Origin of the sequence: Campylobacter showae (genome assembly GCF_900573985.1) — a bacterium.
Taxonomy (GTDB): Bacteria; Campylobacterota; Campylobacteria; order Campylobacterales; family Campylobacteraceae; genus Campylobacter_A; species Campylobacter_A showae_E.
On record NZ_UWOK01000002.1, the window covers coordinates 230,687 to 288,357 of the forward strand.

Consider the following 57,671-nt stretch of genomic DNA (forward strand, 5'->3'; position numbering starts at 1 on the left):
CAAAAATACCGTTCCAGATGGATGACCGTGATAAGCGGCATAACGCCTAAAAAATTTAACTCCAGAAAAGAGACTTTAGATGAACTAGAGATATTATCGAAAGTTAAAAATCCGGTAAATTCGCTTGTAGATACGCTAAATGCAAATACTATTCTAACCGACGAAACTTTCTTAAAATACATATACAGTCTTGGCTATCCTTCTACCGAGATTAGAAAACTATTTTCAAATTTTAGCTCTGATTTTAGCCCGTACCATACGCTAAACGATAGCTCGAAAGAAAACGGCATACTAAATACCATAAGCGACGATGTATCTAAAATCCATAAAAAAATCCTCGACTTTAACTATGAGATGTTACAAAGCGAAAATGACAAAATAACTTATGTAATGGGCGGCGTCAAAAATGAAAACGACCCGTTTATAGTTTTAAATAACGACTCAAAAATGCTACCTAAAGAGCTTATGAACTACTATCAGCAAGTATCTAAGCTGTCTTGGAAGCAGGTAGAGTCGGGAGCCTCTACTCTATTAAATACGGCATGGCAGGATGAAATTTACAGCCTTTACGCAAACGAAATAATGCCGTTTTACCCATTTGACGAGACGGCGGCACAGTCCGTTAGTATACAATCATTTAAAGCTTTTTTCGGGAAAAACGGGGCTTGGAATCAGTTTTACGATAGATTTTTAAAGAAAATTTTAACCAAAGGGACAAACGGCTACAGAGTAAAATCGGCGTATGCGAAAGATTTTAAATTTAGCAAGAGTTTCTTAGAAAACATATCCGTGATAGACAATATAGCAAATACCATGCTTGATCTAAACGACGAGATTAAAATCAACTTCTATATTAAAGCCATTGATTTATCGGCGGATTTTAGCAACATCAACGTTTCGTCGGTAAATGATAAAAGCATAACCTACGATCATACGTTGCCTTCAAGTCTTCACATAACGCCTAAAGATTTTGATACCTCCTCGCAGATCAAATTTGCGGCCAAATTTCAAAACGGTAATAAAATCGAGCAAAAAACGTTTAGCGGAGAGTGGGCATGGCATAGGCTTTTGCGAAATTCAAGCTATAACTCTGAGCAGGGTAAATATTCTCTTTATCTTAATCCGCAAGAAAAATACTACTTCGGATTTGACGTAACGCCTAATAATGCCGAACTGATGGAACTTTTAAGAAATATATCTTCATTTAAGTTGCCTAAAAATATTTTAAATTAAGGAAGATTATGGAGCAAATAGCCGTTACTATACAGAATTTAGAAAATGCCGCAAACTACTCGTCTAAATTTTATATCTTTGATGAAAACGGCGGCGATATAGGAAGCGATAGCGGCGTAACCTTTAGATGTCAAGATTCAGATGGAGCCATACTCGCCAGGCATGCACGCATAGGTTATGAAGAGGGATTTTTTACGATATCTTCATATGAAAACTGCGATATATTTTACGCCGATTCTTTTTCAAAGATCGCAAGCGACTACGAAACGGTTGTTAATGAGGGGGACGTGTTTAGGGTAGGGAGCTTAAAACTCATGTTTATAAATCCCTCAAAACTAGAAGAATATGCTGCTAAAACGCAAAAACTAATAGAAAATACCCCTAGTTTCGACAAGCTTGACGATGTGCGCCTTGAGCCTAGAGGTAAGCTTTTAAATGTTGATTTTAAAGAGCAACCTGATATCAATATATTTCCGAAAGAAGATGACGAATTTTATATCAAAAACGACTCTCCTGCAAAGGCGACCGAGCCAAATCCCGCATATGCTCCAAAACCTTTTACGCAAAACATGATATCTTCGCAAACATTAAACGATCTAACGCAAAAACTACTGGGTCAACTTAGAAACGAAATCGCGCCAAACACGATAGAGTCAAATTCCGCCACTCTAAGCGTAGCCGATCTGGAAGCCATACTCTCCACCATACGCCTAACCGACTCTACAAAGCTAATCAACTCCGTCTTATTGCAGCTAGTATGCAAGGAGTTATACTCCCATATGTATGATATAGTCGAAAACAATTCGTTTTTTAAGTACCTATCCGGGTCTATTACCAAAAGTACTCAGGAAAAAAAAGAGTCCTTTGAATATTTAGTACTAAAGGCTCTAGAAAGCTATATCTCAAAAAAATAATACTATATAAATTTAAGCAAGCTCGTTTAACGGGCTTGCTTAATACCTAATCCTTAATATTATGCTCTTTAGCATACTCTTCTATCTTATCTTTTAGATCTTTTGGGAAGCTAGGTTTATACATAGCAGGAGTTAAAGGATTTAGTCTTTTATCCAGTTTACCCGATTCATACATTCTTTTTAGTTCTTCTGGGGTATTATAGTACGGTGCGTTAGGATAACCTTCGGGAGGAGTTAGGGACATTATTTTGGATTCTAGCAGGGTGGAGTCGATGTAGAGGGAGATGTCTTTAGCGGTCATTTCTTTTGGAAAGCCTTTTTTATCGAATCTATTTGTAAAATACGGTAATTCATTATCTAGATATTTTATAAATTCCTCTCTTGTTTTTTCATTTGCGTCTATATCTCTAGGGTCAAGTAACCTACCTTCCTCTATTTCATCTCTCAAAAATTGATGAGTAGTCCCTTCTGGGTCAAAAGCCACCCCCATTCTATTAAAATCCATAATAAAATCACTCCCTACTATCTCGTCTAGATAAGGTATCATACCGTACTCGTCTAAAGGAGGGTTTTTATATAGGGCTTGGAATTCTAATGAACGGGATAGGTTTTTGTTTAGTCCTATATTGTAAGTGTAGTATTGAAAAGCATCGGATAAATACTTTAAAGCTTTTACTTCTCCTAACTGAGCGGCTAAAAATGCTCTTTGAAATTTCCTTGCTTTAAATCCTCCTACTCCTCCGCTTCCAAAGGCTTTAACGTCGCCTAATATCCCTGCGCATATATTCCACTCCCCTATAAACAAATTTGATTTTAAAGTATTTTTATTTCTCTCCACCGTATCGTAAATATCTTTGTATTCCGGTTTAGTTAGTCTTCCTTTTTCGTCTACTCTTGCTATAGCGTCATCAGGTATTTCAAGCATAGAGCATTTTAGATTACTTCTTTTTACTAGATAGATATATCTATCTCTTTTATCCTTTAAGCTTTCATAGTATGCTTTTTCTTTTTTAGTCCAAGGAGATATTTCTTTAGAATTAGGTTTAAAGCTTAGCTTATACCAAGGCTCAAACGATAGATACTCTGTTTGTCCGTATTCGTTAGGGTTTGGATTAAAGTAGCTTGGTTTATAGTCTTTATATGGGGAGGAGTTTAGGATGTCTCTAGCAGAGAGGAGCATTTGGGAGTGTTCTTTTATTGATTGGGTGTCTGCCCCGTGATCCAACTCTGATACTGATAAATTTGTATTTTTATCAAACGGTATTTTCATGCCGTTTGGTGCTATAACTATATAAGTTTCATTATTCATTATTATTCCTTTTTGTATTGTTGTATACGCTAAATATCCTACAGATCCTAAAACTAAGATCGATATTAAAATTTTATAACCGTTTTTCATCTCTTATCCTATAAATAGTCCATCTTCCATTATTATGGTGGTGGCTAGTCTGCCTACTAGGCGGGGAGGTGTTTGTTTAGGGCGTTCTTTTACTGCACTGTTTTTATATTCATAATATTCCTTACACCCCACATAAAGCCCTTTGATATTATTCTTGCCTATTACGTCTAAGGCTTGCAGTAGTCTTCTTGCTTTATTATCTACCTTAGACTCTTTATCGGTAGTATCCGTATTAAAGTTTCCTTCTTTAAAGTCTTGGAGTATTTCCATAGCTTCGTTGTAGCTATCTATAGCAGATTCCATATTGGCCATACTTTTACCTCTGGTTTGAGCTTCTTTATACATCTCGTAAATTTCTCTTCTTTGCGTATAGTCCATAAAGCTACTACTGCCCAATCTACCTAATCCTTAATATTATGCTCTTTAGCATACTCTTCTATCTTATCTTTTAGATCTTTTGGGAAGCTAGGTTTATACATAGCAGGAGTTAAAGGATTTAGTCTTTTATCCAGTTTACCCGATTCATACATTCTTTTTAGTTCTTCTGGGGTATTATAATACGGTGCGTTAGGATAACCTTCGGGAGGAGTTAGGGACATTATTTTAGATTCGAGAATCCCGCTGTCTCTATTTAGAATAAGCTGTTTGTATTCTTGCACATCAGGCTCAGCCACATCATAAGGGGCTTGAAAATCAAACAGAGTTTCTTTGGCATATTTCATAAACTCTTCCCTAGTCGCTTCATTTGCATCTATATCTCTTGGATCAAGCAGTTTGCCTTCTTCAACCTGCATTCTTAGATGATTCATGGTGTCAGCTATAGGATCCAAGATTACCCCTCCCCTATTAAAATCCATAATAAAATCACTCCCTACTATCTCGTCTAGATAAGGTATCATACCGTACTCGTCTAAAGGAGGGTTTTTATATAGGGCTTGGAATTCTAATGAACGGGATAGGTTTTTGTTTAGTCCTACCGCATACGTATAGTATTTAAAACAATCAGATAATACCCTTAAGGCTTTTACTTCTCCTAACTGAGCAGCTAAGAATAAAGCCTGGAATTCTCTTGCTTTAAATCCCCCTAAACTTCCGTTTCCAAATGCCAGGGGATTACCTAGTATTCCGGAACATATACCCCACTCCCCTATGAATAAATCCGATTTAAGGGTATTAACGTTTCTCTCCACCGTATCGTAAATATCTTTGTATTCCGGTTTAGTTAGTCTTCCTTTTTCGTCTACTCTTCCTATAGCGTCATCAGGTATTTCAAGCATAGAGCATTTTAGATTACTTCTTTTTACTAGATAGATATATCTATCTCTTTTATCTTTTAAGCTTTCATAGTATGCTTTTTCTTTTTTAGTCCAAGGAGATATTTCTTTAGAATTAGGTTTAAAGCTTAGCTTATACCAAGGCTCAAACGATAGATACTCTGTTTGTCCGTATTCGTTAGGGTTTGGATTAAAGTAGCTTGGTTTATAGTCTTTATATGGGGAGGAGTTTAGGATGTCTCTAGCGTCTAGTAAGTATTTTGACTGGATTTCTAAATAGTCTTGCCTTGTTCTAATAGACTTGTAGGCTTTATTATTAGGGATAAGCAAATTTGTATTTTTATCAAATTTCAACTCTTGTCCATCGGGCGCTATAACTATATATGTTTCATTATTCATTATTATTCCTTTTTGTATTGTTGTATACGCTAAATATCCTACAGATCCTAAAACTAAGATCGATATTAAAATTTTATAACCGTTTTTCATCTCTTATCCTATAAATAGTCCATCTTCCATTATTATGGTGGTGGCTAGTCTGCCTACTAGGCGGGGAGGTGTTTGTTTAGGGCGTTCTTTTACTGCACTGTTTTTATATTCATAATATTCCTTACACCCCACATAAAGCCCTTTGATATTATTCTTGCCTATTACGTCTAAGGCTTGCAGTAGTCTTCTTGCTTTATTATCTACCTTAGACTCTTTATCGGTAGTATCCGTATTAAAGTTTCCTTCTTTAAAGTCTTGGAGTATTTCCATAGCTTCGTTGTAGCTATCTATAGCAGATTCCATATTGGCCATACTTTTACCTCTGGTTTGAGCTTCTTTATACATCTCGTAAATTTCTCTTCTTTGCGTATAGTCCATAAAGCTACTATTTGATATATCCAAAGGTCTTTTTGAGTCCGCCACCATAAGCTCTTTTGGTTCAAAGGGCATATCGTGGGTTTTTAGATGAGCAAAAAAGCTTTGATCGTCTTTATACGTAGTTCTTAGTTCGTCTAGGCAAAGATAGGCTATTAGTTTGTTTAAAGGCATATTTTTAGATAGGCTAGAGTTTGTTTTAGTATAGATGTCGTTTATGTCGTAGTAAAAGAATTTATGATAGTCCAGTCCTCCGCTAGATAGTCTTCCTCCTATGATGGTTCTTTTTAGATCTACGTTCATAAAGGATGAGTGAATTTGCATAGGATAGTAGATATACTCTTTAGTATCTTTACTCATAGGAGCTAGGGATATGTTTTTTACGGCATACGGCTCGTCGTATTTGTGGGTGTAGTATTTGTATAGGATATCTTCGTATTGACGTTTATGCTTTTCGTATTCGGAGGTATATAGGCTATCTAGGATGAAATTTAACCCGCTACCGGTTATTATGGTTTTTAGGGTGGTTGCGGCGGAGTTAACAAAGAATTTGCCCATAGCTTTAAGTCTTACGCTTTTATGAATGTCCGCTTGATACTCTTTTGATATATTTTTCAATTTAGATAGGTGTGCCGAGGCGTCTTTTGGATTAAGATTATCCGTAACTTCATAATAGGCGAAGGTATTCTTTTTTATCTCGACTATGCCAGCAAAGGCTTTAACTTTTAGCTTTTTAGATAGTCTCTTAGCTTTTTTTTCGTCCGCTATCATAGCTCTTATATTTTCACTCCCTAAAGACGTAAATATCCTAAACTCACCGATATTTTCCATAAAGATTTCTTTGATACTGCTTTTTGAAAAAATATAATTAGTCATGCTTTTAGCTATGTTTGCATAGCCCTCGCCTTTAAAATATCGGTAAAAAGGAAAAAGCTCTTCTAAAACCTCGTCTACTATAGTAGATAGCGACATATCTATGTAAAATTTATAATCTTCGCCCATAGGCACGGACTTAAACGGCTCCATGGCATTATCGTGGGCTTTTTTTAGATCTTCATACGCCCACCGTTCGTCTTGGGTGACTTTGTCGTCGAAATTTGAGCCGTATTCTTTCTCGAAATCTTTAAAAAACTCGTAAAAGCTATCTTCAAATATCTGCATACCGTTTTCTACGAAACCGTTTTCAAAGCCGTCTACGATCTCTTCTATGCATACGGCGTCTTTTTCTCGGGCGCTTTGCATAGTCTGCTTAAAGAAGTAAATTTTCTTTTTGCCTTCGCTAGTTTGTAAAAACGCATCCTCGTTTAAAAGCTTGAACCGCTCTTCATATACGGTTATATACTCGCCGTCGTTACTACTAAAAAAGCCTCCAGGGGAGTTAAATTCGATTAAAGATTGGTCGAATTTTTGTCTAATGACGTAAAAAGTCGTAGCTAGAAGAAATACTTCTATGGCGGAATATGGATACTCGGTTACCTTGTATTCTCCTCTTATGCCACTACGCTTTGCTCCTAATATGAGGTTTTGTACTTCTTTTTTGCTTCCGTACTTTCCAAGGCTTTGTGAATTGCTTTCCGTGTAAACCATTTCGACTTCGTATTTTTTATTTATAGTTTTAAAATAATCCGCAAATTCTTTTATACTTGTTTTTAAAAATTCCCCTTCTTTTTCTTTTATATCCTCCATATCTGCGGGAGATTTGAAAAATGAATTTATGTGTCTTAGCTTCATCTGTAAAGAACCGGTCTTCATCACTAGCTCATGAGACTCTTTTAAAATAGCGTCTATTTCGGATTTTTTTAATCTTCTATCTATAGAGCCGTTTTTGTAGGCGATCTCGCGATTGTATTTGCGTATGTCGTTTTCTATTTGATTTATTTCCTCCTTAGATATACGCACGAACGGGCTTAAATTTAACAGATACAAGTCCTCTTCTTCTTTTGCGTTTACGCTTATGGAGTATTTGCTGTAGTCTTTTATTTGGCTTATGTCGTCGGGTTTTATTAACTTTGAGTCCTTACCGCTTCTGTTGTTTTCATCGTTTATCTTATAGCTAAGCGCCGTTTCTACTATATACTCGCTTAGCTTGGCGTTGGTTTTTTGCGAGGCTCTTGACAGCACGAGATAGTTTTTAGCCAGTTTTCCGTATCGCAGGCTGTTTGTATCCTGGTCTTTATCGGCGGCGGATTTATCTCGGATGAGATTTGCGAATTTTAACGAGTTAAAAAACGGATGCTGAATGTATACGAAGTGCGCGCCGTTTGATACTATGCTACTTTCTACGGATTCATACAAGCTATGGCTATCTTTATCTTTCTTTCCGGTATTTTTATAAATACTTACGTTTCCGTTTTGAGCTTTACGGATCTTTGCTCTGATATCAAAAAAGTCCGCGCCGCTTAACTCTATATTGTTTTTTAGTTGATATGCGCTGCCAGGTAAATAATTTGGTTTGAGAGGATTGTTTCTAAAATCCATCTCCCCGTCTTTTTTATTTTCGTTAAATATGAAATTTCCGCAAACGCCTAGATACTCGTCTACGTTTGTTTGCGCATTTAGCCCATCAACCTCAAATCCCGAAAAATCTATAAACCCTCCGCTCTCTCCGCTCTTGGTTTTAAAAACTAAAACATTGCTAAGAGAGCTTGCATTTAGTAGCCCGAATATAAATCCAAATTCGCTAGCGAGTAAATTCGCTACCGGTCCCGCAAAGGCATAAAAGCCCTTTTTCTTGCTGTGCTCGTATATCTTAGAACCGGTTTCATAAATATCTCCCGCAGACATTAGTAAGCTTACCGGCTTAAATGTCTTTTTAAACTCCGTAAAGTCTATTATGCTAACAAGCGCTTTTATCAGCTCTTTTACGGTAAAGCCGTATGTTTGCTTGGATGTTTTTTCTATATTGCTTTTTAATTTACCAAAAGTATTGCTTATACTTTCTTTTACTTCCTCTTTCGGGGCGAAATTTTCGTTTGCCAGTATGGCTTCGGCTTTTTGGATTATACTTTTTTGCAACTCGTCTAAGTTGCTTTGAATGCTGGATTTATTTGCGTCGTAGTTTTTTACCAGTTCGTTTGCCGCATCGGTGAAATTTTTTACCTTTTCATACTCTTTTTTATTTTTGTTTGCAAGGTTTATTAGCTCTTTAACGAATTTTTCTATGGGATCTGCTTCGTCTATTACGGTATGTACCTCTATAACTTTGTTTAGTCTTCTAATGTTAAATTTGCCGTTTCTTATCGTCTCTTTGCCGTCTATTAGCGCACTTTTATCGATAAAACGGGGCGTTACTATGGTGATATTATTATTTGACTCGGATTCCCCTATCTTAGGGCTCATATCAAAAAGCCTTTGCATGATAATGCCGCCTAGAGTATTTGATTGCAATACGTCATTATGGTAAAAACTGTTAAGATCCCTGCAATAAAAAGTAACGTTGTCGTATTTTTGTTCGTATCCGTCGAATTCTTTTAGTAGCGTTTCTATATCCTGCACGACTCTTATATCGCTTATTTGCACCTTACTTCCTTGCGTTTAAATTTAAACCTGCCCGCTTAACATTACGACTTCGCATATGTCCAGACTCGGCTCATTGTCTTTATCAAATCCTTTAGTGATTTGCAGTTTTACGCTTTTAGCGTATGAGGGCGAGAAAAATACCAGAGTATGCACCGGTCTTTTTTGCGACCTATCTAGGCTTTCGTATTTATCTAGCCTGGTGAAGTATCCCGTTCCGCTTTCAGGTTCGCCCGCATCTTTATATGCTTGCTTGCAAGCCTTTTGAGGAGAGTTTGGGATTACAAATACCAAATTTATCGTATTTATGCCGTAACGTAGCTCGAATTCTTTAAATTTATGGTCTTCGTTATAGTTTTGCTTTAGCTTTTTATCCAGTTCGCCGTCGCTAGGATTTTTGCCTTCGTTTAAATTTAGCCGTATTTGTTCAAAGCCCTCTTTGTTTTCAAATTTAGCGCCGTTTAGATAGTAGATATTTACGGGTAGGTTGTCTTTTTGCGAGGCGTAGTTTTTAAAATGCAGCCTTATGCAAGCAGAGTTGCTATTAGCGCTATCTTTGTCCGCATTTGAGATATTATAGCCGCCGATATCCCCGGGATCCGATATCTTAAGCTTGTTTGATTTTTTAGCGCAGGTTAGTATAGAGCCCCTATCGCTCCTACATAAATTTACGAAGTCTTGCATCAAGGCGTGATCGCCGTTTACGGTTTTTTGGCTAAGAGCACCTCTTGGCACGAAAGCTACTCTAGTGCAATGAGAGTTTGCGCTACAACCTACTATGGGTAAGTTTATAAAATCGCATCCTAGTATCAGGGGTATGCCGTTTGATTTTATCGTTCTTCCTCTTACGCTTTTTAGCACCACCCTGCCGCCGTGTTCGCAGGTTATGATATCGTCTTCTATGACCGGATATAGATACGAGAGGCTAGTTTTAACCGCCGTTTCGTCAAACGTTTTATCTTCGGGAGCGATTTGATTTAGCCCCTTTAGCTCTTTAGCCTTTTTACTGGCCGGTTTTAGCTTGATATTTAGGCTATCTTCTTTTATATCGTAGTTTAGTAGCCTAGCCTGAGAGTTTTTGTATAGTAAATTTAGCCCTCCTATGCCGCTATGCGTATCTCGGGGCTGAAATATATACGAGGCATAGCTTTCGCCAGTTTGGCTATCCTCGCCGGCTTGGTTTTTAGGGGCTAGAGATAAGGAGACCTGATTTGCGTCTTCTTTGTTTTCCGGATCGTTTTTGTCTTTGTTTTCTTTAAAGTAAAGCTCGTAATCTTCTTTTTCCTCGCCCCCCGTTAAAAGCTTACTCATCATAAAGACTTTGGCGTTTAGATATTTAAAGCTTAAATTTATATCCTCTTCTACGCGTGCGACGTCAAACGTACTTTCGTTTTTTAAAAATATATCGCAGTTTTTATGGTAGATATGTATAAGCTCGCTAAGCTCAAACCTTATCATCTTTAAGAGCTGTTTTGCTTGGTACTGTTTATCTTCTTTGGACATATCTCCTAGCGCTTGGATGGAGGGCAGGATTATGCTTCTTTGATTCTCGTCTATCTCTTTTTTATATGCGCTCTGCGATTTTTTTGAGAGTACCAAATAACGCTTCTTATCGTTAGATAGATATCTCCATCCCTCAAATTTAAGCTCATACGCGCTTTTGCAAATTTCTATCCTAGCCTCTATCCATTTTTCAAGCTCTTCGCTATCTTTTTTCGAGCGGACATATGAGCTTATATCTTTATAAAAGTCCGATATATATGTGAGCCTATCTTTTGCTTGTTCTAAATTTAACTTTTTATCTAGAGTAAAAAATCTGCATCCATATATCGCAAACATCAAATTTAGATCATCTTGCATGACCTCTGAGGCGAGCGTTTTTGCGTTGATATGCTTGATATCTTCTTTATCTATGATTTTTATTAGTAGATTATCTTGCGTATAGGCTAGCAAGCAGCTAATGAGATCTTCTACATTAGGCGCCACACCGATATCATCGTATCCAAAGTCGTTTACGTATAGGCTTACGGGATATATTACGCTTTCTAGGATCGAGATCTTTTCTTCTTCCATATTGCCTAGCCTCGGAAGATTTTTTAGATAAATTTTATAAAACAGTATCTGAGAAGCTAGGGTTTGTAAGTAGTCGTTTAGATAGTTTAGAGCCTTTGCTATATCTTTATCTTTTATCTTGGCTTCGTTTTTGGGATGGTTTAAAAGATACTCCATCAGATATAGGCTCTCTACCAACTGCTTCATAAAGTGAGAAGCCTTTAGCACGTTTATAAGATGAAGTTTAGAGGTGTTTTGATAGTCGAATTTTTCCGTATAGTTTGCCATACCGTATCTAAGGCCAAGATCTGAGATAACCGATACGCTTGGCTCAAATACCTGATTTGCGTCTGTTTTCGCGGTATCTAAGCCAAACGTATTTTTATACTCTTCTTGTTTATCAAAGTATCCTTCGTCGTATTCGTCGTAAATTTTATGCATAACGGAGTCTATATGATGAACCTCTATACCAAGAGTATCTCCTTTACTAGCCTTGCTCATATTAGAGCTTACGTTTTGCTTATTTAGCTCTTCGCAGGCCGTTTTGTTTTCCTTTACGAGATCGACGCAATCTTCTAGCGTAGCCTCGTCTTTATCATCTTCGCCAAAGCCAAAGAAGCTTTTTATCTTATCAAATGCCTTGCTAACCATACCGCCTATAAAGCCATTTGGGTCTAGTATCCTAGCTACCCACCTTATGCCTTTATATATGACCTTGGCTATAAAGCCTAAAAACCTAAAAACGATAACCGGCAAGGATATCCATACGCCTCCAAAGCCCGGAGCGTTAAAGGTATATAGCTCCTTTACTTCGTTTGGATAGATAGAGCAGTAAGCCTGAGCCAAATGCCCTCCTAGCGAGTGACCGGCTACTACTAGAGGAGGGGTAGGAGCGTAGTTTGAGGCTTGGGGACGATACGGGTTCTTATCCGCCGAAACGGACTCTAGGGTCTTATCCATATGATCCGTTATGCTTTTATAGATTTCGTCTTTTAAGATCTTAAGAGATACTATCTGATCCAGCGCCGCGCCGAAAAACGCTATCATACCGTCTGTTATAACCAGGTCTTTTACGCCAAGCTCCGTACCTCTAAAGCCTATTACGTAGTTGCCAAATTTACTATCGTAAAAAGCGCTGGAAGAATACCCCGTTATAGAAGTATCTTTAACGTGATGAAGGAGTTCGTAACGGTTTACGAAGGATTTGGTGCGGAGGGAGAGGGAGTGGAAGCCGGGTTCGTTAACAAATACCCTTTGTTGTTTGGTGGTTTTATTTACTTTAATAAAATTTTGGACTTTGTTTGATATTGTTACTTCTTCGAGCTTATTGTCAATCTCCTCATCTGCATTCTGAGGAATTTCTATAACCATATCCTGATTAAACCTAGCCTCGATGGCTAGAGCGTAGGCGGTGGGTTCGCCGATTTTTCTTTGATTTTTTTTTGCAAGTCTAGTCTGATTGTCTTCGGTTATTTTATCGCCTTTAGCTATCCCGTCCGCAAATTTCCACCTAGCAGGCGGTTCGTCTTTAAATTTATCAAACCATCCGTCTTCTTCATTCTCGTTTACCCAGTGAAGCATAGCGTAGCTAGCGTCTGCTATGTCTGCATAGTCTTTAAATTTGGATATTAGGTCTTTGGTTGAAATTTGATCCGACATTTTAAAGCCTTTATCGTTTTTCTAAATCTTCTATGTAAAAAGTATTATCATCTTTTACATATCTAATCTCTTTATCTGATAAACGAAATCCTCTCCCTTCATCTCCGAAGAAACCAAATTTGGTAGTTTGAAATTTATATATAACACCTATGGTTATAGGGGCTATTTCTCCACTATCTGTAACGTAAAAATATTCTGGATTTAAAACCGGTATACATTTATTCCAGCTTTCATGGCCTATTAAATTTATGATTTTTTCTTTGTATTCTTTTGGAATTTTAGGTCGTTTATTATACTCCCTGCCGTAATCCGCGGTATCTGTATAGTATTTTTTACCGTTGGAGAGGGTTTGGGGGAATTTTTGATCAAAGCCTCTCAATTCCACCCTCATCTCTTCATCGCTTTTAACTCTATCTAGAACAGACAGTTCATAAGCCCGCCTCTCCCTCTCTCTGCTCTGAATCTCTTCATAATATTTCTTATTAAACACATATACCCCTCCATATTTCTTACCTAGCTTTGCTATTTCGCTATTGCTTAGTTTGTTGTTATCGCTAGTATCCTTTGCGCTACATCCTACTAAAAATGCTATAGCTAATAGGGCTAATATGCTTAAGATAAATTTCACTACGTATCCTTTGGTTTTAGTGTCGGTTTGTATTATAGCTACTTAAATTTTAAGAGAGGTTAATTTTTGAGTTAAGATTAGTAACTAAAAGCTTTTAGTTATGCTATCTTTAAATTTCCACCTAGCAGGAGGTTCGTCTTTAAATTTATCAAACCATCCATCGTCTTCATTCTCGTTTACCCAGTGAAGCATAGCGTAGCTAGCGTCTGCTATGTCTGCATAGTCTTTAAATTTAGATATTAGGTCTTTGGTTGAAATTTGATCAGACATTTTAAACCTTTAAAATCTACTATTTTTCTAAGTCTTCCATATAAAATTTATTCTTTACTTCATAATATTCAAATCTATCCCTAGATAAAGAAAATCCTCTTCCTTCGTCTCCGAAAAGACCATAGCTCTTTACTTTGTCTGAGTATTGTATATACATTGTTATCGGAGTTATGTTTCCTTCTTCATCTGAGTAAAAACTACCTAATCCTATTCCGGGAATTTTATCTAAATTTTCTTTGCCTATTAAATTTCTAATTCTTTCTTTGTAAATTTCAGGGACTTTGGGTTGTTTGCTATACTCTCTGCTGTAATCCGCCGTATCTGTATAGTATTTTTTACCGTTGGAGAGGGTTTGGGGGAATTTTTGATCAACGGGCTTAGTATCTACGGCATATAATCCGCCGCCCAAATCCCTACCTTTTAATTCTTTTATTGCCTCTTTTCTTTTTTTTTCCCTCTGCTGAATTTCTTCATAATATTTCTTATTAAATATATAAATCCCTCCGTATTTATTATTTAATTCGCTTTTATTGCTAGTATCCTTTGCGCTACATCCTACTAAAAATGCTATAGCTAATAAGGCTAATATGCTTAAGATAAATTTCACTAGTGATCCTTTGGTTACCTGGTATTTGTTTGTATTATAGCTACTTAAATTTTAAGGGAGGTTAATTTATTAAAAAAGGAGGGAGAGAGAGTTAAAGATTCCTCCTGTTGTTGGTTTGATAAATTTAAATGTTATTATAGGCTTTCTTTCTTTAAATTTATCAAACCATCCGTATTCTTCATTCTCGTTTACCCAGTGAAGCATAGCGTAGCTAGCGTCTGCTATGTCTGCATAGTCTTTAAATTTAGATATTAGGTCTTTGTTTGAAATTTGATCTGACATTTTAAAGCCTTTATCGTTTTTCTAAATCTTCTATGTAAAATTTATTTCCGCCTTTGGTATATCTTATCTCATCTCTTGATAAAGAAAATCCTCTTCCCTCGTCTCCGAAGAAACCGTATTTTTTAGTTTTATAGCTATAAGATACAGACATACTTATGTATACGGGTTCGTCGTTGTCGTCTATATAAAGATATAAGGGCAATACAGAAGCATATTTATATGCTTCTTCTCCTGTTATCCTTTTAATTTTATCTTCATAAAAACTACTTATGTTGGGTAATATTTTTTTACTTGCTCGTTCGTAATCGATATAAGTCGTATAGTATTTTTTACCGTTGGAGAGGGTTTGAATAGGATATATTTTCTTACTTACTATATGAGAGACATATCTATCAAGGACTATATTTTCATCGCTACTATTATATTTTTTCATAAATTTATCTTTGTTGTTATTCCAAACCCTATTTAAAAAATATCCATTAGTGGTTATTTGTTTTTTAACAACTTGCTCGCATTCTGATTTTGATTTATTATCATAGCAATCCTTCAGCTCGTTCCTCTCCCTCTCTCTGCTCTGAATTTCTTCATAGTATTTTTTATTAAACACATACACCCCTCCGTATTTCTTACCTAGCTTTGTTATTTCGCTATTGCTTAGTTTGTTGTTATTGCTAGTATCCTTTGCACTACATCCTACTAAAAATACTATAGCTAATAAGGCTAATATGCTTAAGGTAAATTTCACTACGTATCCTTTGGTTATCTTGGGTATTTGTTTGTATTATAGCTACTTAAATTTTAAGGCAAGTTAATTTTTGAGTTAAGATTACTAGTTAAAAGCTTTTAGTTATGCTATCTTTAAATTTCCACCTAGCAGGCTTTCTTTCTTTAAATTTATCAAACCATCCGTCATCTTCATTCTCATTTACCCAATGAAGCATAGCATAGCTAGCGTCCGCTATGTCTGCGTAGTCTTTAAATTTAGATATTAGGTCTTTGGTTGAAATTTCGCTCATGGTATTATTTTCTTTCCAGGTCTTCTAAATAAAACCTGTTTCCGCCTTTTACGGTATATATTTCATCTCTTGATAAAGCAAATCCTCTTCCTTCGTCTCCGAAAAGACCAAATTTAGTTCCTTGATAGCTATATGTTGCAGAAAGCTCTATAGGTACTATTTCGTCATTATCCACGTAGAAGTATCCTATGTCTATAGAGGGTTTAAATTTATTATAATCTTCTTGTCCTATGAAATTTATGACCTCGTTTATATATTTTTTAGAAACATTAACGGCCTTTTTATAATCTTGCTCATAAGATCTAGTGCTTGTATAGTATTTTTTACCGTTGGAGAGGGTTTGGGGGAGTGCATTATCTAGGACTTTTAAATCATCCTTCTTAAAAACTTTCTTTGTTTTAAAAAAATCATCCATATAGTCTTTTCTCTCCCTCTCCCTATCATCTATTTCCTTTTCGAATTTCTTATTAAACACATACACCCCTCCGTATTTCTTACCTAGCTTTGTTATTTCGCTATTGCTTAGTTTGTTGTTATTGCTAGTATCCCTTGCACTACATCCTACTAAAAATACTATAGCTAATAAGGCTAATATGCTTAAGGTAAATTTCACTATGTATCCTTTGGTTACCTGGTGTTTGTTTGTATTATAGCTTTTTAAATTTTAAGAGAGGATATTCGTAAGAAAATCAAGTAAAATAAAAGTTTATGTTGGATACAATAGTAAATATTTTTTCAAAGGAGTAAAAATGGCACAGCCGGCGTACATCAGGATAGAAGGCTCTTCGCAAGGCCTAATTTCAAGCGGAGCATCTACGGAAACCAGTATAGGCAACCGTTATCAGTCGGGGCACGAAGATGAAATCATGGCGCAGGAAGTATCTCATATAGTAAACGTCCCTGTAGATCCGCAAAGCGGTCAGCCTTCGGGACAAAGAGTACATAAACCTTTTGTTTTCACGTCATCGCTAAACAAGGCGGTTCCGCTACTTTACAATGCGCTAACTAGCGGAGAGAGACTAAACAACGTAGAAGTTCATTGGTTTAGAACATCTACTAGCGGCGGTGCGGAGCACTATTTTACCACTAAGCTGGAAGATGCGATAATAACCGACATAACCCTCGTCATGCCAAATGCTCAGGACAAAAACAATAACGATAAGACGGAGTTGTTTAAGGTCTCTATGAACTATAGAAAGATAACATGGGAGCACGTTGCGGCTGGAACCAGCGGAAGCGACGACTGGAGAGAAAACTCAAGAAGCTAAGCTAAATTTAGGAGACTTGTTTCACAAGTCTCCTACTATATTTACAATCACCCTTTAAAACGGTAATTATAAATATAGTATAGCAAATTAAAAGGCTATAGTGTATTTATAAAATTAGATAAATTTGATCTATCATAAAACGCTTTGTATTGCCGCCTATCTTAAAATGTTTTAAAATTTAAGTTAGCCGCATCAACCCAAAGCGCGGCGGAATACAAAATTTGAGCTATTATAGAGTACAGGAACGATACGCATGGATTCACAAAAACCGATTTCGTATGCAAATTTGACTATAAACGGACAGGTTTTTACCGTAACGAAAGCTACGATAAAAGAGAGCTTGGAAGAGATATTTTCCGCAGAGTGCGAAGGATACTGCGAAAGCATGGAAAGTCCGCTTATTCAAAGCTTAAATTCTACTCTTTCCAATGATCTAGACGGATATAAATTCCTAGACAAGCAAGCCGTTTTAAAAATAAAAAAGATAGCATTGCAAAATACGAGCGATCCAAGCTCTATTAACTTACCAAGTAGCGGTGGTATAGATGAATCGGTATATAATGGAATAATATCCGAAGTGGGGTATATAGGGACGTCAAATACCGGGGGCCATAAAAGCTCTATTTCTCAAAAGTATTTTTTTAAATTCGTTTTAAGCTCTCCACTCTTTAGGCTATCGATAAATTCGGCAAATAGAATTTTTACCGATCAGACTATAATAGACGTTATAAAAGAAATTTTAAAATTTTACCAAACCTCGCTGATAAAAGAGGTTGATTTTTCTAATGTAAAAAACTCGTATGAGCCAAGAGAGTATATCTCGCAATACAATGAAAGCGATTTAAATTTCTTGCAAAGGATTTGCTTTAATAACGGTATATATTTTTATGAGGACGATAAAAAGATATATTTTTACGATACGGTAACTATTTCCGGTTTTGAGTTAGCAAATCAAGACGGCGCGACTTTAAACGCTCCTTCTGGCTTTAGAGAGGTAAATTTTAATCCAAATATCAACAATGCATTAAAACAAGAATGCATAAAAGCTATAAATAAGACCGAAATTTTAAACGCTAACAGCTTTTCTTATTCTTCGCAAAACACTATGTATCCCACCGTTTTAGATATGGTAAATTCCAAACAAAACGAGAAGACTAAATACAATGCGCATTTTCATTTAGGTCAGTATTCTTTTACGCAGCAAGAGTCTTTAAATATCCCTACGGAGCTAAAAAGGCGTAGATCTATTTTAAATTTAAATACCTATATAGCCGATTCCAACGTATTTGGTTTGAAGTTAAATAGCGGGGTGTCTTTAAGCTATGATCCCTCTGCCTTAAAAAACGATACTAAATTTGATTTTAAAATCATAGCCCTCGTTCAAAATTTCGTAGACGAGACGAATTTGGAAAATAGACTAGATACCAACGATATAGTCCCAATCTCCGGCAAAAGCTTCTCGACATCTTATAGCAATCAAATAATAATGCTTCCTTCTAGTACCGTATACGTGCCAAAATTTAAAACAAAGCCTAGATCCCCGGAAGTAACCTTGGGAGTAGTTATAGGAAACAACGGCATAGACGACGAGAAGAATACTATCCACACCGATGAACACGGCCGCGTAAAAGTAAGAATCAATGCCTTTTCTTCTCAGGAGACGGTGGATGATTGTTTTAACCCAAATGGCATCAACTCAACAAATACCAAAGACTACTCTCATAGCGCTTATTTAAGAGTAATGACGCCTATAGCTAGTAGCGATTCGGGGTTTTTTGCTATACCTAGAATAGGCGACGAAGTCGTAGTGTCGTTTCTGGAAGGGGATATAGATAAGCCTATGGTTAGCGCTAGTTTATATAATGCCTATAACCCGCAGCTGCCCAATTTACCCAGCGATTACCATCAAACTACGTTAAGCTCAAAAACTATAGGCGTAAACGAAAGCGGTAGAAATGAATTTACTTTTTCAAATTTAAAAGACAAAGAGCATATTTATTTAAAAGCCCAGAAAGATTACGGCGAACTCATCCAGCATGATTTTACCCAAACCATACTAAACGATAAGTCCTCAAAAGTGTTAGGAACCTACACTGAAAGAATACAAGAAGCTCACGTGCAAACCATAGACCTAGCCAAAAACGTAAACGTAGGGGCGGAATATCTCACAACGGTAGGCCTTAGCAAAGATACCGTCGTAGGACTATCAAATACGGTAAACGTGGGAGTAGATAATAAAATAAGAGTCGGACAAGATAGCTCAGAATATGTAGGAAACGATAAAAATATCGAAATAAAAGGAAATTTAGATACCGTCATCTATCAAAACGAGAATCGAACCGTCAAAGAAGATAAAAAAGACGTGATCGAAGGCAGTTATGAGATGAACTCTTCAAAGGGAATAAACAAATACACCCAAGAGCACATAGTTCTCCAAGCCGACAACTACATAGATATAAAATCTAAGTCAAATTTAGCCACCAACACAGACTCTCAGCATACGGAAGTCGCGGACTCTAAATTTTCGGATATTAAGTCAAACTACGAGGTCGATGCCGGTAATCAAATCTTGCACCAAGTCGGCAACGCTCAAATCGAGATAACGTCAAATAACGTAATTATTAGAGCCGGCGGGGTAGAAGCGATATTTGATCAACGAGGTATAACCGTCATAGGCGGAGAAGTAAGGGCGGAGTAAGGATGTCTTCTCATAGATATAGTCAAATCTAAACCTTGCTCGGTCATCGGTTTTTGTGTATATTTAATATACTGGCACAGTAAATAGCCGTACTTTCATTCCAAATTTTATTTAGAAGCTTTTTGGATATCTAGTAAATTATATATGCTAATAATATAGTGCAAATAACTTATTTACGGCAACAAGAGATACCAAAAGCGCTTTGCGCATACCATCTTAGTATCCTTACTCAAAAATGCTTTAGTGTCTCTAAAAATTACGTTAATCCTCCTCTTCCTTTCTATCCTCAGGCAACACTAGATGACCATTTTCGTCTATTAGGGAGTATTGAACCAATACTATATAGAGTAGATCATGTATTTTGTATCTATCAAAATCACCGGTATAGTTATCATATTTTCTTAAAAACTCGGCATAAGGCTTATTGTCTGTTTTTTTAATGTCTTTCAAGTCTCTAAAAGAGTAAAGTATAGGCACATACTTTAAGGTATCTTCAAATACCTCTTTAAAATACTCATAGTCTTCATCGTAAATTCTCTCAAACAGCTTTTTATCGTTTTTATAAAGCATTAAGGCTAGTTTAGCTGTGGAGTTTCTATAATGAGACCTAGTGCAATGAATAGAATTGCCAACGCTATAATTATATTTAATTTGCACCCTAAAGACTTTAGAATATCCTTCTATACACTCTTTTTGAGTTTTACTTATCCTCTCTCTTGCTATCTTCCTGGCTTTATCTTTTAGCTTAGGATTTTCTTTTACTATTAGATTATAAAGATCGCTAAAGTAGTTATCTCTAAAGGCAATAAATTTCGACTGGCAAACAAAGTCTTCTAAAGAGTACTCTTTAAATTTATACTTTCCTTTAGCATCAGAACATTTAAAGCTAGGAGGTATCTTAGTGCCATAAGCGTTAAAAGAATAGTCATCTCCGGTAAAAAAATTATTATCAACCTGCTCTAATTGCTCAATAGCCTTTTCACTAGCCTTACCAGGCATTAAAGGCTCAAACGAGTGTAAATTTAAAACAACTAATACTGTTAGCAGTATTTTAAATTTCATCACAGTACTCCCGCTTAGTTAAATATACTTATTTTATAATATATTGCTCAAATTATCTAAATTACTGCTTATTTTTATAAAAGTTTTTTCTCATGTCGTTAAGAATTTCTGGAGTAATTTGATTTATATAAAGTCTATTCTTTTTACCATGATCTGTATAGTAATTTTCTACTTTATTAATTTTTTCATCGTTTATAGCCTCATCTATATATCCAAATTTCCAAATGTACTCATACAAATAAAATTCTGAGGCTAAATTTTTAAAAAGTATATAAAAATCCACTATGTTTCCGTCTCTGTCTTGTGTTCCACCTTTAAACTCAATTATATTGCCATTAGCTGTAACGTTCCACATAGACATATCATCGTAACAGAAACTCCATTTTTTTATCTTATCTTTGTAAATAATGGCGCACTCTTTTATATCTATTGCCCGACCTAGATTGTCGTCATTATAATCACGTAAAATTTTTACAGAATAGCTATTACTGCCTATTTTAAAATAATAATTAGATGCGTCTTTGTATTTAAAATTTGGTATTTCATCTTTTCCCATACCATTGCAAGCCAGCAATGATACTAATAAAAATGCACTATTTAAAAATTTGAAAAAATTCATATTCTATGATCCATCGGTACTATATCCATCAGGGTTTTTTATTAGGAATTTTTTAACAGCATCCGCGTCATATCCTTCACAATCATCGTCACACTGAAAGTCTATGATTTTTGTTAGAGGTGAAATAATGATCGAATTTTCTTTTTTGTTTAACTCATAGCAGTTGGTTGAGTTGCTCTTTGTGCCATTTAAAGAGTAGCTATTGATAACACAAAGATTTTTCTTTTGATTTATATCCGTAAAAAACACTGACTTTATTTCATCAAATATATCTATAATATCAGGTTCTACTAAGGTTTTATCTGTGTTTAAGAGCACCATTTGTGTTTTGTTGTTTTGTGTTTTTAAAAACGTAAGTACAGCTAAAACACCATCTAGTTTTACTATGACTGGTTTATGTGGCATTGTAGCTTTGTCATCTATTTTGCATTGCTCCCAGTCATCTTTTGTCCATTGGCTTTGAAGTTTTTTAGAGATAAACATGCAGTTTATTTCTGCTCTATTGGCATTTTTTGGAGACTCAAAGGAAAAAGCTCCACCATCAACCTGCCCATACCCATCACTTGCTTTTTTAGTAGCCTTGTTGGGCGTTAAAAACTCGAATGGATATAAATTTTGCCCTATAAATACAAATGTTAGTAATAAAATTTTAAATTTTATCTCTTATCCTTTTATTTAAATTTCTTAAATATATTTGCTTCTCTTATGCGTTTATACGAATTTGCCAAAATGATTAATTATAAAAAGAGCTATTATAGCATCACGGGTACTCAAATCCAAATTCATACTCTTTTAAAACTCCATTAGAAAAGATGAATTTCTCGTAGTAGAGTGACATATCAAATTCTTGTAAGAGTTTGCTTTCATTTTGCTCAGTGATGTAGGTGACGATAGAAATGGCGTTTTCTTCTTGTAGATCGTTTGGTTTACCTAGTTTCTTTAAAATTTGGTCTTGTTTGTCGCCAAGTTTTATGCCAGAATTTGTAGTGAAATCTTTTATTTTGCTGGAATTTATATAATCTTTAGTCAAATTTTTATCAAAAAATTTGACATTTATCCTTTGGACCTCACCGCTACCACCACAACAAAAATCGAGCGTCATTATCTGTGTTCTTGATAAATTTATGAAGCTTGCCTTTTCGCCGTCTAAGAAATATTTAATTTTTTTAGATGATAAATTACTTGTAGGTAAAATTTTACCTACTTTGATTTTGTCTATGCTTGTTGTGCGTGGTAAATTTTCACTGGCTATTAAATTTAGAAAACCTAAAATTAGAGATAGTATTAAAAAGTGTTTCATTGCAATTTTATTCATCTTTATTAAAGTCGCTCCAGCCGTTGCCAAGATATTTTGGGTTCGGACTAAATTCCCCAGCCCCTATGTCAAGATCGCCGCTATTTGGTATCCTGTAATGACCCCATGCGCATGGCTTTATTTGTACCTTGCCTACCTTGCACTCTCCACAAAATAAATTATTTGCGTACAAATCCTCATCTTCTGATATATCGTCGTATAGCAATTTTTCATCGTTGTCAATGTACCATCTTGTTAGCATACAGCCTTTAGCTTGAAATTTTTCTGTTTCGCCTTTTATAAAATAGGTCGCTAAAGCTATGCCTTGGGCATTGATTTTGCCTTTCATAAAATCATCAACACCGTAGTTAAAATTTGTATATTTTCTTATTTAAGATATTTGAATTTCGCCGTTAAATGGGCGAGCTTCTCCGGTTATCTTATAGTTGCCAGATACTATATATTTTGACCTTGATATCTTTTTAACGTTATCAAAATTTATACGTAGTCTGTGATAATTGGCTCCGATATAACCCAAAAATTTTATACGATTGTCAGCTAAAATGTTAGAAAAATCAAATTTATCAAACTTATTTTCACTTATAAAATGTGCCTTGCTATCTAGATACCCACTAAAGCACTGCTTGGTGGCTTGCTCTGCAAAAAGAGGGATCGACATAAATAGCGTTAGATAGAAAAGAATTATTTTATTGAAAGTCTTCATTTTTGTTTATCGCCTCACACGCTTCAAAATTTACTACAGCTCTCTTGTTTTCATCTGCATCTATTCGTAGCGCCAGGTAGCATCCATTACTTTCATATATATACTCATTTGCAAAATAGGCTAGTTCTCACCATATTCGTCATCGTCCGTCTCTGGATCAAGATCTATATTTTTATTCTTGGCTACTCCAGATATTTTTATGGCATCGTTATTTGCCTTATTCTTATAGATTAGGCTAAATTTGATCTTATCTTTAGCTATCTGCTTTGTGCTCAAATTTGCACTCACAATATCTGTTTTATATGCAAAAACTTGTGCAAATAAGGCACTACAAATAGTTACAATAAAAAGTATCGTTTTTATATCATTTCTCCAAAAATTTATTTAGAACAAAAAATAAAGGCATTAGGTTCATTTATCAAATTTTAAGTATTTACTATCGCAATCTTCAAAATGATTATACTCGTTCATAGAATTTCCATAGTTTTGTATGGCTATACTACCATTTTCATACACTCCGCCAATCTTTTTAAATTTTATGTAAAATCCACCTTCGCCGTTGCTTTTTATGCTTGATATATAGCCTTGTGATTTTGTCTGATTATTCTCCACTATCTTGTAAAAATACTTCGCTTTATTGGTATTTTTTGCTATTTCTATTGAAATATTACAAGGCTCATTCTTGTAAATCCCCGTTAAATTTATATCTTTTGCGTAGGCATTATGTGTCATAAAGGCTAGCACCATAAAATAAAAAACAACTATCTTGTTTGTCATATCTATCCGCTCTTTTTTAACCGCATTATATCTATTTAACAAAGGCAAAACTATATCTTTTTGATCTTTCCATTCTCAAATTTATATTTTCTTTTATCTGATAGTTTTCCACTGCTTTTAAAATTTGGATCGCCATTGTTGATTAGTGCATTTTTGTGTGGTTTGTCTATTATTAAGATGCCTTCATTGGTGACTTCGAAAAATGGCACACTCGCACACCAATCTATCTCGCCTTGAAATTTAACATTATTGTCCTCTTTCTTTTCAAAAATTCTCAAAGGTCCATGTCTACTGCAGGCTGAATAGTTTTGTATGTCTTGAAATATCCACACTTCACTTCGATTAAATTTGGTATAAAAGACCAAATTTGGTTCAAGCTCATATTCGCACTCTCTGCTATAAGTTTCTTCATCATTTATGCTTATGGAGCATTTGTTGTCCTTGCTGTACGTTTCTATACTTAAGTTTTGAGCATTAGAAAATACGATAAAAAGTAGTGATAAAAATAAAAGTTTTTTCATAAAATTAACCTTTATAGCCATTTTTCAGACCCTTTTCTAATTTTTCCTTAACTTTTGCTGCAGCTTCCTCTTTTGTAATGCTTCCATCCATGTTTTTGTCTAATCCTTTATTTGCTATATAGCTAGAACTACTAGAACTAAATAATACGTAATCATTCGATTTACCAATAGCTTTTGGATAAATAATTGCCATATAAATGTCCTCTATGGTTTCAATTTTTCCAGCATAGGGCATAAAATATTTTTCAACATATTCAAGTTGTTCAACTTCAGACATATTTGCTAGTTTTGATGTAGTTGTACCTAAGCCAGCTGCTGTTGTTTCTAAAAATTGTATAAGTCCTATAGCACTAGCAACTGGATTTTTTATACTAGCTGAAAAAGTCTCACCTGTCTCAAAAGCCATACATGACATCAAAAAATGAGGATTTATTTTTAAATTTATACATATTTCTATAACTTTTTCCTTAAATTCTAAAGAAACTTTTTTACCCCAAGCAATTTTACTGTCTGTTTTTAAATCAACCCCAACCCCCCTCATCCCCATCCACCCACATACCCTTATCTACTCTGGTTAGACTCTTTGAGTCGTTAAACGAGCTTATGAATTTATCCATATTATCTTTACATTATTTGGGTTTAGGCTTTTATCGCAGTATCCGCATTGCTTCCTATTATATTGCCTTCATCGTCAAGATAGATCTCTACGTCTTTATACTTTTCGTAAAATTTAGGAGCCAGAGTTTCATTGAGATATAGTTTGCCTTTTTCCGTTACAGCTACTACTATATTTTTTCCACTCCAGTCTTCAGGCTTATCCCAAGAGGTAGCAAAGTAGAAGGTGGCAAACCAGTCCGGATGATTGTCGTTTTCTTCGTCAGTTCTATCGAACCTTTTTTTATAAAAAAAGTTATCTCTAAAATACACCCAAGCTTCGTATTTGGAATTTCCGTAGTAAGACAAATTTGTAGGATAATCCGTTTGTTTATAATCGTCGTCATAGTCGCATAAGAAGTCTATGTATCCGGCTAGAAAAAGATTTCCTACTATACCTATGTATTCGCTTATGTAGGTTGGCTCTGGGGAGTCTATGTCGTAGTTGCTTTCGTTTTCTGACAAGTGGGGCATCATTTCGTCCGATTCATGCCTGGCAAACATTGTTATAGACTGAAGAAAATAGTATTCCATAAGTTCCAAAATATTAGCTTTTGTGGCATTTGGTATAGCATCCAGAAATACGCTCACAACTTCTTTTTCAAATATTTCATCACATTCATTAAAAACCTGATCATTCAATTCGCATATCATCTTGGCTGTTTTTATTTTCTTTCCCTTCATTTTGGTTCCCATCCTTTTATATGTACTTTCCAGTCATGTTCTATTCCTTTGCCCTTGCCTATAGCGTCCATCTCTATCGTTTCTCCGCCACTCTTTGACCCTGTTCTATATTTTATAATAGTCTTTCCGTCATCCAGTTTATGCATTGTAATATCCTCTTTGGTTGTAATTTTGGTTTTTTTGTTTGTTATGGGGACTGATCTTTTTTCTATAAATTTAGATCCTTTGGAGATTCTTATCCAAAGCAAATCCAATTCTTTTTTATTATCAACAAGTCTTACTGAAGAATTTATATTTCTGGCACTTCCACCAATCTCTAATCTCCTAAATATCCCCACTATCTCTTCCCTAGTTAAACTCTTAAACAGCCTTGTATCTTTTACGTACTTAACTATCTTTGGTGCGTTTTTTTGCGCAAATCTCGCAGCGCCGGGAAGAGCAAAGAAATCATCCTCTAAAGGCGGATCTTCGTCTTCTATATTAAATAAAATTTCATCCTTAGGAACTAGTATCTCTATATAGTCGCCGCTATCGTCTTTGGTTTCTATTCTTAAGACGTTATAGTTTTCATCCTCTTTATTTATATCCACCCTCATATGAGTCTTACCGTAGTTTGTATTAAACTGGAATTTAGCTTCATTCGTATCTTTGGACTTATCGTTTTGTTGATTGTTTTTGTTTGTTTGCTTGCCTTTATCGTCTTTGCCTTTGTTTTCTTCGTCTTTCTTCTCTTTATCTTTAAGAGCGGCAAAGAATATTATACTATGTCCTCCTTGTTTTAGCTTTGCTAGGTCGTCTTTGGTTACTACCTTTGATATTTGGATCGTTATTTCTTTACCTTTTATTAGACCGTCTTCTTTGTTTGATTTATTATCTTGCCCTTCGTTACTTTGTTTGTCTTTTTTATTCTTTAGGGGTATGACGTCTTTAGGATTTGATTTAGATACTTCGTTATACTCTATGCTCTTTATTACCTTATATCCCCATACTACCTCTTTATACTTTTTGTTATCGTTTCCTTGCTCGTCTTTTTCTTCTTGTTTGTATATGGCTTTTAGGGTTATGTCTTCATTTGTTTTAAACGGATACTCGTTATCTGAGATAACGTTTATTATGTTACTAGTTATATCCCTTAGAGAGGTTTTTCTTAGGTAGCAAAAGCTTTGGCTATTCTTATCTTTATAGCTTAGAGATATTACTGCAGTATCCGAGCGTTTATGTATATCTTTGGTAGTATGGGTTTTACTTAGGTCGTTTGAATATATTATGAGCTTGGTATCTTTTTTGTTATCTTTATCTATGGGGATATTAAATTTAGCCGTATATGAGTTTTTAAATAAGGAGTCTTGGTTTTTTACCAAAGACGAGCTTTCATATGCCGTTTTATTAGAGCAGTTATGAAGATATACCTTATCTATATCGGTAGCTTCTCCGTTTTCGTTTTCGATGATGAGATCTTGCAAGGTAAGGGCGAAGTTTGAGTTTGAGTAAGAAGTAGGCATACTACTCCTCTTCTTCCTTTCTATCCTCAGGCAACACTAGATGACCATTTTCGTCTATTAGGGAGTATTGAACCAATACTATATAGAGTAGATCATGTATTTTGTATCTATCAAAATCACCGGTATAGTTATCATATTTTCTTAAAAACTCGGCATAAGGCTTATCGTCCGTCTTTTTAATGTCATTTAATCCTACTTCGGAATAAAGTATAGGCACATACTTTAAGGTATCTTCAAATACCTCTTTAAAATACTCATAGTCTTCATCGTAAATTCTCTCAAACAGCTCTTGATCGTTTTTATAAAGCATTAAGGCTAGTTTAGCCGTATAGCTTCTATAGTATGATCTAGTGCAATGAATAGCGCCTGATATACTAAAATTATCTTTAAACTGCACCCTAAAATCTTTAGAGTACTCATTTATACACTCTTTTTGAGTTTTAGCTATCCTCTCTCTGGCTATCTTTTGGGCTTTATCTTTTAGCTTAAGATTTTCTTTAATGATTAGATTATAAAGATCGCTAAAGTAGTTATCTCTAAAGGCGGTGGTTCTTGACTGGCATATAAAGTCTTCTAAAGAGTACTCTTTAAATTTATATTTTCCTTTGTCATCATAGCATTTAAAGCTGGGAGGTATCTTAGTGCCATAGTAGTTAGTTAGGTAGTCTCCGTCAAATGAAACACCGCCATTAACTTGCTCATAATCATCACTAGCTTTTTCACTAGCCTTACCAGGCATTAAAGGCTCGAATGGATATAAATTTTGCCCTATACATACTAATGCTAGTAGTAAAATTTTAAATTTCATCTCTTATCCTTTTATTTAAATTTTTTAAATATATTTGCTTCTCTTATGCGTTTATAAGAATTTACTCTTTCTGTTCTATTTTCTTTGCTTGTGCCCCCATTTATTCTATTTGTTATCTTATTTACTACGCTCTCATTGTCTGAATCCGATTTACTTTCGTCTGCTATATCATAAAGTCTTTTATATTTATATATCCAAAAAAATGCAGCCGACATAAAAGCATAGGTTATATTTTCGGCTATTAGTTGCGGTTTGTCTACGAAATTTACTTCATCATCTACCAATTTCATTTTATGTGCGTATTCATTAAAATCGTTATATATTCTTCTACCCGTTATTTGTATCATTCCTCTACCTCTATACTTCCAGCCGTCGCCTTCTTGGGTATTGCCTAATTTATATCCTTCTCCTCTATTTTCATCGGCATATATAATATTGGCTATTATTTCCTGATTAGCTTTTTGAGTAATTATTTTTTTCTTTCCTTCAAATTTTTCCTTTCTGCCATATTGCTCAGCTTCATCCGGATGATTTTTAAAGTAAGAAAAACTCATAAGACCTTTCGCGCTATAGTTTAAACTCTCCGTTAGTTCGTGGAAACTACTTCCTACCTCTACCACGCACTGCCCAAAGAAATGCTCCAGCCTATGTCTAGTATCAAGCTTATATTTGATATACATCTGTACTCCGTCCGCGTCTCTTCTGTTTAGCTCATCTACCATCTCTTGCAGGATATATTCTTGATCTGCTTTTATATCGGTAAATACCTGCTTTAACATACTTAGCGTAAAAGGATAGTCTTTTATATCTATTAAAACCTTTACCCCCTCATCCCCATCTTCCCACATACCCTTATCTACTCTGGTTAGACTCTTTGAGTCGTTAAACGAGCTTATGAATTTATCCATATTGTCTTTGCTTAGTAGATTGATGCCGTATTTGGTATCTTGGTTTATGTTTGTTTGATCTGTTTGGGATTGGAGTATGTTTGTATTGCTTTGGTTTTGAATATTTGACGGATTTTCTTCGTCTATATAAATTTGATAGTTCTTATTTGTCTTCTCATCGCTTTTTAACTCTTTACTTAGTTTATCGTCCTCATATATCTTTATATCCTGTACTTGATCTATATTTTTATTTATGTAGTAGTATCCGTCTTTTATGTTTTTACTCTCTTCTTTGTTTTTATTTACTAAGACGTCATCATGTCTTAGGCTAGCTTTAAATGACTTTTCTTTTATAGCATGCTCAAACTCATATATGAGTACTCTATCGTCTTTAAATTTGATATATAGAGGTATCTTTATATCCACCCTCATATGAGTCTTACCGTAGTTTGTATTAAACTGGAATTTAGCTTCATTCGTATCTTTGGACTTATCGTTTTGTTGATTGTTTTTGTTTGTTTGCTTGCCTTTATCGTCTTTGCCTTTGTTTTCTTCGTCTTTCTTCTCTTTATCTTTAAGAGCGGCAAAGAATATTATACTATGTCCTCCTTGTTTTAGCTTTGCTAGGTCGTCTTTGGTTACTACCTTTGATATTTGGATCGTTATTTCTTTACCTTTTATTAGACCGTCTTCTTTGTTTGATTTATTATCTTGCCCTTCGTTACTTTGTTTGTCTTTTTTATTCTTTAGGGGTATGACGTCTTTAGGATTTGATTTAGATACTTCGTTATACTCTATGCTCTTTATTACCTTATATCCCCATACTACCTCTTTATACTTTTTGTTATCGTTTCCTTGCTCGTCTTTTTCTTCTTGTTTGTATATGGCTTTTAGGGTTATGTCTTCATTTGTTTTAAACGGATACTCGTTATCTGAGATAACGTTTATTATGTTACTAGTTATATCCCTTAGAGAGGTTTTTCTTAGGTAGCAAAAGCTTTGGCTATTCTTATCTTTATAGCTTAGAGATATTACTGCAGTATCCGAGCGTTTATGTATATCTTTGGTAGTATGGGTTTTACTTAGGTCGTTTGAATATATTATGAGCTTGGTATCTTTTTTGTTATCTTTATCTATGGGGATATTAAATTTAGCCGTATATGAGTTTTTAAATAAGGAGTCTTGGTTTTTTACCAAAGACGAGCTTTCATATGCCGTTTTATTAGAGCAGTTATGAAGATATACCTTATCTATATCGGTAGCTTCTCCGTTTTCGTTTTCGATGATGAGATCTTGCAAGGTAAGGGCGAAGTTTGAGTTTGAGTAAGAAGTAGGCATAGCTTCGTTTCCGTAAGCAAGAAGAAGCTTCATATCAAACATAGCTGAAGCCTTATCGTCTCTAAGGGTAAAGTTGTTTTCCTTAGCGAAATTTAGGAGGGTGAAATTTAGATAGTTAGGACTATGGGACGAGGTTTGATTTGAGACTAAATTTGAGTCGTTAGAACCGAGGTTGCCGCTTTGTTTAAAGCAACCAATCTCTATCATGCCCTCTTTTAGCTTATACTCTATCTCTTCTTCATCCCTTCTAATAGACGTAAAGTACGGGTTTTTCGGTTTGGTTTTATCGTTTGAAGAATTTTTGTCTTCTTTACCGTTTGCTTCGCTTTTGTTTTCATTATAGCCACTATCTTCGCTTCGGTAAAGAGTTACCGTATCGCTTGAAGCAAATTTACCCGTAAAAGGATCAAGGGACTCGCTGCTTGTTTTAGCGTTTTTAAATTTTATCTCTTCGGTAGTAGAGACGCTTGGACTTTGGGCGGTATGATCGGTATTTGAGTTTTCATAGGGATTAAATATAAAATCCGTAAGTAGTAGCTCGCATAAATTTACCTTACCGTAGTTAGCCCTGCTTGGATTTAGCTCTTTTGGATTTAGCTCGCTACAATCAAACGGGGTTTGGCTAGCTAGCACTATGGTAAAGTTGCTCTTTTTGGGTTGGAAAATTTTAATAGGAGTAGCGGTCTTAATAGGGCAAAGTATGAGTATATTTTCTTGTTTATATAGCTCTTCTTCTCTTTTTCTTAAGAGCTTGTTTATCCTTGAAGCGTTAGACCCGGCTGCTAGGGTTAGGTTTATGCAGTAGATGTTTTCTAAGCTAAAGGTTTTAGAGGTATGAGAGCTTAAGAGAGAATTTAGCTTGTCTGCAAAAGGTTTAAACAGTGCTTCTTGTTTTGAGGTGGATGCGTCGCCCGGTTCTGCGCCGGATTTGCTTAAGCTCGGATCTTGTTTTTCTGAGCTTAAGTTTTTATTTGAGGAGCCGTTATTTAAATTAGGCGCGACGCTACCGGCCGTATTTGGCTTTAATTTATTTGTCTCGTAGGTTTTTATAAACTCTAGACATGTGGCTTCTTCTACGCCTTCTTTGTCTCCTTCGTCTTTTTTGGGATATTTTATCTTTGTTACGTTTAAATGGCTAAATACGTCTATACACTCGCTAAAGCCGATATGCTCCGTACCGACCGGAGTTAAATTTGAAGCGCTAAAGTCGGCTTGGTTGCCTAAAGAAGAAGATAGGTTGTTTAAATTTTCATTATATGCGTCATACTCAAAAAGACCGAATCTGGTTGAAATCCTCTCTCTTATTTTATTGAATTTATCGCCCCTTTTTCCATCAAAGCTTTCATAAGCTAGCCAGTACCAAGCTCTAAAACGACTTTTACTCTTGATGTAAGTTACCAAAGACGCATTTAGTTCTTTTTTATCGCTAAGATAAAGAAGTGCTAAAAGAGCTACGTGTTCTTTGCTAGGAGCTCTTGATTGCCCGCTAAGCAAGGCGGCTTGGTTATTGCTAGAGGCGGCAAGCGCAACTTCTCCTAATTTTCCAAGAGGAGAGCCGCTTAGCTTTTCATTTATCTCCCGGACGAGGGGTTTTAGCTTTTGCTCAAGGATAAAGCATTTTTGATCCTCGGAGGTAAATTTAAACTCCGGCAAAGAGTTTTTGGCTTCACCAGTCTGAAGATGCGAGTTTTTAGACGAAGAGGACGAGAGAGATTTATCTGAATTCGAGCTTGACGTCTGTTTTTTAGCCGGAGATTTTGAGGTCGTTTTTGAGTCCTCTGCGGCTTTATTTATATTTTCATAAAGCAAGGCGGCGTTTTCCGATTCCAATTTTGTTTCGTCCGGCTTAAAGTCTGCTATGGCTTTTTTTACCGCACCGATAAGCTCCTTGTTTTTCTCTTTCCCATAAATTTGATCGCATATCGTATCGATATCGTCTTTTAGACTAAAGCCGTAGCCTATAAACGGTTTGTCCTTTAGAAAAAAGATATTATTTGTATCGACGGAGTCTTCGTATCGTAGTTTTATAAGCTCTATTAAATCTTCTTTGAAATTCGTATGGTTTCTAGGGGTTATAGGCACAAAGCATCCTTGATTGCTTTTTAGGGTATTTTATCGCAAACCGGAAAAATATTCAATAATACGCCTAAAAACAGCATTTGTTAAGGCAAATAGATATGAAAAACAAACGATCTAACCTATGAGGGATTTTGCGGTGTAGCCTCTAACGGATTTTTAATTAACGATTTTGACTAAAAACGTATCCAAATATAAGCTAGATGATAAAATATCGAGTGTTTACCCATAGAGCTTACTAGTGAATTCCAAGCCGACTTTACATCAATGCTATCGGATTTGGCGCAAAATAGCATAAGCTCTCTACCGTTTTTTAATTCACTTTTTAAAGGTTGCCACGGCACATTAGCCGTTCTGGCGTAGCTTTATCAACATCAGTGCTTGATGTTGAGTAAATATAGTGCCGTATCATACATAACGCACTCGAGTACATCCGCTTGACCTACTCTACGTTTTTGGCTTCAACCTAGAACCTTGGCTACGCCAAATACTTTACAATTTTTTGTTTGTGTACAAATACGAAACTACCACGCGGAACCAATAGTAATATCGCCAATCTCGTAGCCGTCATCTGGTAGCATGCGTTAGGCAACGCATGCTACCAAAGTTAGTAATGGTTGTAATTAAGCACATATTTAAGTATATTTTTGGTTGCTTTACAGTTATTTTTCAGTTACGTTCGAAATGCGTTTGGGTTAATTTTAAGTTAACTGCTGTTGCATTTTTGAGATACTTGCTTTTGCATTCCAGTAGCACCAAAATGTTTAGTAGGTTTTTTGTATTATGACTGTGCACTTTTTTTGTTCTTTTTTTTGAAATTTTATCACATTTACCAAATATACTCACTAAGTTGCGATACAGTTCCAAAAATAAACTAATTTAAAATTTATATCCACACTACCGCATAAGGCGAATTTATCATGATATAAAAAATATAAATTTAAATGCTGCCGATGAACAGGGGGCAATACTGAGATTTAACCCAGATACCGAAAGTAAAAATAACGATATTGTGGGTATTACTAACCATAACTAGACTGCTGCTATTTATATTACGTTTTGATTTTTTACATTTTTAGACACTAAACTAACCATCGAAAGCGCTATTTAATTAAAAATAACGCTCCTTCGTCTCTATACGAGATTCTTATAATATTATAAAGGATCGCTAGTAGGAGGTAATTGTTTTATATATAAATTGAAACTTAAAAATAAAATATTAATAGCCTAAAATCGGTTTTTGAGTGTATTATTTAAGCAAAACAGGCAGTTAAAGTGGAAGTTCGCTTTTTTTAAGGTTTGTTTTATTTTTCGACTAATGAATACATTCTAACTAAACATAGTTTTATATTCAGTTAAGTAGAATAGTCATATGAAAACCATAAAAGCCATACCTAAACATACTTTTTATGAGAAGCTTGCAGTCCGAAGAAAAAAAGAAAATTTAGATTACGACAAGTTAAAAGAAATTATCAAAAACACAAAACACATTTACCAAGATATTTCTGTGAGCGAGTTTTTAAAAGAGAATGACCTTGTTTGCATAGAAAAGAAAATCATAGATTTAAATTCGGATACTTTTTTAAGACGCCTATACCGATTAGCTTTTGAACACAATAGAAAAGGTCGTTTAAAGAATTGCGAAATTAGGCAAATGGCAGAGAACTTCTTTGGAGTAAAAATTGACACAAGGATAAATGAAAGATTGCTAAAAATCTTAAGATTTAAACATAGCACTATATATTGCCCTATGGTCAAAAGCGATTTTAAATACTATGGTTTTTTGGAAAAGGACGACATAGAACTTTCGTTTTTACTTGGCGAGATAGATAAAAGGACTTTTAACTACTATAAAAAAATAATGAGGAAATAAAACCTGCGGCACATATATAATAACTTAATAAATTTGCTAGTAAAGCTAGAATTTAATAATAAAATATAGAACCATGAAAGGAAAAAACTATGGCATACCCATTACTAGGCACAAAAATAGTGATAGACGAAGAGAAGGTTTTACGAGAGAAAAAATATAATCTGTCGGCAATGTATGAATACTTGGACGAGCTTGGAAAACAGTGTGATTTGATTAGGATAGATAAAAATACATTCCACGCAAAAGGGAACGAAAACGATTTGGCAAATCTTGGGATTTTTATTTATGACAATGCAATAGAAAAGGAATGGCTAACCAAAAATGTCAAAGAATGGATTTGGATTAGCCAGAAAGAAGGAAACAAGAGTATAATTGGTAGCAAATTCGGAGTTTGGAAATGAGTGAAGATAGGGTAACCACACGAAAAGCTATTAACTTTGACTTATCAACGAATACCTTAGAGGAACTGTTTGGTAAAGGAAATACCAAAAAACCTTACGCAGACATAAAAAATTTATGGAATCGAATGGTTTTATGCACAGACAATATTCAGGCTATGTGTCAGTAGAGCCAAAGACTAAAGCCGATATTAGAAATAGGAAAGGCGGCAAAGAGAACTAAAAGAGTAGCAAGAGCGTGTGTGACTTTTTGGGGTATATATTATACGATTTTAGTATCTTGTCTTCAAATCTCCTACATTTTTGGTATCTGAGCTTCTAAAAATTTTAACCATAAATAAAACAAGAAATCCAACGCCCTTTAGTCACTAGATGATTTAAGGAGAGACTGCATAATAAAAGCTTGTAATTGCATAAAAACCAAGAAAAAGGCAAAGCTTGTAAAATTAGGCGCTAGATTACACTACGGCCTTAAGGCATAGATAGGTTTATTTTTTGCGCTACAAGGCTCAGAACTCCTTGTTTTGCCCACCACCCCTCACGCTTAATCCCCCCCCCCATCCATATACTTGGTTGGTTGCTCAAGAGTATCCTTTATTTTTATCGTATTATGTCGTTTTAAATTCCAAGCTTGCGCCGTATAGTAATATATCCGCTCGTTTTTATTTCAGTGCAAGAGCTATTGACGATTAAAATTTTAAAACCTTTTAAGACATACGCTGTATAATCATGGGCAAATTAAAAGGAATAAAAATGCAAGTAGCGCTTAATAAATGGGGCAATAGCGTGGGGCTAAGAATTCCAAATTCTATATTGCATGAACTCGGTATAGGTTGCGGCAATAAGCTAGAGATCAAAGTAGAAAACGGTAAAGCGGTAATGGAGCCGATAGACGACAAAAAAGATAGGCTTACCGAACTGCTAAAAGCTATAAAACCGGATAATCTACACAGTGAAGCGATTACCGGCGCTGCTATAGGTAATGAAATAATATGAGCTATACGCCAGACGCCGCAGATGTAATATGGATAGACTTGATTCCCAAGCCGGACATGAGCAAGCCAAATGCCGTCCGGCCGCCGTATTAACGCCCAAAGCCTACAACGAAAAAACGAGTCTGCTTATCTGCGTGCCGCTAACCGCGAAAGTAAAAAAACTATCCGTTTGAGGTTGCCATTAGCAGTGAAAAAGATGGCGTTGCGCTAGCCGATCACGTAAAAAGCCTAGACTGGCGGGCTAGAAACGCTAAGTATAAGGGCTAGTCTCAATTAAATTAATTCTATAAAAATATATAAAATAATGTAATTTTTTTATATATTTATCTTGACAACCAAATTCAAATTTGATATACTTACCTTATGAATAAATTATTATCTATCGGACAGGCAAGTAATGCTCTTGGCGTTACTATTCAAACTCTTAGAAATTGGGATAAAAAGGGCTTGTTAAAGCCTGATGAGCTTACTCGTGGCGGAGAGCGCAGATATAAACTAGAAACGCTTAAAAATATAAATCGCAATATAGTATTTCGTAACGACAATCTAAAAACAATCGCCTATGCAAGAGTTTCATCTCACGATCAAAAAGATGACTTAATCCGTCAAGTTCAAATTTTAGAACTGTATTGTTCTAAACAAGGCTTTGATTATGAGATTATTCAGGATTTAGGTTCTGGAATGAACTATTACAAAAAAGGTCTAACAAAGCTTTTAAATTTGATATTAGACGGCAAGGTAAAAAGACTTGTTTTAACTCACAAAGATAGATTATTAAGATTTGGAGCAGAGCTTGTTTTTTCTATTTGCGAAGCTAAAGAGGTTGAAGTAATTATAATAAATAAGGGCGAAGAGAGTGTTAAATTTGAAGAAGAGTTAGCTAAAGACGTTTTAGAAATCATCACGGTCTTTTCAGCTCGTCTTTATGGCTCACGCTCAAAGAAAAATAAAAAGCTACTTGACGAAATGCTTCTGCTTTGCAGTGATGTGAGCGAAAGCGAAACGAAAAGAGATAGTTAACAATAATGTCAGCGAATAGTCAAATAGCACCTAGCAAAGAGGATGAACTTCTAACTATAAGCCATAAAATAGAATTAATCCCAAATAATAAAGCTATTACTCATTTTAAAAAAGCTTTTGGTTGCTCTCGTCTTGCATATAACTGGGGATTAGCTAAATGGCAAGGGTATTATAAACAAGGCATTAAAAAGTCTCACTTAGAACTTAAAAAAGAATTTAATGCCATTAAAAAAGAGCAGTATCCGTTTGTCTATGAAGTGAGTAAATATGCTACCCAGCAACCATTTGTTAATCTAAATTTAGCGTTTAATAAGTTTTTTAAAGATTTAAAACAAGGTAAATTAAGTTACCCAAAATTCAAAAAGAAAAAAGAGAATTTTGGCTCATATTATATCGGCGGTGATCAAGTAGTTATCAAGGATAATAAATATCTTAAATTGCCAAACTATGGGTTAGTAAAAATGAGAGAAGCGATTAGATTTAATGGTAAGATAAACTCTGTAACCATTTCTTGCAAAGCTAATAAATTTTATGCTTCTTTTAGTTTGCAAATAACCAAGGACGAATATAATGATACGCACAAGATAAACGTAAATTGTAATGATGATGTAGTAGGGATTGATTTAGGGATAAAGGAATTTATTAGCTTATCTAATGGCTTACAAATAAAAGCACCTAAGCCATTAGATAAGTTTAATAGGCTTTTAGTTAAACGTTCAAGGCAATTAAGTCGCAAACTTCACGCAAAAACCAAGCAAGAAGCATTACAAGGCATAAAAAAGTCGAATAACTATTTAAAAGCATCGCAAAAACTTAATAAACTACACTCTAAAATTTCAAACATAAGATCTGATTTTTTACACAAATTATCAAGTTTAATAGTAAGAAATTTTACTTACGTAGGACTTGAAAGCTTAAATACGCAAGGTATGATGAGAAACCATAAATTAGCAAAAAGTCTAGCCGACGTTAGTTTTTACGAGTTTAATAGACAACTTGAATATAAGGCAAGTTACCAGCAAGGGCAAATTTATAGAGTGGGTAATTTTTATCCAAGTTCAAAAACTTGTGGCAATTGCGGAAGCATAAAACAAGACTTAACTTTAAAAGATAGAGTGTATAAATGTAGTAATTGCGGAAATATTATAGATAGAGATATTAATGCAAGCATAAATTTACACAAATTCGTAAATAAATCAGTAGGATTAGTTCAGTCCGAATTTACGCCTATGGACTTGACGGCTCTGTTAGATGATTTAGCAATAAATCAAATAGCAACCAGCAAGGTTGAAGTAGGAATACAACAAGAATTCTATTTATAGATTATTATAGCTATTTATAGTATTTGATAGATTTGTAGGAACGGAAAGATAACGCAAGAGGAGTTAGGAGAAATTCAAGAAAAACTCGGACTACTTTTGGGAATTTAATATATGGATGTTTAAGATTAATGCGCGCTATGATTTTATAAAGGCAGGGTAAAAATTTATCTTTATTTTTTGGAGTGGTATAATTTATTAAAATGCATTAAAACCTCCTCAAATTTTTAACGCATTGCCGCCGATATGTTAAAAATTTAGTATTTTCTTAACATATTATGGAAGACTTGTGTGCTATAGTACTAGTCCGCGTTGTAATATTTCAAACAACTTTAAATTTACAAAGTAATTTATACGACCGAGCTTTACGCATTTAAATGCTCCTAGTTTTTCGCAAATTTTAAGATATTTAGAAGCTGTTTGTCTAGAGATATTTAGTTTTTTCTCCACCGATTCTATTTTTGTATACGGGTATGAAAAAAGTAACTCCACAAAGTCTTTACTATATACACCTCGCTCTTTTTCCTGCAAGAGCTCGCTAAATTCTCTTATGGCATCGTCTATCTCTTTTATGAGCGTGACGGATGCCTCTGCGGTGTGCTCTATGCCGTTTAGCATATACTCTATCCAAGCACTCCACTCGCCGTTTTTGCTTACATTTTCCAAAAGCTCGTAGTATCTGGATTTGTTTTTTATGATATAGGCACTCAGATATAAAATCGGCAAATCAAGCAGCTTTTTGTGCGTTAGATATAAGACGTTTATGATGCGCCCAGTTCTACCGTTTCCGTCATAAAACGGATGTATGGTTTCAAACTGATAGTGGATAACGGCTAGTCTAATTAGTGGATCAAGTTCGTCCAAGTCATCGTTCATGTACTTTTCTAAATTTGTCATCAATCTATTTATGTCATCTATGTGTTGCGGCGGTATATGCTTTATCTCGCCTGTGGCGGGATTTTTAAGCATAGTTCCGCTTTGGGTGCGAAAGCCTGCATTATTGCGCTGCAATCGTTTTTGAATCTCTAGTATATGACGAGTTAAGAATAGATTATCTTTTTTTATAAGCAAGTAGCCTTTTTTTAAGGCGATTTCGTAGTTCATAACCTCTTTTACGCTTTGTGCGATTTTGGTTTCGTCTATTTGCGCTAAAAATAGCTCATCGTGCGTAGTGATAATGTTTTCGATCGCGCTTGAATCTTTTGCCTCTTGGAGTACTAGAGAATTTATCAAAATATCATGGTTTGGTATGGTTTTTATAAAGCCGTTTAGTTCGCCTAGTTTTCTTGAGGCTCTATTTAGTGCTTTATAAATTTGCTCGGTAGGCTTAAAATTCAGCGGAAGCTCTTGGGGTATAAATTCTCTTTTTTGGGTCATGTTCTTACTCATACTTTTTGTAGTAGTCTATCTAAAATGAATTAAAATTTGGATTTAATTTAGCGTAAGGTATCCTTTGTGCGAAGAATAGTGTAGGGCGGTTTGTTTTGTTGCTTGTTCAATAAATTTAGGCTAAACGCAACTAAAGCAGATTTTCTTTTATCGGTTTTAGCAGAATTTGATAGAATTCTTTCGTATCTTTACCGTTATTATATCTAAGCCCTACTTTGATTTATTCTTGAGTTTTAATGTTATATTTTTTTGAGATATGTTATTATATAAAAATATTGTTGATAAGATTGATATGGAGCTGAATAACTTGTTATATAGACTAATTAAAAATTATTTTATTACTTTTAAAAATCAGCCGCTGGATATACAAATAGCTTTTGTTTTGTTTTTAGCCGGAGCTTTTTGTACTCTTTATTTTATGCTTGCATATTTTTTTACTGACGCGATGGATATGGCTCAAGCTACCGGCGGCGTGATCATATGCTCTTTATCGGCTTATGCGCTATTGCATCTCAGCGAAAGACATATTCCGCTCCACATCAAATTATTTTTTAGTTTTGCATTTGGTTTTATAACCATAGGCGTTGTTATGCCGTTGCTTTGTTTTTTACTGAAAGGTCATAGTTTATAAGGGGTTGCTGGCCGAATTTTAATACATTTATTATTTTTAGTTTTTACGCCAGTTTTTGATATTTGACTTGTTCTTGCAGTAGGTTTTCGTATTCGCAAAGCATGTTATAAAACGTTGCCTTTTTAAGCCCTGATGCGCTTATAAATTCTTTTGACGTTATCTCTTTGTTTTGCCATTTTTCATAAAGCTCAGACCAGTTTTGCGGGAAAGTGAGCTTATTCCGTCCAACGCTATAATTTTTATCTAGTGCCGATAGAGAAATTTTTTCATTTTTTGCTAGTGTATACAAAGTTTGCAACACTGCCATATTTACGGCAGTGTTGGCACCATCTTTATAAGTTGGAGTAAGGTCGTATATAAATAGTAAAATTTTATTGTCTATGAAAAATTTTAGCTCACTAGCAACTAAACTTTGTGATAATGCAAGGCTAAAAATACCCCAAACTACGAGAATATCGCCCCTTTTCAAGCTTTTTTTTAAATGTTGGTATTCGTTAAAAGAGCGCGTACTTTCACTTATGATCGCTATCTCGCCCGTTTCATTTAAATACCGCAAGACGCTTTTAAGCCCTCTTATATCATCATTTTGCTTAGCATAGATGTAAATTTTCATCACTAACTCCAAGTAAAAAAGCCAAAGCCTCCAAATTTTATGCCCAGCCGCTTTTCTAGCTCTGCCCTATCTAGGATGAGTTGATTTTTATCTTTTGTGCTTAGAATTTTAGCTTTCATCTCAGCAGGCAGAGTATTTGCCCAATTTTTACACTTATTTTTACTGTCGCTATCCGTACCTAACTCTATCGTTACCTGTTTTTTATCTATCTTAAACGCACTTTTATTATGTTTGTAAAATTCGGCGATCTCATTAAGCGAATCTTGTGCTATAAAACCAGCATTAACCGAATAATCAGCATTAAAACTAAGCGGCCTCATATAGCTAGGTATAGCATATCCAAAGTCATCTAAAATTTCAAGCAATACTTTTGACGAAATCAACATCACATCAGGGTACCAGGTATCTTCTAAACCACCTTGTATCATCGTGTCTAGTAGTTCTGAAATTTTAGGTAATATTCTGCGCAAATACTCCCTATAAAGTGCGTTATTTAGACGACTAATGATTGCGTTGCCCCTGCCCTTATATGCATTTTGATCGATATCGCTTGGCAACGCCCCTTCAAATCTTAAAAATATCATACGCTTTCTAAGCGTCTCATCGGGCTCAAGTGCATCATTCGAAGCAAAAAGTATCATCGGTTGATCTTGTAATTGATTTGTCTCACATTCTTCCGAGTTTTTAATAGTGCCTTTTGAAAACCCAATATAGGCGTTGTCAATTTCGTCTATAAACACAGGCAAGGAACTATATCCTGCTTGTATGTCTTTTATAAACGTACTTTTGCAGCTTTTAGTGTTTAAATTTACAAGCCTTTTCCCGCTCATCATCTTTAAAATAGCTGTGATAACAAAGGTCTTCCCGCAATTTGCAGTGCTTGAAACAGCTAGTAAAAACATCGGTAGGCTCGTTGTACTTATGTTTTTAAGATGGGCAGTACAACGGATTTTAGCGTGAAAAGGCGATGCAAACAACGCATTTAAAAGCTTAAAATGCGTATGTTTTATCTTTTCTTGATCCCCAACAAAATCATTAAAATTTTCAAGAAGCGCTAAAAGCTCATATATATCTCGCCTAACTTCACCCAAGCTCGGCTCTAAATTTAACTCTTCGCCATCTATAAATGCTCGCAAATTATCGTAATCAAATTTCAAACGTGGGTAGTCTGCCTGCGGATTTAGATTTTTAGCCTTTAAGCTCTCTTTATTTAAATTTAGTTCAAATTTTTTAAGAGTTTTAGGCGAAATTTCAAAAAGCCCGTGCTTACTTTTTAAATTTACATCACCCACCAAGACATCATATTTGCCTTTTATTTTTTCATAATCTATCGCGTATCTAATGCTATCGGGCTCTATATCCTCACGCATATGTTCTAAAACTATGACTTCGTTCTTCTCTTTGATCTCTTTTATGATTGCGTTTGATTCAAATGGATTATCGGTATGCTTTGTAGCAATCACGTCAAGCGGAAGTGATTTGCAACATGAATAAAACGTGTCAAATCTTTTACTATACTCATCAAAGCAAAACGGCGTATCGTCATACGAGTAATTCTCCATTTGATTGCCGTCCCAAGCTCTTGTACTCATGTTTGCAGATGAGCTTATTACGCGCGTAGCGCCATTTTTGGAGTTGCTTAGTATATAAATTTTGCGGTGATCGATACATGCAAGCGGCACGCGAAATTCAAGTCTTTGCTCCCTCATCATCTCTAATAATTTTTCAAATTTACCAACCTCTTTAGCTGCAATCTCTACATCCGCAAGCGCTGCGACAAGAAGCTTTTGCATATTTATATCTTTTAGCGTTAAGAAATTTCCACCAATTATCACCTTTGCATTTGCGAAATTTTCAAGTAGCTTGTCGATAAATTTTAATTCATATGAAAAAGTTATCGCCTTTATCGTATCATAACCGCCAAAAAGCTCTTCGGTGGACAAGTAATTAACGCCTATCAGCTCGTTTTTGAAACAACATAGTTTTTCGCCGCTAGGCTTTCCAAACAAATTTTGATCAAAATGCATAGTTTTTTCCTTTGTCTATAAATATAGATTAATTTTTGGACATTATACAATTTTTTGAGAATCTGTCAATATTAAAGAGCAGAAAAAATAGTGAAATAACTTTAAAAACTAAATATGCTACAATTACCATAATAAATTTAGCAATGTACAACCACCTAAAGGCATTTTTATGAATAATATTTTAAAAATTTATAACAACGACGATTTTGTCGGATTTTTAGAAGTATATGCCGTGGGTAGAAACGAAATGTACTATTTTGAATATAATGGGGAGTGGCTAAAAAACGGCTTTGAAATAGATCCAAATTTGCCATTACAAAGCACCAGGTTTGTATCTAAAAATCTATGGGGCGCATTTTGCGATATAAGCCCAGATAGATGGGGACGATTAATACAAAAAAGAAAAGCAAATAGTGAACTAACAAAAAGCGAGTATATGCTGGGGGTAAGCGATTATTTTCGTATAGGCTCACTTAGAATAGAAAAAGAGAACGAATTTGTATCTGATATAAATGATATACCAAAGCTAACTCACACTAGCGAGCTTTGCATATCATCACAAAGAATTGAACGTGGTGAAAGCCTTGAGAGTGATATTAAAAATCTGCTCGCACCTAGCGGAAGCTTGGGTGGGGCTAGACCAAAGGCAAGCGTATTAAAAGACAATGAGCTTTACATAGTCAAATTTCCGTCCATAAAGGATGAATATAGGCAAATTTCTCGTAGTGAAAAGACTATGTTAGATGTTGCCAGTGTCGCAAAAATAAACGTATGTCAAAGCGAGCTTTTTGAAACAGCAAAAGGCACAGCCTTACTTGTAAAGAGGTTTGATAGAAACGCAGGTAAAAGAATACCCTATAAGTCGGCTATGACCTTGCTTGGGGTTAGAGATGGCGATGAAAGCAACGATAAGAGTTACTGCGATCTAGCTAGCGTGCTTGATAGTAAAAACAAAAAAGAACTTTTTCGACGTATGGTTTTTAACGGCTTATTTGGCAACACGGACGATCACCTAAGAAATCACGGCGTGCTATATGATGAAAAAACAAAAAGTTGGAATTTATCCCCTGCATTTGATATAACGCCAACGCCTATAATTTACTCAAAACAAAACCATGCTTTAAATTTTGTGGATTTTCAAAGCCTGCCCTCAGTCAAGCTTTTTTACGAGATAAAATCAAAATTTGATATAAATGACGGCGAGTTTAAAGAGATTATCGCAGATATGCTAATGGCAAGAGGTAAATTTGAAGAGATAGCAAAACGAAATAAAATAAATAACGATAACTTAAAAATGCTAAGAAATAACTACGATCACGAAGATTTTACAAAAGCTAAAGAATTTCTAGTATAGAGTGGTAAAACATATAAACCGAGGCCAACTATGAAAAATCCACAAGACTACATCGACTCACTAAACGACGAGCTACCGCCTGAAAATATATCCATTATAGTAGGAGTACGCAATACTCCGCCTAAATTTTTAACGTTTTCGTAAAATTTCACGACCTAAAAATTAAAAAAATCAAAAAAAGATTTTTAATAGAGATGTTTTTGATTTTTGGAGACCTAGCGGATCTCCAAAATCTTTTACGGAGGACGGCGATCGCACTCCCCATACCCCTATGACGCTTCATTTTTTATTTTTAATCAATACTACTATTAAAAATAAAAAATGAAGTTAAAAACCCAGCAGAGGTAAGCAATGAAAAAAGAGGGAAAAACGATTACAAAGATTCTCAGGATGACGCCTGGCGAGCATGATAAAATTTTAGCTAAAATTAGCGAATTAGGCGGTATTACCTTTACAAAATATGCAATGAGCTCTATGCTTTCCCGCCCTCTTACAAAGACTCCGATCACAAGAGAATTGGTTCTAGAGCTTTCAAGGCAGGGCAATAATCTAAACCAGATATCTCGCAACTTAAACCAAGGAAAGCCCCTAGATAGAATAGCGCTTGCTATAATCAACGAGTCGCTGGAGCGTTTAAACGCTATTTTTGATCTCTTAAGCAAACAAGACAAAGAGCAGCGATGATAGTTAAATTTCTACCGACAAAAAACGGCGGTGGGCTAGGCAGCGTAAATTATTTACTAAACGAGCGTCAAGAACAAGGCACTGCGCGCGTTCTAAAAGGTAGCTAAGCTCAGGTCAGAGCTCTTATAGCTCAAATGCCCTATAAGCAAAAAACTTGCTTTGGAGTCTTGTCGTTTAGCGAGCAAGCAAATTCTATCAGCGATGAAATAAAGCAAGATATTATAAAAGACCTAGAAAGAGCTTTGCTTGGAGATTATATGAAAGACCGTGTCGCCGTGCTGTGGGTAGAACATAGCGATAAGCACGGACGACTCGAACTTAACTTCTTAATCCCCAAGATCGATTTAATAACCGGCAAGAGCTTTAACCCATACTTTGCCAAGCGCGATCAATTTAATATCGATCTTTGGAAACGAACCATAAACGACGAATACGGCTTTACCAGTCCGAACGACCCGACAAAGCAGCAAAACATCCGTATCGATAAAAAAGACTTAGCTCACTACGACACGATCGCACAGCTAGATAAAACTCTAAAAGAGCTAGTGGCGCAAGGAGCCATCAAAAGTCGTGCCCATATGATAGAACTTTTAGAGGCTAGCGGCTACAAGGTCACTAGGCAAAACCAAAGCGGAATAAGCATAGTATTACCCAATCAAAAAAGACCCAATAGAATGAGAGGAGGAATTTATGACGGACGGTTCACAGACATTGATAAACTTAGCGAACTCGGCGAAAGCGAGTCAAAAAGAATTAGAAAATACATTGATCGAGATACACAAGAAGAGTGTCGATACAATAGAGAGCGAATTAGCGAAAATATACGAAGAAGAGATCAGCGAAATAAAAAACGATACAAAGAAGCAACTCTTGGAGATCGTCTCTGAAATGAAGCAGACCAAAGAAACGATATTAAACGAGATGAAGCCTGCTATAATACAAAGATTATTGAGTGGTATGACGGCAATAATCTTGGTTATCGGGTTAATAGTAGGATATTTAATCAACTTTTTGATCTACGACAAACGCATAACGGACTACCAAACGCAAAACTCGAAGCTACTAGCGAGCAATCAAGAGTTGCAAAAATGGCAGATCCCAGAGAATTTAAAATACAAGGAAACGGACAGCAAAACGAACCGAGAGTCTCGCTACATGATTTTACTCAAATCAACGCACAATTTAACGGACGGGACGAAACTTTATCAAATTTACAACGGGGGATTATAGATGACGAAACTGCAGACTATATTATTAGACGAAGTAGAGAGATTACAAGAAGAAATTCTGAGATTGCAGAACGAGATAAAGAGCAAGCAGAGCGAGAACGACGAGTTAGCGCAGAAATATGAAAAATTGCAGAAAACAAAAGCAGCGCTTTACTACGAGGACTTAGCGAACAAATTCACGCAAGAGTTAGAGAATATCTTATCGGCGCACAAGAGCGAATTAAACCTAAGCGAGAACAAATTAGAAAGCTTAGAGAGCGAACAGACGCAAATAGAAGCTATCAAGAGCAAATTAAATCAGCTCTTAACGAGTGGAGAAAGCGACTACTCGGCGACGGAATACCGGGAATTATTAAGCAAATACGAGAGCTTGCAAACAAACTACGAATTGTTAGAAAACGAATTAACGACCATAAAGACGATATTGAAAGAGAGTTTGGAGGATATGAAAATAGAATTAAACACAATATACGACAAGCTAACGAGCGATATGGCGCAGCATTTAGAGAGTGCTTGGAGAGCGAAACTAAAAGAGCTTCTAGCGCTTGTGGATCTGAAATTGAGCGAGAACTAAAAAAACCCGAACGACAAAAACTAGTAGAGCTTAAAAGGCAAAAAGAGCTTAGCTTGGCAAGGACGCGTTAATCGCTAAAAATACATAAAAGAGCTACCGACGCGTCGGCAAAATTTGATATGGCGTTTTATGGTTTTAGTTGGATATATTTAGGAAAATGGTTATGAATCTATATAATATTAAGATTTTTATAAAAATCGGCAAGGCTTTCAAATGAAAATCCTCCATGCAACAGATTTACATTACAATAAATCGTGGTTCAAATTTATCAAGAATCTTGAATCAAATTTTGACATCGTTTGCATAACAGGAGATTTTATCGACGCCTTTGACCAGACTGGAATAGCTCCTCAGATCGCTTACGTTAGTGAATGGCTTGCAAGTTTTAATAAACCTGTATTTGTTTGTAGCGGCAATCACGACGTAGGGCTGGCCTACGAGCAAGAATGGTTAAACGATATCCCAAATATTTATGCCGATAACGCCGTAAAAGAAATAAACGGAGTAAAATTCGGCTGCGCTCCTTATCTCAAGCCCGATTACGCGAAATTTGCCCAGTGCGACGTTTTACTTTCGCATGTTCCGCCTGCTTACACGAAAGCTTCCGTTGGATACAGCGGCGATGATTACGGTAGCGAAAAGCTTTATAACGCTATCGGCAAACAAGTCATAACTCCAAAAACCCTTCTTTGCGGGCATATTCATAATCCTATAAAAAATATATGTAGGCTAAAGCATACTACGATTTATAATCCTGGTTGTGATAAGAATTTGAAAGAGCCGAAGATTAGAGTCGTGGAGGCGTGAAGTATACTTTCGCGTCTTGCTCAAAAACTTGGCCAAGCATCATAAGAACGGATTGCCTAAAGCCTTGATATACCGCAAATAGTTATACAGCAATCCGTGAGCTAGCTTGAGATTTTAACGCCTAATTAAAATAAATATGCTACAATGAGTAAAACTCGGCAAGGAGTAAAAATGATAGGAACTACAATCATTACTGAAGAAACGCCTCAAATAGCTCAAATCTTACAAAACGCGATACGAGAGATAAGAAAGCTAAGTCCGCAAGTTAGGGTCGAGTATGTAGACTACGATAAAGAATATATTAGCAAGGCCGATGCCGATACGCTAAGAGAGCTTGTAGCCAAAGACGACCGAGGCGAGATAGAATATTTAAGCGAGAGCGAATTTAAACAAAGAACAAAAGAACTCTTTATAAAACTAGGCGCTAATGAAAATCAAATACGCGCCTAAATTTAGTAAAGATGTCGATAACATCATTAATTTTATAGCTCTTGATAGCGTAGAGAGGGCTTTAGGATTTTATAACGACCTGATGGCGGAAATACAAAAGGTTGGCTATATGCCGTACAGTTTTCGCAAGAATTTAATACTACACGACGAGAGCGTCCGAGATTTAATCTTTAAAGGCTACGTAATACCGTTTAGAATCGACGAGAAAAATCAAACTATAAAAATTCTATCTATATTTAAAAGAAATATGCCGAATTTTTAGTTTCTTTAGATCAAGGCGAGACCAACCTAGTATACAAGTTTTGCTTTTACTATTTTTAAAAATTTGTTTTATAAAAGCAGAATATATTAAAACCTTAAATAAAAGAATAGCAGGGCTAAACCCTAAAATACGGGTTTTCTACGATTTTATATCGCATTTTCCTTTCATGAAATATAGCTTAAAGTTTGTAGCAAATTTAAAATTTATGTAGCAAAAATTTAAGCCGTTTGTAATTTTAACATGTTTTTATATAAAATCTCAAAAAATTATTGTTCTCCCGCAAATATCACGAGCATTAAAAAATAAAAATAGTTTCGTTAGGTTTTAAGATCACAAATTTAAAATGCATTACTTTTCAGATTTTAAAAATTAACCTCTGCTCAAGCGATAAAAACACGCTATACGCAATGGCTAGTATATGATAAAATGATTTATAAATAATTATTTAAGCATTATTGATATATACTCTTGTTTTTATTTTAAAATCAAGGGAAAATAATGAGACTTAGTATTTTTGCTTCAGTCGCTATTTTAGCTACTTTTGCCGTCGCAGACACAAAGACGGATGGCTACTCGGTGATGCTTCCAAGCGTCGAAGTCGAAGGCATTTCCGAGCAAGATAATCTAAAAGGCTACGTCGCATACGATAGCGCGGAAGTAAACAGAAACGGACTTAGCAACAAGCAAACGCCTCAAACCATCGAAACCATCGATATCCAAAAAAATCGCAACTACGGCACGAACGATCTTTCAAGCATCCTAGAAGGAAACGCGGGCATAGACGCAGGCTACGATATGCGCGGCGAGAGTATAAAAATAAGAGGCTTTAGCGTAGACGGCGGGGATATATATAGAGACGGCGTGAGAGACTCGGGCCAGATCAGGCGTAGCACCGCAAACGTCGAGCGAGTCGAGATTTTAAAAGGACCAGCTTCTATCCTATACGGCAGGAGCGACGGCGGCGCGGTCGTAAATTTAGTAAGCAAAAAGGCAAATTTTACCCCTGTTTATAAGGTCTCGGGTAGATACGGCAGCTGGAGTAGATGGGGGCTTGGCGCAGACGTAAACCACGCAGTAAATAATCAACTAGCCGTACGCCTAACTACCGACGGCGAGCGCGGTAAATCGTGGCGAGAAGGCATAAAATATAAAAATTTTATGATAAGCCCTAGCGTCATCGTAACAAACCAAGGCGGCGACGTAAGCTTTGAGGCGCAGTATACGTACGACAACGCCTGGCGAGTACCCGATAGAACTCCGACCAAGGCCGTCTACGATAAACTAGGTATCGACTACAAAAAGGGTTTTTCTCACGAGGGCGACTTCGTGGAGGATAGACTGCACTTTTTGCGCACGGAGTTAAATGCCGAGCTAGCTAAAGAGCTAAATTTAAAATGGGTTTTCGGATACAGAAAGGCTAGCCAAAATTTCGATCACTTTTTTGCGGGCAGTATCGTTAGCGGCAACAGACTAAGGCAAAACTACGCAAAGCAAGAGACGGATAACGAAACTATCTCAAACGCCTTTACGCTCACCAAGGAGCTAAATTTCGAGAGATTTAAGCACAATATCGCAGTCGGCTACGATAACAGCATCGAAACTCGCCATCCAAGGCTCTGGTATAGCAGAACTCATACGCAAGATATCGACCCGTACGCATCTAGGGGCAGTTGGGCGTCAAATAGAAACGTCCCGTTTACGACCGATAACAAACACCGCGCGATCAATCACGGCGTGTTTTTCGAGGATCTAATCAGCCTTGACGACACGTATAGATTAATGCTCGGCGGTAGGTTTGATTTTTACAAATTTAAAACCAGAAACATAAGAGGCCAAACAAACAGCTACACGGGCGACTCGTTTAGCCCTAGAATCGGCTTTTTATGGGACTTTGCGACCGATCACACCGCTTACGTCTCGTATTCGCAGAGCTTTGCGCCCTACGGCGGTAGAGGCAACATCGGCATCAGCACCGAAGATACGTCAAAGCTTGATCTAAAACCGCAAAACAACGTCCAATACGAAATCGGACTAAAAAGCACTTGGGCGGATAATAAATTTAGCTCAAACATCGCCGTGTTTCAGATCGAACATAAAAATATCCGCTATCAACCGGACCCTACAAACGATCCATATACTTGGGCAGTTCGCGGTAAGGAGCGTAGCCGCGGTATCGAGCTAAACGTGCTAGGGCAAATTTACGAGAATTTATACCTGCGCAGCTCGCTTGGCTACACGAACGCTAAGGTTACTAAAGACAACTCAAACCCGCTAAACGAAGGGCTTAACCTAAATGAAACCACGCGCTGGCAGGGCAATGTCTTTTTACGCTACGTAAACGCCGACAAATGGTACGCAGAAAGCGGCGTTACCGGCTACTCCAAGCGCTACTCCTACTCTACTAGCGGCGGTAGAATACAAGAACAACACTTGCCGGGTTTTGCCAGAGTGGACGTGAGTGCGGGATATAGCTTCACCGAGCATGCGCAAATGACGCTAGCAATAAACAATCTCTTTGATAAAAAGTACTGGCGCTCAAGCTCGAGGCTAGGCGACGAGAGGTCGTTTATGGTGAATTTCCACTACAATTTTTAATTAAAACGTAAAAAACGATAGGTTATCCTATCGTTTTTATCTGTTATAAAACCGCTTCATCCATCGCGCTCCAAAAGCCAAAAACTTAGTGTCAATGACTTGGCTTTGACTGCGGGATAGATAAAATTTCAAATTTAACACCCTTTTATAAGCTTTAAAAATTGCCTCAAACCCATCTTATTAAATTAGCCATTTAGTCTTTGGCGGCAAATTCTATCTGTATACGATAATTAATATTAAATTTATTCCATATTAGTTATTATTCGCGAAGAAAGATTGATAACTTAAATTAATATTAAGTATTCCAAAGGATTTTATATGATTGTTTCAAAGAATAAAGCTTTTGCGCCTATCGTTTCGCTAGTGTGCGCAATAAATTTACAAGCCGTAGATAATATAAATTTAGAAGAGGTCGTAGTCACTGCCAGCGGTTTTTTACAAAGTATTAAAAACGCACCCGCTAGCATATCAATCGTTAAAAATGACGACCTGGCAAAAGATAGCTTCACCTCGCTTCACTCTATCGCCTCAAAAGCCCCGGGAGTTAGCGTTATAGGCGGCGAGGACGGACCCGCCAGCGGTATTTCGATCCGAGGCATGGAAGGTTCGCAAACGCTAGTTCTCATAGACGGCAAGAGAGTAAATTCAAGCGCGGCCAATCCAAAAGGCGGTGCTGGCGATATGAACTCAAATTTTATCCCGCCGGTTGAGGCGATAGAACGCATCGAAATCATCAGAGGACCGATGAGCTCGCTTTACGGTAGCGATGCGGTGGGCGGAGTCATAAATATCATCACGAAGAAAAACTTCGATAAATTTAGCGGCTCCGTGAGTATATCCGGTACCGCGCAGGCTCATAGCGGCATCGGCTCGCAGCGCCAAGCGGACTTTTATCTTAACTTCCCGCTTCTTAACAAATACCTCGGCCTTCAGCTTTGGGGCTACAAAAAATTACGCGACGAGGATAGCTATCCGGGCGGCTATCAAGAAAGCGATAAGAAAAACTTTAGCGCCAAACTATGGATCACGCCGGATGAATACAATAAATTTTATCTCCTAGCCTCCCAAGAACGCCACGAATACTCTAGGACCGTCGGCAAGACGGCAACCGTAAGGACAAACAGGCTGCTAAATAGCTACGACTACAAAAAAGATAGCTACGGAGTAGGATACCTGGGAAATTTTGAAAATTTAAATGCCGACGTGAGCTACATTTACGATCAGACGAAGCGAACGAGCCTCTTTGATAGCCTAACGCCGGCTGATGTCAAGAACCACAACTTTAACTCCAAATTTAGCACCTTCCTAGATTCGCATACGCTAACTTTCGGCTATGATTTCAGTAAGCAGACGGTTAAAACCACATTTATCGTATCAAATTCAAGTAGAAGCGTGCTGCGAAACCCGAAAGCCTACTCTATGAAAGAGCATGCGGCATTTTTAGAAGACGAGTGGGAGATTTTAGACGACAAGCTTTATTTGACGCTGGGCGGCCGCTTCACTCATAACGAATTTTTCGACGATCATCTCTCGCCGCGTGCGTATCTAGTTTATAATCTAACCGACAACTGGACGCTAAAAGGCGGCGTAGCGACAGGATATAAAACGCCGAACGTCAATCATATCTCGCCGGAAGTCGGCACCATACAAGGCGGCTGGAGGATCGTAGACTTTGGTAACGCAGACCTAAAACCCGAAAAGAGCCTAACTTATGAAATCGGCGCTTACTACGATAGCGGCGACGATTTTAGAGGTTCGGTTACTCTATTTAGAAACGAGTTTAAAGATAAAATCCTAGATACCGACGGTAGTAGCATAAACCGTATTCCGGCATTTGGCTCGTGCGCTACGGCTCCGCACGTAAACTGCCCGGGCTGGGGAACTTACTTTAACATCGACGGTGCAGACGTCTGGGGCATCGAGCTTAGCGCAGACTACGACATACTAAAAAATCTAAATTTGCGTGGCAACTACACATACAACAACTCCAAAATCAAAACCGGCGACCCGACGATCAATACCCCAAACGGTCCGGTCAAATTTAGCCAGACCAATCTTGGCCGACTAGACGGCAAATCTCTGACTGCAACGCCCGAGCACGCGGCAAATTTGACGCTAACGTATAAGCCTATCGCAAGCGTGAGCACCTTTGCCGGGGCAAACTACGAGAGTGAGCTAACTAGCGTCAAATTCGGTCCCGGCAATAAAGTAAGCGAAAACGACAAAAAGCTTTTTACCGTCGATTTGGGTGCCAGCTGGGAGGTAAATAAAAATTTAAGCTTAAATTTGACCGCCTACAATATCTTTGATAATATCCGCTACGACGAGGGAATGGCTGATGACGGCAACTACTACTGGTATCCTGAAGAGGGCAGGAGATTTTGGTTTAAGGTAAGCGCGAAGTGGTAAGGGTTATTAAATTATTTTTGGGAGCTTTGATTATGATTGGTGTAGCCAGCGCAAAGCCTACTCAGTACATAGAGCCGATAGATGAAAGCGTTTATCGGCTTTTTGATGTCAAATACTCCATACTAGAAAGTGCAGACGGAGAAATATATAAAATTTTTCAAGCCGTGCCGAAAAACCGCAACGTTTATCCAAAAGCGATTTTTATGCTCGATGCAAATGCGCAATTTTCCGTGTTGCTTAATTTATTTAAAGATTTTACTTCAAACGACAATGTACCGCTTATCATAGGCGTCGGATACGATACGCCGCTAGCTTACGATACCGCAAGGCGAACAAAGGACTTAACGCCGTTAGCCCAAGGCGGTGAATACGAGCAAGGCGGCAATGCGGACAAATTTTATAAATTTATAAAAGAGCGGTTAATGCCGTTTGCAGACAAAGAATACGATATAAAAAATAGCGAGAAAATATTTTACGGCCACTCCTTTGGCGGACTATTTTTAGTTTATTCGCTTCTACAAAACGACGGTATATTTGATGAGTTTTTTATAGCCTCTCCGTCTCTTTGGTGGGGAGATTCTAAAATTCTAAAAGACGCCTTAGATGGCGACGGCAAACTAAAACTTAAATTAAAGGCGAGTTTTATAAGACTTAGCGTAGGAGAATTAGAAAAAAGAGCGGGCAAAACGGACAAAGAAAATATACTAAAGGCGGCCGATTTAGCTGAAATTCTAAAAAAGTCGGGCGTCAAATACGAATTTAAAATCTACGAAGGGCAAGGACACGGCGACGTAATACCGCTAGTGCTAAAAGATATCGTAAATCATGTAAGCGAATAATTTAAACCCACAGATAGATATTGGTTAAAAGATTTTAGAGGTAATTCTTTTTTTAATATCTAAATTTATGCCAAATACCGAACAAAAGATAAAAGTAAATTTTTCTACAAACTCTAATTTGCTTTAATCTAATAAAAATAACCTCTACATAGGACGATATGTTAATATTTATTTAGTAAACTCAAACGAGTTTGCCGTAAGGTCTTATCTGGCGGCCTATATTTTTCTTTGACCGAGCAAAAAGAAAAATATAAAAACTTAGACGAAGCCTTATCAATCAAAATGGTAAAACGTCTAAGTTTTTTAAAAAGCTTATCATACGTTATAGATAAAATGGCGGTAAAGTACCGCTTCGCAAATGCTTCTATTTCATTCGACAATTATTATTAAATCTTTTCTTTAATAATCTCCAAAAACCCCAAAATCGCCTTTTGCCCGCCGCACGTATCGTCAGAGCCGATTAGCTCACAGCGCGGTAGCATTTTTGAAATTTGCAAGGCCGCTTCAAACGACGCTTCTTTGTCTTCCTTTGACTGCCAAACGATAGTATTTTGCTCGATTTTATCGATCTCAAATCCCAGCGGACGCGCCTGCATCCACGAGTCAAACCCGATGCCCTCCATCTGCGGCTCCACAAGGCGTAGCATCGTAGGACTCGCGTTTGCATACATATTTTTAGTAGCCATCACGGCTTCGTCGATACTAGCGTTTCGTAAAAATCCGTAAATTTGCTCCAACTGAGCACCATTAGCAAAAAGCGGCAAAAGCTCTTTTAAAGCGATAAAAGGGCTTAATAAAAACAAATTTTTTGCCGCCCTTTCGCAAGCAGCTGCCGTAGCAAGCGCATAAATAGCGCCCGTAGATTCGCCAAGAACGCTAAATTTAGCTACTCCTATGCCGCTTAAAAATTCCTTCATTCTAAGCCCGAATTTTAATAACGTATCGTCGTTTTTAAAAAGCGAACTTTTAAAATGTCCGCCGCGATATACTAAAATGAGCCTTATTTGATTTTCCTCGCAAAATTTAGCTACGGCCTTTGGCATCTGCGCGAGCATACCGTGGTGATAAACCAAAACCTGGCTAAAATTTTTGCCCGAGTCCTCATAGCTTAAAATTTCGCCGTTTGCGAATTTGTATTCTTTCATCGTTTCTCCTAAATTTATGGATTTATACGCCAAGATTTGACGTTTTGGCTAGCTTGCCACATTTGACGGTATTTTCCGTCTGCGGCGATCAGCTGCTCGTGGGTTCCGCGCTGGATTATTTCCGCGCCGTCAAAAACTAAAATTTGATCCGCGCTAGCGATAGTAGAGAGTCTATGTGCCGCGACTATAACGGTTTTATTTTTTACGAGCTTAGAGATAGCTTTTTGCACCGCAGCCTCGCTGGACGTATCCAGAGCCGCCGTAGGCTCGTCTAGGATTATGATCGGCGCGTCTTTTAGTATCGCTCTAGCGATCGATATACGCTGAGCTTCGCCGCCGCTAAGCCGTCCGCTTTTTAAGACAGTATCGTAGCCGTGCGGTAAACGCTCTATGAACTCCTCGCAGTTAGCCGCTTTTGCCGCCGCGCGCACCTCATCGAGGCTCGCGTTTGCGCTCATTTTTATATTGTTTATCACGCTATCTTCAAAGATATAAACGTCTTGAAATACGACGCTTATGAGTTTTAATAGCTCTTTTTGACTCATATTTTTTATATTTACGTCGCCTATTTTTATATCGCCCGCATTTGCATCGGCGTAGCGCATGATGAGCCTAGTTATAGTCGTCTTGCCGCTACCGCTAGCTCCGACTAAAGCCGTAAGACTGCCGGAGGGCAAATGAAAATTTATATTTTTTAGCGCGGGTTTGTCTGTATTCTCGTAAGCAAAATTTACGTTTTCAAATTTTACGTCAAAGGCGCCAGGTTTACTCAAAGGCTCGTCAAATTTAAGCTCCTCTAACCGCAAAATTTCTTTTACTTTCGCAAAGCTGTTATCTATCAGGTCAAAAACCCACGCAGCCGAAAGAAAAACGCTAAAAGGCTCGGCTAGGCGCGAGAGGATAACTAACGAAGCGGCAAGAACGGCGAGCGAAATTTCTTCTAGCAAATACAAATAAACGCCTAAAAACAGACTCAAACAAATCAAAATCGCCGTAAGCGAGCCTAGAACAAGCCCGGGAATATCGGCAGAGCATTTGAGCTGTAAATTTCTAACTTCGTCGGTAGCGTTTTTTAAATTTAACGCGTTATCTCCAGTTTGATTAATAGCGCGCAAAACTCCTAAGCCTTGGGCGTATTCTAGTATTTGGGACTCTAAGCGAGCGTTAGCCGCGGCTAGCTCTTTGCTCTGTATGGCCGAGATTTTTCTTTTTAGTTTGTAAAGAAACGCCGCGCAAATAGCGCCCAAAAACATAAGCAAAGCAAGCTGCGGAGAAAAAAACAAGCTCGCGCAAAGTGCAATCGCTCCGATGATAATAGGCTCTAAAAATATAAGCGGCAAGACGTTTATGAGCTTTACCGCATCGTCCACTCCGCTTGAAAATACGGCATTTAGCTCGCCGGTTTTATACCTGTATACGCTTTGAAGCGGTACCGCCGTGAGCTTGCGGGCTAAATTTGAGCGCAAATCGTAAAGCGCGTCGATAAAAGGCTCGCTCCTATCGTAATGCGTGCTCATAAATTTTAATACGCAAAAAACTACGCCAAACGCACCCAAAACCGCCAAGCAAACGAGCGAATTTTCGGCGTCGTCTTCAAGCAAATTTAAAAATAAAAAATAAAACCAGACGTAGAAAAATCCCTGTAAAAATAGCGCCATAGCGCCGCTAATAAAGCTTTTTAGATACTCTTTTTTGCTATTTGCGGCGATTTGCAAAAACGTTTTAAAAAGCTCAAAGATACTTTTAGGCTTCATTATTTCCTCCGTATCGCCAAATTTGCGCGCTTTCGTCGTCGTCCCATAACTTTTTATACGCTCCGCCTTTTATAAGTTCGTCGTGCGTACCGCTTTGGACTATTTCGCCGCCGTCAAAAACTAAAATTTGATCGGCATTTTTTATGGTAGACAAGCGGTGGGCGACGACTATGAGGGTTTTGTTTTTTATCAAATTCGAAACGGCTTTTATGATCTGCTCCTCGCTCTGAGGATCGATAAACGCCGTCGCTTCGTCGAGGATTATTATGGGCGCGTCTTTTAAAATAGCTCGCGCTATCGTGATGCGCTGTTTTTGCCCACCGCTTAATTTCGCTCCTTTTTCGCCGGCCGGCGTATCGTATCCTTGCGGCAAACTTTGTATAAATTCGTGAATATTAGCCGCTTTTGCCGCTGCGATAACTTCGTCTTTGAGCGCGCCGGGCTTTGCTTTTGCGATATTTTCGTAGATGCTTTCGTTAAACAAAAACGTATCTTGAAAAACGAAAGATACCAAATTTGCCAAATTTGACGGCGCGATCTCTTTTATATTTACCCCACCGATCAAAATTTCCCCCTCGCTAACGTCGTAAAAACGAGCCGACAGCATAGCGACCGTGCTTTTGCCCGCTCCGCTTGCGCCTACTAATGCCGTCACGCTGCCTGCATTTGCTTTAAAAT

54 protein-coding genes (2 of these 54 running past the window's edge) are annotated in these 57,671 nt (G+C 36.6%); 22 read left to right on the plus strand and 32 right to left on the minus strand.

All coding sequences use genetic code 11. The annotated features are described in order from the left end of the window. Both tssM and EE116_RS11835 read left to right on the plus strand, forming a co-directional pair. Positions 1-1,233 carry the 3' end of a type VI secretion system membrane subunit TssM gene (tssM, locus tag EE116_RS11830; RefSeq protein WP_122874666.1) on the plus strand. Its footprint begins 2,283 nt before the window's first position, so only the last 1,233 of its 3,516 coding nucleotides appear in the window; its start codon lies beyond the left edge, outside the window; the stop codon is at positions 1,231-1,233. 8 nt (positions 1,234-1,241) lie between these two features. Beyond that, complete coding sequence (locus tag EE116_RS11835; protein WP_122874667.1) at positions 1,242-2,147, plus strand: hypothetical protein; 906 nt, start codon at positions 1,242-1,244, stop codon at positions 2,145-2,147. 46 nt (positions 2,148-2,193) lie between these two features. Here the strand turns inward: EE116_RS11835 and EE116_RS11840 are convergent, their stop codons facing one another. The 12 genes from EE116_RS11840 to EE116_RS11895 all read right to left on the minus strand — a co-directional run bounded on the left by EE116_RS11840 (position 2,194) and on the right by EE116_RS11895 (position 16,327). Next, a complete protein-coding gene (locus EE116_RS11840) occupies positions 2,194-3,546 on the minus strand; it encodes a thioredoxin reductase (protein WP_122874668.1) in 1,353 nt (450 codons plus the stop codon). A 3-nt stretch (positions 3,547-3,549) separates the two neighbouring features. Then, complete coding sequence (locus EE116_RS11845) at positions 3,550-3,924, minus strand: hypothetical protein (RefSeq protein WP_206159280.1); 375 nt, start codon at positions 3,922-3,924, stop codon at positions 3,550-3,552. 23 nt (positions 3,925-3,947) lie between these two features. Further along, positions 3,948-5,309, minus strand: a complete 1,362-nt coding sequence (locus tag EE116_RS11850) for a thioredoxin reductase (protein WP_122874669.1) — start codon at positions 5,307-5,309, stop codon at positions 3,948-3,950. 3 nt (positions 5,310-5,312) lie between these two features. Beyond that, complete coding sequence (locus EE116_RS12615) at positions 5,313-9,203, minus strand: hypothetical protein (protein WP_206159281.1); 3,891 nt, start codon at positions 9,201-9,203, stop codon at positions 5,313-5,315. A 21-nt stretch (positions 9,204-9,224) separates the two neighbouring features. Continuing rightward, positions 9,225-12,911: an alpha/beta hydrolase family protein gene (locus tag EE116_RS11860; protein ID WP_122874670.1), complete on the minus strand. Its 3,687-nt coding sequence runs from the start codon at positions 12,909-12,911 to the stop codon at positions 9,225-9,227. A gap of 10 nt (positions 12,912-12,921) precedes the next feature. Continuing rightward, positions 12,922-13,539, minus strand: a complete 618-nt coding sequence (locus EE116_RS11865) for a tRNA 2-selenouridine synthase (RefSeq protein ID WP_122874671.1) — start codon at positions 13,537-13,539, stop codon at positions 12,922-12,924. Between the two features lie 84 nt (positions 13,540-13,623). Beyond that, a complete protein-coding gene (locus EE116_RS12620) occupies positions 13,624-13,809 on the minus strand; it encodes a hypothetical protein (protein ID WP_206159282.1) in 186 nt (61 codons plus the stop codon). A 19-nt stretch (positions 13,810-13,828) separates the two neighbouring features. Beyond that, positions 13,829-14,416 carry a tRNA 2-selenouridine synthase gene (locus EE116_RS11875; RefSeq protein ID WP_122874672.1) on the minus strand — a complete coding sequence of 196 codons (588 nt, stop codon included), beginning with the start codon at positions 14,414-14,416 and terminating at the stop codon, positions 13,829-13,831. A gap of 69 nt (positions 14,417-14,485) precedes the next feature. After that, positions 14,486-14,698 carry a hypothetical protein gene (locus EE116_RS12625; RefSeq protein ID WP_206159290.1) on the minus strand — a complete coding sequence of 71 codons (213 nt, stop codon included), beginning with the start codon at positions 14,696-14,698 and terminating at the stop codon, positions 14,486-14,488. A 10-nt stretch (positions 14,699-14,708) separates the two neighbouring features. Further along, positions 14,709-15,443 (minus strand): hypothetical protein, encoded by a 735-nt coding sequence (locus tag EE116_RS11885; RefSeq protein WP_122874673.1) that lies wholly within the window; start codon positions 15,441-15,443, stop codon positions 14,709-14,711. 88 nt (positions 15,444-15,531) lie between these two features. Continuing rightward, a complete protein-coding gene (locus EE116_RS12630; protein ID WP_206159283.1) occupies positions 15,532-15,714 on the minus strand; it encodes a hypothetical protein in 183 nt (60 codons plus the stop codon). 4 nt (positions 15,715-15,718) lie between these two features. Beyond that, on the minus strand, positions 15,719-16,327 hold the full coding sequence (locus tag EE116_RS11895) for a tRNA 2-selenouridine synthase (protein WP_122874674.1): 609 nt from the start codon (positions 16,325-16,327) through the stop codon (positions 15,719-15,721). A gap of 136 nt (positions 16,328-16,463) precedes the next feature. Here EE116_RS11895 and EE116_RS11900 point away from each other — a divergent pair, with 136 nt between their 5' ends. Together EE116_RS11900 and EE116_RS11905 are read left to right on the plus strand one after the other, a co-directional pair. Beyond that, positions 16,464-16,982, plus strand: coding sequence for an Hcp family type VI secretion system effector (locus EE116_RS11900; protein ID WP_122874675.1), 519 nt, complete (start codon positions 16,464-16,466; stop codon positions 16,980-16,982). 253 nt (positions 16,983-17,235) lie between these two features. After that, positions 17,236-19,680: a type VI secretion system Vgr family protein gene (locus tag EE116_RS11905; RefSeq protein ID WP_122874676.1), complete on the plus strand. Its 2,445-nt coding sequence runs from the start codon at positions 17,236-17,238 to the stop codon at positions 19,678-19,680. Between the two features lie 261 nt (positions 19,681-19,941). Here the strand turns inward: EE116_RS11905 and EE116_RS11910 are convergent, their stop codons facing one another. The 14 genes from EE116_RS11910 to EE116_RS11970 all read right to left on the minus strand — a co-directional run bounded on the left by EE116_RS11910 (position 19,942) and on the right by EE116_RS11970 (position 32,632). Beyond that, entirely contained in the window at positions 19,942-20,742 is an 801-nt protein-coding gene (locus tag EE116_RS11910) for a hypothetical protein (protein ID WP_122874712.1), read from the minus strand. 61 nt (positions 20,743-20,803) lie between these two features. Further along, positions 20,804-21,361: a hypothetical protein gene (locus EE116_RS11915; protein ID WP_122874677.1), complete on the minus strand. Its 558-nt coding sequence runs from the start codon at positions 21,359-21,361 to the stop codon at positions 20,804-20,806. 3 nt (positions 21,362-21,364) lie between these two features. Further along, on the minus strand, positions 21,365-21,844 hold the full coding sequence (locus EE116_RS11920; protein ID WP_122874678.1) for a hypothetical protein: 480 nt from the start codon (positions 21,842-21,844) through the stop codon (positions 21,365-21,367). A gap of 277 nt (positions 21,845-22,121) precedes the next feature. After that, positions 22,122-22,661 carry a hypothetical protein gene (locus EE116_RS12635; protein ID WP_206159284.1) on the minus strand — a complete coding sequence of 180 codons (540 nt, stop codon included), beginning with the start codon at positions 22,659-22,661 and terminating at the stop codon, positions 22,122-22,124. 7 nt (positions 22,662-22,668) lie between these two features. Beyond that, on the minus strand, positions 22,669-23,004 hold the full coding sequence (locus tag EE116_RS11930) for a hypothetical protein (RefSeq protein WP_122874679.1): 336 nt from the start codon (positions 23,002-23,004) through the stop codon (positions 22,669-22,671). Positions 23,005-23,046: 42 nt separating this feature from the next. After that, positions 23,047-23,334 carry a hypothetical protein gene (locus EE116_RS11935; protein WP_163028084.1) on the minus strand — a complete coding sequence of 96 codons (288 nt, stop codon included), beginning with the start codon at positions 23,332-23,334 and terminating at the stop codon, positions 23,047-23,049. A 165-nt stretch (positions 23,335-23,499) separates the two neighbouring features. Beyond that, positions 23,500-23,667, minus strand: a complete 168-nt coding sequence (locus EE116_RS12520) for a hypothetical protein (RefSeq protein ID WP_163028085.1) — start codon at positions 23,665-23,667, stop codon at positions 23,500-23,502. Positions 23,668-23,790: 123 nt separating this feature from the next. Next, positions 23,791-24,204, minus strand: a complete 414-nt coding sequence (locus tag EE116_RS11940; protein WP_122874681.1) for a hypothetical protein — start codon at positions 24,202-24,204, stop codon at positions 23,791-23,793. Between the two features lie 2 nt (positions 24,205-24,206). After that, the gene (locus tag EE116_RS11945) at positions 24,207-24,677 is read right to left on the minus strand and encodes a hypothetical protein (RefSeq protein WP_163028086.1); all 471 of its coding nucleotides are present in this window, start codon (positions 24,675-24,677) and stop codon (positions 24,207-24,209) included. Between the two features lie 4 nt (positions 24,678-24,681). Then, positions 24,682-25,218 carry a hypothetical protein gene (locus tag EE116_RS11950; RefSeq protein ID WP_206159285.1) on the minus strand — a complete coding sequence of 179 codons (537 nt, stop codon included), beginning with the start codon at positions 25,216-25,218 and terminating at the stop codon, positions 24,682-24,684. Between the two features lie 98 nt (positions 25,219-25,316). After that, positions 25,317-26,015 carry a hypothetical protein gene (locus EE116_RS11955; RefSeq protein WP_122874715.1) on the minus strand — a complete coding sequence of 233 codons (699 nt, stop codon included), beginning with the start codon at positions 26,013-26,015 and terminating at the stop codon, positions 25,317-25,319. Continuing rightward, complete coding sequence (locus tag EE116_RS11960; protein WP_122874683.1) at positions 26,012-27,517, minus strand: hypothetical protein; 1,506 nt, start codon at positions 27,515-27,517, stop codon at positions 26,012-26,014. Before EE116_RS11960 ends, EE116_RS11955 begins: the two co-directional genes overlap by 4 nt. 1 nt (position 27,518) lies before the next feature. Then, positions 27,519-28,325 carry a hypothetical protein gene (locus EE116_RS11965; RefSeq protein ID WP_122874684.1) on the minus strand — a complete coding sequence of 269 codons (807 nt, stop codon included), beginning with the start codon at positions 28,323-28,325 and terminating at the stop codon, positions 27,519-27,521. Between the two features lie 11 nt (positions 28,326-28,336). Next, a complete protein-coding gene (locus EE116_RS11970) occupies positions 28,337-32,632 on the minus strand; it encodes a glycoside hydrolase family 19 protein (protein WP_122874685.1) in 4,296 nt (1,431 codons plus the stop codon). A gap of 1,366 nt (positions 32,633-33,998) precedes the next feature. Between EE116_RS11970 and EE116_RS11975 the strand changes: the two genes are divergently transcribed. From EE116_RS11975 to EE116_RS12000, 6 genes are all read left to right on the plus strand, one after another. After that, positions 33,999-34,499 carry a hypothetical protein gene (locus EE116_RS11975; protein ID WP_122874686.1) on the plus strand — a complete coding sequence of 167 codons (501 nt, stop codon included), beginning with the start codon at positions 33,999-34,001 and terminating at the stop codon, positions 34,497-34,499. Between the two features lie 89 nt (positions 34,500-34,588). Further along, a complete protein-coding gene (locus EE116_RS11980) occupies positions 34,589-34,900 on the plus strand; it encodes a hypothetical protein (protein ID WP_122874687.1) in 312 nt (103 codons plus the stop codon). Positions 34,901-35,650: 750 nt separating this feature from the next. Continuing rightward, a complete protein-coding gene (locus tag EE116_RS11985) occupies positions 35,651-35,893 on the plus strand; it encodes an AbrB/MazE/SpoVT family DNA-binding domain-containing protein (protein ID WP_163028087.1) in 243 nt (80 codons plus the stop codon). A gap of 28 nt (positions 35,894-35,921) precedes the next feature. Continuing rightward, complete coding sequence (locus EE116_RS12905) at positions 35,922-36,065, plus strand: type II toxin-antitoxin system PemK/MazF family toxin (RefSeq protein WP_241091709.1); 144 nt, start codon at positions 35,922-35,924, stop codon at positions 36,063-36,065. A 190-nt stretch (positions 36,066-36,255) separates the two neighbouring features. Further along, positions 36,256-36,912 carry an IS607 family transposase gene (locus EE116_RS11995; protein WP_122874689.1) on the plus strand — a complete coding sequence of 219 codons (657 nt, stop codon included), beginning with the start codon at positions 36,256-36,258 and terminating at the stop codon, positions 36,910-36,912. A gap of 5 nt (positions 36,913-36,917) precedes the next feature. Continuing rightward, positions 36,918-38,234 carry an RNA-guided endonuclease InsQ/TnpB family protein gene (locus EE116_RS12000; protein ID WP_122874690.1) on the plus strand — a complete coding sequence of 439 codons (1,317 nt, stop codon included), beginning with the start codon at positions 36,918-36,920 and terminating at the stop codon, positions 38,232-38,234. A 291-nt stretch (positions 38,235-38,525) separates the two neighbouring features. Here the strand turns inward: EE116_RS12000 and EE116_RS12005 are convergent, their stop codons facing one another. Next, positions 38,526-39,608, minus strand: a complete 1,083-nt coding sequence (locus tag EE116_RS12005) for a Fic family protein (RefSeq protein WP_122874691.1) — start codon at positions 39,606-39,608, stop codon at positions 38,526-38,528. Between the two features lie 304 nt (positions 39,609-39,912). On the opposite strand from EE116_RS12005, the gene EE116_RS12010 reads away from it, so the two are divergent. Next, positions 39,913-40,251, plus strand: a complete 339-nt coding sequence (locus EE116_RS12010; RefSeq protein ID WP_122874692.1) for a hypothetical protein — start codon at positions 39,913-39,915, stop codon at positions 40,249-40,251. A 43-nt stretch (positions 40,252-40,294) separates the two neighbouring features. Here the strand turns inward: EE116_RS12010 and EE116_RS12015 are convergent, their stop codons facing one another. Together EE116_RS12015 and EE116_RS12020 are read right to left on the minus strand one after the other, a co-directional pair. Further along, a complete protein-coding gene (locus EE116_RS12015) occupies positions 40,295-40,864 on the minus strand; it encodes a hypothetical protein (protein WP_122874693.1) in 570 nt (189 codons plus the stop codon). A gap of 2 nt (positions 40,865-40,866) precedes the next feature. Further along, positions 40,867-42,891, minus strand: a complete 2,025-nt coding sequence (locus EE116_RS12020) for a phospholipase D-like domain-containing protein (RefSeq protein WP_122874694.1) — start codon at positions 42,889-42,891, stop codon at positions 40,867-40,869. A gap of 169 nt (positions 42,892-43,060) precedes the next feature. On the opposite strand from EE116_RS12020, the gene EE116_RS12025 reads away from it, so the two are divergent. From EE116_RS12025 to EE116_RS12065, 11 genes are all read left to right on the plus strand, one after another. Continuing rightward, positions 43,061-44,245 carry a type II toxin-antitoxin system HipA family toxin gene (locus EE116_RS12025; RefSeq protein ID WP_122874695.1) on the plus strand — a complete coding sequence of 395 codons (1,185 nt, stop codon included), beginning with the start codon at positions 43,061-43,063 and terminating at the stop codon, positions 44,243-44,245. Between the two features lie 351 nt (positions 44,246-44,596). Continuing rightward, the gene (locus EE116_RS12030) at positions 44,597-44,929 is read left to right on the plus strand and encodes a plasmid mobilization protein (protein ID WP_122874696.1); all 333 of its coding nucleotides are present in this window, start codon (positions 44,597-44,599) and stop codon (positions 44,927-44,929) included. Between the two features lie 134 nt (positions 44,930-45,063). After that, positions 45,064-45,816, plus strand: coding sequence for a relaxase family protein (locus EE116_RS12640; protein WP_206159286.1), 753 nt, complete (start codon positions 45,064-45,066; stop codon positions 45,814-45,816). Continuing rightward, the gene (locus EE116_RS12645) at positions 45,800-46,159 is read left to right on the plus strand and encodes a hypothetical protein (protein ID WP_206159287.1); all 360 of its coding nucleotides are present in this window, start codon (positions 45,800-45,802) and stop codon (positions 46,157-46,159) included. The genes EE116_RS12640 and EE116_RS12645 overlap by 17 nt, the downstream gene beginning before the upstream one ends. Then, a complete protein-coding gene (locus EE116_RS12650; RefSeq protein WP_206159288.1) occupies positions 46,160-46,732 on the plus strand; it encodes a hypothetical protein in 573 nt (190 codons plus the stop codon). It abuts the gene before it with no gap. Between the two features lie 213 nt (positions 46,733-46,945). Beyond that, on the plus strand, positions 46,946-47,539 hold the full coding sequence (locus tag EE116_RS12040) for a metallophosphoesterase family protein (protein ID WP_122874697.1): 594 nt from the start codon (positions 46,946-46,948) through the stop codon (positions 47,537-47,539). A 171-nt stretch (positions 47,540-47,710) separates the two neighbouring features. After that, positions 47,711-47,989: a hypothetical protein gene (locus EE116_RS12045; protein WP_122874698.1), complete on the plus strand. Its 279-nt coding sequence runs from the start codon at positions 47,711-47,713 to the stop codon at positions 47,987-47,989. Continuing rightward, positions 47,967-48,251 carry a type II toxin-antitoxin system RelE/ParE family toxin gene (locus EE116_RS12050; protein WP_122874699.1) on the plus strand — a complete coding sequence of 95 codons (285 nt, stop codon included), beginning with the start codon at positions 47,967-47,969 and terminating at the stop codon, positions 48,249-48,251. Before EE116_RS12045 ends, EE116_RS12050 begins: the two co-directional genes overlap by 23 nt. A gap of 498 nt (positions 48,252-48,749) precedes the next feature. Beyond that, positions 48,750-50,846, plus strand: a complete 2,097-nt coding sequence (locus tag EE116_RS12055) for a TonB-dependent receptor (protein ID WP_122874700.1) — start codon at positions 48,750-48,752, stop codon at positions 50,844-50,846. A 318-nt stretch (positions 50,847-51,164) separates the two neighbouring features. Further along, positions 51,165-53,255: a TonB-dependent receptor domain-containing protein gene (locus EE116_RS12060; RefSeq protein WP_122874701.1), complete on the plus strand. Its 2,091-nt coding sequence runs from the start codon at positions 51,165-51,167 to the stop codon at positions 53,253-53,255. Between the two features lie 32 nt (positions 53,256-53,287). Continuing rightward, the gene (locus EE116_RS12065) at positions 53,288-54,094 is read left to right on the plus strand and encodes an alpha/beta hydrolase (protein ID WP_241091710.1); all 807 of its coding nucleotides are present in this window, start codon (positions 53,288-53,290) and stop codon (positions 54,092-54,094) included. 386 nt (positions 54,095-54,480) lie between these two features. Here EE116_RS12065 and EE116_RS12070 read toward each other — a convergent pair whose 3' ends face one another. The 3 genes in view from EE116_RS12070 to EE116_RS12080 are tightly spaced (at most 14 nt apart) and all read right to left on the minus strand, a layout consistent with a single transcriptional unit that may run on beyond the window. Next, the gene (locus EE116_RS12070) at positions 54,481-55,239 is read right to left on the minus strand and encodes a hypothetical protein (RefSeq protein ID WP_122874703.1); all 759 of its coding nucleotides are present in this window, start codon (positions 55,237-55,239) and stop codon (positions 54,481-54,483) included. A 14-nt stretch (positions 55,240-55,253) separates the two neighbouring features. After that, entirely contained in the window at positions 55,254-56,993 is a 1,740-nt protein-coding gene (locus tag EE116_RS12075) for an ABC transporter ATP-binding protein (protein ID WP_122874704.1), read from the minus strand. Beyond that, positions 56,983-57,671, minus strand: the 3' portion of a protein-coding gene (locus tag EE116_RS12080; protein ID WP_122874493.1) for an ABC transporter ATP-binding protein. The gene runs 1,060 nt beyond the window's last position; the window shows 689 of its 1,749 coding nt (coding positions 1,061-1,749); the start codon falls outside the window, past its right edge; it ends in the stop codon at positions 56,983-56,985. Before EE116_RS12080 ends, EE116_RS12075 begins: the two co-directional genes overlap by 11 nt.

Excerpts from the sequence above, each read along its gene's own strand:
- EE116_RS11900 (WP_122874675.1), top strand. The coding sequence starts at position 16,464 with ATGGCACAGCCGGCGTACATCAGGATAGAAGGCTCTTCGCAAGGCCTA.
- EE116_RS12030 (WP_122874696.1), top strand. The coding sequence starts at position 44,597 with ATGAAAAAAGAGGGAAAAACGATTACAAAGATTCTCAGGATGACGCCT.
- EE116_RS11905 (WP_122874676.1), top strand. The coding sequence starts at position 17,236 with ATGGATTCACAAAAACCGATTTCGTATGCAAATTTGACTATAAACGGA.
- EE116_RS11945 (WP_163028086.1), bottom strand. The coding sequence starts at position 24,677 with ATGAAAAAACTTTTATTTTTATCACTACTTTTTATCGTATTTTCTAAT.
- EE116_RS12625 (WP_206159290.1), bottom strand. The coding sequence starts at position 14,698 with ATGTCAGATCAAATTTCAAACAAAGACCTAATATCTAAATTTAAAGAC.
- EE116_RS11985 (WP_163028087.1), top strand. The coding sequence starts at position 35,651 with ATGCAAGTAGCGCTTAATAAATGGGGCAATAGCGTGGGGCTAAGAATT.
- EE116_RS12065 (WP_241091710.1), top strand. The coding sequence starts at position 53,288 with ATGATTGGTGTAGCCAGCGCAAAGCCTACTCAGTACATAGAGCCGATA.
- EE116_RS11915 (WP_122874677.1), bottom strand. The coding sequence starts at position 21,361 with ATGAATTTTTTCAAATTTTTAAATAGTGCATTTTTATTAGTATCATTG.
- EE116_RS12620 (WP_206159282.1), bottom strand. The coding sequence starts at position 13,809 with ATGTCTGATCAAATTTCAACCAAAGACCTAATATCTAAATTTAAAGAC.
- EE116_RS12025 (WP_122874695.1), top strand. The coding sequence starts at position 43,061 with ATGAATAATATTTTAAAAATTTATAACAACGACGATTTTGTCGGATTT.
- EE116_RS11860 (WP_122874670.1), bottom strand. The coding sequence starts at position 12,911 with ATGTCGGATCAAATTTCAACCAAAGACCTAATATCCAAATTTAAAGAC.
- EE116_RS11995 (WP_122874689.1), top strand. The coding sequence starts at position 36,256 with ATGAATAAATTATTATCTATCGGACAGGCAAGTAATGCTCTTGGCGTT.
- EE116_RS11930 (WP_122874679.1), bottom strand. The coding sequence starts at position 23,004 with ATGAAAGGCAAAATCAATGCCCAAGGCATAGCTTTAGCGACCTATTTT.
- EE116_RS11835 (WP_122874667.1), top strand. The coding sequence starts at position 1,242 with ATGGAGCAAATAGCCGTTACTATACAGAATTTAGAAAATGCCGCAAAC.
- EE116_RS11850 (WP_122874669.1), bottom strand. The coding sequence starts at position 5,309 with ATGAAAAACGGTTATAAAATTTTAATATCGATCTTAGTTTTAGGATCT.
- EE116_RS12015 (WP_122874693.1), bottom strand. The coding sequence starts at position 40,864 with ATGAAAATTTACATCTATGCTAAGCAAAATGATGATATAAGAGGGCTT.
- EE116_RS12070 (WP_122874703.1), bottom strand. The coding sequence starts at position 55,239 with ATGAAAGAATACAAATTCGCAAACGGCGAAATTTTAAGCTATGAGGAC.
- EE116_RS11950 (WP_206159285.1), bottom strand. The coding sequence starts at position 25,218 with ATGAGGGGGGTTGGGGTTGATTTAAAAACAGACAGTAAAATTGCTTGG.
- EE116_RS11955 (WP_122874715.1), bottom strand. The coding sequence starts at position 26,015 with ATGAAGGGAAAGAAAATAAAAACAGCCAAGATGATATGCGAATTGAAT.
- EE116_RS11965 (WP_122874684.1), bottom strand. The coding sequence starts at position 28,325 with ATGAAATTTAAAATTTTACTACTAGCATTAGTATGTATAGGGCAAAAT.
- EE116_RS12050 (WP_122874699.1), top strand. The coding sequence starts at position 47,967 with ATGAAAATCAAATACGCGCCTAAATTTAGTAAAGATGTCGATAACATC.
- EE116_RS12635 (WP_206159284.1), bottom strand. The coding sequence starts at position 22,661 with ATGAAACACTTTTTAATACTATCTCTAATTTTAGGTTTTCTAAATTTA.
- EE116_RS12640 (WP_206159286.1), top strand. The coding sequence starts at position 45,064 with ATGCCCTATAAGCAAAAAACTTGCTTTGGAGTCTTGTCGTTTAGCGAG.
- EE116_RS12045 (WP_122874698.1), top strand. The coding sequence starts at position 47,711 with ATGATAGGAACTACAATCATTACTGAAGAAACGCCTCAAATAGCTCAA.
- EE116_RS12630 (WP_206159283.1), bottom strand. The coding sequence starts at position 15,714 with ATGAGCGAAATTTCAACCAAAGACCTAATATCTAAATTTAAAGACTAC.
- EE116_RS12005 (WP_122874691.1), bottom strand. The coding sequence starts at position 39,608 with ATGACCCAAAAAAGAGAATTTATACCCCAAGAGCTTCCGCTGAATTTT.
- EE116_RS12010 (WP_122874692.1), top strand. The coding sequence starts at position 39,913 with ATGGAGCTGAATAACTTGTTATATAGACTAATTAAAAATTATTTTATT.
- EE116_RS11840 (WP_122874668.1), bottom strand. The coding sequence starts at position 3,546 with ATGAAAAACGGTTATAAAATTTTAATATCGATCTTAGTTTTAGGATCT.
- EE116_RS12020 (WP_122874694.1), bottom strand. The coding sequence starts at position 42,891 with ATGCATTTTGATCAAAATTTGTTTGGAAAGCCTAGCGGCGAAAAACTA.
- EE116_RS11975 (WP_122874686.1), top strand. The coding sequence starts at position 33,999 with ATGAAAACCATAAAAGCCATACCTAAACATACTTTTTATGAGAAGCTT.
- EE116_RS12060 (WP_122874701.1), top strand. The coding sequence starts at position 51,165 with ATGATTGTTTCAAAGAATAAAGCTTTTGCGCCTATCGTTTCGCTAGTG.
- EE116_RS11935 (WP_163028084.1), bottom strand. The coding sequence starts at position 23,334 with ATGTCGATCCCTCTTTTTGCAGAGCAAGCCACCAAGCAGTGCTTTAGT.
- EE116_RS12650 (WP_206159288.1), top strand. The coding sequence starts at position 46,160 with ATGACGAAACTGCAGACTATATTATTAGACGAAGTAGAGAGATTACAA.
- EE116_RS11845 (WP_206159280.1), bottom strand. The coding sequence starts at position 3,924 with ATGGACTATACGCAAAGAAGAGAAATTTACGAGATGTATAAAGAAGCT.
- EE116_RS12040 (WP_122874697.1), top strand. The coding sequence starts at position 46,946 with ATGAAAATCCTCCATGCAACAGATTTACATTACAATAAATCGTGGTTC.
- EE116_RS12000 (WP_122874690.1), top strand. The coding sequence starts at position 36,918 with ATGTCAGCGAATAGTCAAATAGCACCTAGCAAAGAGGATGAACTTCTA.
- EE116_RS12075 (WP_122874704.1), bottom strand. The coding sequence starts at position 56,993 with ATGAAGCCTAAAAGTATCTTTGAGCTTTTTAAAACGTTTTTGCAAATC.
- EE116_RS12905 (WP_241091709.1), top strand. The coding sequence starts at position 35,922 with ATGGATAGACTTGATTCCCAAGCCGGACATGAGCAAGCCAAATGCCGT.
- EE116_RS11980 (WP_122874687.1), top strand. The coding sequence starts at position 34,589 with ATGGCATACCCATTACTAGGCACAAAAATAGTGATAGACGAAGAGAAG.
- EE116_RS11960 (WP_122874683.1), bottom strand. The coding sequence starts at position 27,517 with ATGCCTACTTCTTACTCAAACTCAAACTTCGCCCTTACCTTGCAAGAT.
- EE116_RS11920 (WP_122874678.1), bottom strand. The coding sequence starts at position 21,844 with ATGTTTATCTCTAAAAAACTTCAAAGCCAATGGACAAAAGATGACTGG.
- EE116_RS12055 (WP_122874700.1), top strand. The coding sequence starts at position 48,750 with ATGAGACTTAGTATTTTTGCTTCAGTCGCTATTTTAGCTACTTTTGCC.
- EE116_RS11910 (WP_122874712.1), bottom strand. The coding sequence starts at position 20,742 with ATGAAATTTAAAATACTGCTAACAGTATTAGTTGTTTTAAATTTACAC.